54 protein-coding genes (1 of these 54 running past the window's edge) are annotated in these 56,834 nt (G+C 60.1%); 33 read left to right on the forward strand and 21 right to left on the reverse strand.

The window, feature by feature from the left end; genetic code table 11:
* Window positions 1–100: 100 nt before the first annotated feature.
* The 8 genes from ACMX25_RS25780 to ACMX25_RS25815 all read left to right on the forward strand — a co-directional run bounded on the left by ACMX25_RS25780 (window position 101) and on the right by ACMX25_RS25815 (window position 7,243).
* On the forward strand, window positions 101–1,459 hold the full coding sequence (locus ACMX25_RS25780; RefSeq protein ID WP_436231370.1) for an IS4 family transposase: 1,359 nt from the start codon (window positions 101–103) through the stop codon (window positions 1,457–1,459).
* Window positions 1,460–2,003: 544 nt separating this feature from the next.
* Window positions 2,004–2,381 carry a hypothetical protein gene (locus ACMX25_RS25785; protein ID WP_414952842.1) on the forward strand — a complete coding sequence of 126 codons (378 nt, stop codon included), beginning with the start codon at window positions 2,004–2,006 and terminating at the stop codon, window positions 2,379–2,381.
* A gap of 85 nt (window positions 2,382–2,466) precedes the next feature.
* Entirely contained in the window at window positions 2,467–2,751 is a 285-nt protein-coding gene (locus ACMX25_RS25790) for a hypothetical protein (RefSeq protein ID WP_414952843.1), read from the forward strand.
* A complete protein-coding gene (locus ACMX25_RS25795; protein WP_414952844.1) occupies window positions 2,748–3,032 on the forward strand; it encodes a DUF6723 family protein in 285 nt (94 codons plus the stop codon). Before ACMX25_RS25790 ends, ACMX25_RS25795 begins: the two co-directional genes overlap by 4 nt.
* Before the next feature lie 301 nt (window positions 3,033–3,333).
* Window positions 3,334–3,537, forward strand: coding sequence for a cold-shock protein (locus ACMX25_RS25800; RefSeq protein ID WP_031362000.1), 204 nt, complete (start codon window positions 3,334–3,336; stop codon window positions 3,535–3,537).
* Window positions 3,538–3,951: 414 nt separating this feature from the next.
* Window positions 3,952–4,176, forward strand: a complete 225-nt coding sequence (locus ACMX25_RS25805) for a hypothetical protein (RefSeq protein ID WP_414952845.1) — start codon at window positions 3,952–3,954, stop codon at window positions 4,174–4,176.
* Window positions 4,177–4,782: 606 nt separating this feature from the next.
* Complete coding sequence (locus tag ACMX25_RS25810) at window positions 4,783–6,489, forward strand: methyl-accepting chemotaxis protein (RefSeq protein WP_414952929.1); 1,707 nt, start codon at window positions 4,783–4,785, stop codon at window positions 6,487–6,489.
* A gap of 289 nt (window positions 6,490–6,778) precedes the next feature.
* A complete protein-coding gene (locus ACMX25_RS25815; RefSeq protein WP_414952846.1) occupies window positions 6,779–7,243 on the forward strand; it encodes a DUF4126 domain-containing protein in 465 nt (154 codons plus the stop codon).
* An 87-nt stretch (window positions 7,244–7,330) separates the two neighbouring features.
* Here the strand turns inward: ACMX25_RS25815 and ACMX25_RS25820 are convergent, their stop codons facing one another.
* Window positions 7,331–7,792, reverse strand: a complete 462-nt coding sequence (locus ACMX25_RS25820) for a response regulator (protein ID WP_414952847.1) — start codon at window positions 7,790–7,792, stop codon at window positions 7,331–7,333.
* Between the two features lie 277 nt (window positions 7,793–8,069).
* Between ACMX25_RS25820 and ACMX25_RS25825 the strand changes: the two genes are divergently transcribed.
* Both ACMX25_RS25825 and ACMX25_RS25830 read left to right on the forward strand, forming a co-directional pair.
* The gene (locus ACMX25_RS25825) at window positions 8,070–8,774 is read left to right on the forward strand and encodes a response regulator (RefSeq protein WP_414952848.1); all 705 of its coding nucleotides are present in this window, start codon (window positions 8,070–8,072) and stop codon (window positions 8,772–8,774) included.
* Between the two features lie 81 nt (window positions 8,775–8,855).
* Window positions 8,856–9,095, forward strand: a complete 240-nt coding sequence (locus ACMX25_RS25830) for an AbrB/MazE/SpoVT family DNA-binding domain-containing protein (protein ID WP_414952849.1) — start codon at window positions 8,856–8,858, stop codon at window positions 9,093–9,095.
* A gap of 73 nt (window positions 9,096–9,168) precedes the next feature.
* Here ACMX25_RS25830 and ACMX25_RS25835 read toward each other — a convergent pair whose 3' ends face one another.
* Complete coding sequence (locus ACMX25_RS25835; RefSeq protein WP_414952850.1) at window positions 9,169–11,196, reverse strand: ATP-binding response regulator; 2,028 nt, start codon at window positions 11,194–11,196, stop codon at window positions 9,169–9,171.
* Between the two features lie 231 nt (window positions 11,197–11,427).
* Here ACMX25_RS25835 and ACMX25_RS25840 point away from each other — a divergent pair, with 231 nt between their 5' ends.
* Window positions 11,428–12,201 carry an SDR family NAD(P)-dependent oxidoreductase gene (locus tag ACMX25_RS25840; RefSeq protein ID WP_414952851.1) on the forward strand — a complete coding sequence of 258 codons (774 nt, stop codon included), beginning with the start codon at window positions 11,428–11,430 and terminating at the stop codon, window positions 12,199–12,201.
* A 16-nt stretch (window positions 12,202–12,217) separates the two neighbouring features.
* Here the strand turns inward: ACMX25_RS25840 and ACMX25_RS25845 are convergent, their stop codons facing one another.
* Window positions 12,218–12,601 (reverse strand): VOC family protein, encoded by a 384-nt coding sequence (locus tag ACMX25_RS25845; protein WP_414952852.1) that lies wholly within the window; start codon window positions 12,599–12,601, stop codon window positions 12,218–12,220.
* 1 nt (window position 12,602) lies between these two features.
* Complete coding sequence (locus tag ACMX25_RS25850) at window positions 12,603–13,565, reverse strand: hydroxymethylglutaryl-CoA lyase (protein ID WP_414952853.1); 963 nt, start codon at window positions 13,563–13,565, stop codon at window positions 12,603–12,605.
* Window positions 13,566–13,755: 190 nt separating this feature from the next.
* Between ACMX25_RS25850 and ACMX25_RS25855 the strand changes: the two genes are divergently transcribed.
* Complete coding sequence (locus tag ACMX25_RS25855; RefSeq protein ID WP_414952854.1) at window positions 13,756–14,160, forward strand: PaaI family thioesterase; 405 nt, start codon at window positions 13,756–13,758, stop codon at window positions 14,158–14,160.
* Window positions 14,161–14,249: 89 nt separating this feature from the next.
* Here the strand turns inward: ACMX25_RS25855 and ACMX25_RS25860 are convergent, their stop codons facing one another.
* Complete coding sequence (locus tag ACMX25_RS25860; RefSeq protein ID WP_414952855.1) at window positions 14,250–15,386, reverse strand: glutathione-independent formaldehyde dehydrogenase; 1,137 nt, start codon at window positions 15,384–15,386, stop codon at window positions 14,250–14,252.
* Window positions 15,387–15,728: 342 nt separating this feature from the next.
* On the opposite strand from ACMX25_RS25860, the gene ACMX25_RS25865 reads away from it, so the two are divergent.
* Complete coding sequence (locus ACMX25_RS25865; RefSeq protein ID WP_414952856.1) at window positions 15,729–17,099, forward strand: MFS transporter; 1,371 nt, start codon at window positions 15,729–15,731, stop codon at window positions 17,097–17,099.
* On the opposite strand, the gene ACMX25_RS25870 is transcribed toward ACMX25_RS25865, so the two are convergent.
* The 8 genes from ACMX25_RS25870 to ACMX25_RS25905 all read right to left on the reverse strand — a co-directional run bounded on the left by ACMX25_RS25870 (window position 17,088) and on the right by ACMX25_RS25905 (window position 27,029).
* Window positions 17,088–18,221: a zinc-binding metallopeptidase family protein gene (locus tag ACMX25_RS25870; RefSeq protein WP_414952857.1), complete on the reverse strand. Its 1,134-nt coding sequence runs from the start codon at window positions 18,219–18,221 to the stop codon at window positions 17,088–17,090. The genes ACMX25_RS25865 and ACMX25_RS25870 overlap by 12 nt on opposite strands.
* A 285-nt stretch (window positions 18,222–18,506) precedes the next feature.
* Complete coding sequence (locus tag ACMX25_RS25875; RefSeq protein WP_414952858.1) at window positions 18,507–20,006, reverse strand: efflux transporter outer membrane subunit; 1,500 nt, start codon at window positions 20,004–20,006, stop codon at window positions 18,507–18,509.
* On the reverse strand, window positions 20,003–21,019 hold the full coding sequence (locus ACMX25_RS25880; protein WP_414952859.1) for an efflux RND transporter periplasmic adaptor subunit: 1,017 nt from the start codon (window positions 21,017–21,019) through the stop codon (window positions 20,003–20,005). The genes ACMX25_RS25875 and ACMX25_RS25880 overlap by 4 nt, the downstream gene beginning before the upstream one ends.
* A 7-nt stretch (window positions 21,020–21,026) precedes the next feature.
* Complete coding sequence (locus ACMX25_RS25885; protein ID WP_414952860.1) at window positions 21,027–21,236, reverse strand: DUF1656 domain-containing protein; 210 nt, start codon at window positions 21,234–21,236, stop codon at window positions 21,027–21,029.
* A 40-nt stretch (window positions 21,237–21,276) separates the two neighbouring features.
* Window positions 21,277–23,418: an FUSC family protein gene (locus ACMX25_RS25890; protein ID WP_414952861.1), complete on the reverse strand. Its 2,142-nt coding sequence runs from the start codon at window positions 23,416–23,418 to the stop codon at window positions 21,277–21,279.
* A 6-nt stretch (window positions 23,419–23,424) separates the two neighbouring features.
* On the reverse strand, window positions 23,425–23,973 hold the full coding sequence (locus ACMX25_RS25895) for a MarR family winged helix-turn-helix transcriptional regulator (protein WP_414952930.1): 549 nt from the start codon (window positions 23,971–23,973) through the stop codon (window positions 23,425–23,427).
* A gap of 101 nt (window positions 23,974–24,074) precedes the next feature.
* Window positions 24,075–25,796, reverse strand: a complete 1,722-nt coding sequence (locus ACMX25_RS25900) for a cobaltochelatase CobT-related protein (RefSeq protein WP_414952862.1) — start codon at window positions 25,794–25,796, stop codon at window positions 24,075–24,077.
* 27 nt (window positions 25,797–25,823) lie between these two features.
* Window positions 25,824–27,029, reverse strand: coding sequence for an AAA family ATPase (locus ACMX25_RS25905; RefSeq protein WP_414952863.1), 1,206 nt, complete (start codon window positions 27,027–27,029; stop codon window positions 25,824–25,826).
* A 584-nt stretch (window positions 27,030–27,613) separates the two neighbouring features.
* Between ACMX25_RS25905 and ltaE the strand changes: the two genes are divergently transcribed.
* Window positions 27,614–28,645 carry a low-specificity L-threonine aldolase gene (gene ltaE / locus ACMX25_RS25910; RefSeq protein WP_414952864.1) on the forward strand — a complete coding sequence of 344 codons (1,032 nt, stop codon included), beginning with the start codon at window positions 27,614–27,616 and terminating at the stop codon, window positions 28,643–28,645.
* A 15-nt stretch (window positions 28,646–28,660) separates the two neighbouring features.
* On the opposite strand, the gene ACMX25_RS25915 is transcribed toward ltaE, so the two are convergent.
* Window positions 28,661–29,551, reverse strand: coding sequence for a LysR substrate-binding domain-containing protein (locus ACMX25_RS25915; protein WP_414952865.1), 891 nt, complete (start codon window positions 29,549–29,551; stop codon window positions 28,661–28,663).
* Between the two features lie 116 nt (window positions 29,552–29,667).
* Between ACMX25_RS25915 and ACMX25_RS25920 the strand changes: the two genes are divergently transcribed.
* The 7 genes from ACMX25_RS25920 (at window position 29,668) to ACMX25_RS25950 (ending at window position 38,017) form a co-directional block, all read left to right on the forward strand.
* The gene (locus tag ACMX25_RS25920) at window positions 29,668–30,678 is read left to right on the forward strand and encodes an aldo/keto reductase (protein WP_414952866.1); all 1,011 of its coding nucleotides are present in this window, start codon (window positions 29,668–29,670) and stop codon (window positions 30,676–30,678) included.
* Between the two features lie 152 nt (window positions 30,679–30,830).
* Window positions 30,831–31,739 carry a pyridoxal-phosphate dependent enzyme gene (locus ACMX25_RS25925; RefSeq protein ID WP_414952867.1) on the forward strand — a complete coding sequence of 303 codons (909 nt, stop codon included), beginning with the start codon at window positions 30,831–30,833 and terminating at the stop codon, window positions 31,737–31,739.
* 28 nt (window positions 31,740–31,767) lie between these two features.
* Complete coding sequence (locus tag ACMX25_RS25930) at window positions 31,768–32,382, forward strand: nucleoside/nucleotide kinase family protein (protein ID WP_414952868.1); 615 nt, start codon at window positions 31,768–31,770, stop codon at window positions 32,380–32,382.
* Between the two features lie 427 nt (window positions 32,383–32,809).
* Window positions 32,810–34,564 (forward strand): oxalyl-CoA decarboxylase, encoded by a 1,755-nt coding sequence (gene oxc / locus ACMX25_RS25935; protein ID WP_414952869.1) that lies wholly within the window; start codon window positions 32,810–32,812, stop codon window positions 34,562–34,564.
* Window positions 34,565–34,675: 111 nt separating this feature from the next.
* Complete coding sequence (frc, locus tag ACMX25_RS25940; protein ID WP_414952870.1) at window positions 34,676–35,926, forward strand: formyl-CoA transferase; 1,251 nt, start codon at window positions 34,676–34,678, stop codon at window positions 35,924–35,926.
* A gap of 119 nt (window positions 35,927–36,045) precedes the next feature.
* A complete protein-coding gene (locus tag ACMX25_RS25945; protein ID WP_414952931.1) occupies window positions 36,046–36,501 on the forward strand; it encodes a PAS domain S-box protein in 456 nt (151 codons plus the stop codon).
* A gap of 64 nt (window positions 36,502–36,565) precedes the next feature.
* Window positions 36,566–38,017 (forward strand): aldehyde dehydrogenase family protein, encoded by a 1,452-nt coding sequence (locus tag ACMX25_RS25950; protein WP_414952871.1) that lies wholly within the window; start codon window positions 36,566–36,568, stop codon window positions 38,015–38,017.
* A 124-nt stretch (window positions 38,018–38,141) separates the two neighbouring features.
* Here ACMX25_RS25950 and ACMX25_RS25955 read toward each other — a convergent pair whose 3' ends face one another.
* Window positions 38,142–38,492, reverse strand: coding sequence for a hypothetical protein (locus tag ACMX25_RS25955; RefSeq protein WP_414952872.1), 351 nt, complete (start codon window positions 38,490–38,492; stop codon window positions 38,142–38,144).
* Window positions 38,493–38,624: 132 nt separating this feature from the next.
* Window positions 38,625–39,545, reverse strand: a complete 921-nt coding sequence (locus tag ACMX25_RS25960; protein WP_414952932.1) for a LysR family transcriptional regulator — start codon at window positions 39,543–39,545, stop codon at window positions 38,625–38,627.
* Window positions 39,546–39,956: 411 nt separating this feature from the next.
* On the opposite strand from ACMX25_RS25960, the gene oxlT reads away from it, so the two are divergent.
* The 5 genes from oxlT (at window position 39,957) to ACMX25_RS25985 (ending at window position 44,538) form a co-directional block, all read left to right on the forward strand.
* The gene (gene oxlT / locus ACMX25_RS25965) at window positions 39,957–41,309 is read left to right on the forward strand and encodes an oxalate/formate MFS antiporter (protein WP_414952873.1); all 1,353 of its coding nucleotides are present in this window, start codon (window positions 39,957–39,959) and stop codon (window positions 41,307–41,309) included.
* Window positions 41,306–42,292, forward strand: a complete 987-nt coding sequence (locus tag ACMX25_RS25970) for a LysR family transcriptional regulator (protein WP_414952874.1) — start codon at window positions 41,306–41,308, stop codon at window positions 42,290–42,292. Before oxlT ends, ACMX25_RS25970 begins: the two co-directional genes overlap by 4 nt.
* 136 nt (window positions 42,293–42,428) lie before the next feature.
* The gene (locus ACMX25_RS25975) at window positions 42,429–43,457 is read left to right on the forward strand and encodes a 2-dehydropantoate 2-reductase (RefSeq protein WP_414952875.1); all 1,029 of its coding nucleotides are present in this window, start codon (window positions 42,429–42,431) and stop codon (window positions 43,455–43,457) included.
* Window positions 43,458–43,571: 114 nt separating this feature from the next.
* Complete coding sequence (locus ACMX25_RS25980; RefSeq protein ID WP_414952876.1) at window positions 43,572–43,793, forward strand: hypothetical protein; 222 nt, start codon at window positions 43,572–43,574, stop codon at window positions 43,791–43,793.
* On the forward strand, window positions 43,783–44,538 hold the full coding sequence (locus ACMX25_RS25985) for a GntR family transcriptional regulator (RefSeq protein ID WP_414952877.1): 756 nt from the start codon (window positions 43,783–43,785) through the stop codon (window positions 44,536–44,538). The genes ACMX25_RS25980 and ACMX25_RS25985 overlap by 11 nt, the downstream gene beginning before the upstream one ends.
* A 205-nt stretch (window positions 44,539–44,743) precedes the next feature.
* On the opposite strand, the gene ACMX25_RS25990 is transcribed toward ACMX25_RS25985, so the two are convergent.
* The gene (locus ACMX25_RS25990; protein WP_414952878.1) at window positions 44,744–44,878 is read right to left on the reverse strand and encodes a hypothetical protein; all 135 of its coding nucleotides are present in this window, start codon (window positions 44,876–44,878) and stop codon (window positions 44,744–44,746) included.
* Window positions 44,879–45,801: 923 nt separating this feature from the next.
* Here ACMX25_RS25990 and frc (ACMX25_RS25995) point away from each other — a divergent pair.
* From frc (ACMX25_RS25995) to ACMX25_RS26010, 4 genes are all read left to right on the forward strand, one after another.
* Window positions 45,802–47,049: a formyl-CoA transferase gene (gene frc / locus ACMX25_RS25995; protein ID WP_299713472.1), complete on the forward strand. Its 1,248-nt coding sequence runs from the start codon at window positions 45,802–45,804 to the stop codon at window positions 47,047–47,049.
* Window positions 47,050–47,150: 101 nt separating this feature from the next.
* Entirely contained in the window at window positions 47,151–47,933 is a 783-nt protein-coding gene (locus ACMX25_RS26000; protein WP_414952879.1) for a fumarylacetoacetate hydrolase family protein, read from the forward strand.
* Window positions 47,934–47,946: 13 nt separating this feature from the next.
* Window positions 47,947–48,666: a hypothetical protein gene (locus ACMX25_RS26005; protein WP_414952880.1), complete on the forward strand. Its 720-nt coding sequence runs from the start codon at window positions 47,947–47,949 to the stop codon at window positions 48,664–48,666.
* A 185-nt stretch (window positions 48,667–48,851) separates the two neighbouring features.
* Window positions 48,852–50,096: a YbfB/YjiJ family MFS transporter gene (locus ACMX25_RS26010; RefSeq protein ID WP_414952881.1), complete on the forward strand. Its 1,245-nt coding sequence runs from the start codon at window positions 48,852–48,854 to the stop codon at window positions 50,094–50,096.
* A gap of 141 nt (window positions 50,097–50,237) precedes the next feature.
* Here ACMX25_RS26010 and ACMX25_RS26015 read toward each other — a convergent pair whose 3' ends face one another.
* The 3 genes from ACMX25_RS26015 to ACMX25_RS26025 all read right to left on the reverse strand — a co-directional run bounded on the left by ACMX25_RS26015 (window position 50,238) and on the right by ACMX25_RS26025 (window position 52,580).
* Entirely contained in the window at window positions 50,238–50,585 is a 348-nt protein-coding gene (locus ACMX25_RS26015) for a DUF4148 domain-containing protein (RefSeq protein ID WP_414952882.1), read from the reverse strand.
* Between the two features lie 286 nt (window positions 50,586–50,871).
* Complete coding sequence (locus ACMX25_RS26020; RefSeq protein ID WP_414952883.1) at window positions 50,872–51,651, reverse strand: carbon-nitrogen hydrolase family protein; 780 nt, start codon at window positions 51,649–51,651, stop codon at window positions 50,872–50,874.
* 29 nt (window positions 51,652–51,680) lie between these two features.
* Window positions 51,681–52,580 (reverse strand): LysR substrate-binding domain-containing protein, encoded by a 900-nt coding sequence (locus ACMX25_RS26025; protein WP_414952884.1) that lies wholly within the window; start codon window positions 52,578–52,580, stop codon window positions 51,681–51,683.
* Window positions 52,581–52,703: 123 nt separating this feature from the next.
* On the opposite strand from ACMX25_RS26025, the gene ACMX25_RS26030 reads away from it, so the two are divergent.
* Window positions 52,704–53,870 carry a mandelate racemase/muconate lactonizing enzyme family protein gene (locus ACMX25_RS26030; protein ID WP_414952885.1) on the forward strand — a complete coding sequence of 389 codons (1,167 nt, stop codon included), beginning with the start codon at window positions 52,704–52,706 and terminating at the stop codon, window positions 53,868–53,870.
* Between the two features lie 121 nt (window positions 53,871–53,991).
* Window positions 53,992–55,623 carry an NAD-dependent malic enzyme gene (locus ACMX25_RS26035; RefSeq protein WP_414952886.1) on the forward strand — a complete coding sequence of 544 codons (1,632 nt, stop codon included), beginning with the start codon at window positions 53,992–53,994 and terminating at the stop codon, window positions 55,621–55,623.
* A 91-nt stretch (window positions 55,624–55,714) separates the two neighbouring features.
* Here ACMX25_RS26035 and ACMX25_RS26040 read toward each other — a convergent pair whose 3' ends face one another.
* Entirely contained in the window at window positions 55,715–56,239 is a 525-nt protein-coding gene (locus tag ACMX25_RS26040; protein ID WP_414952887.1) for a hypothetical protein, read from the reverse strand.
* Window positions 56,240–56,517: 278 nt separating this feature from the next.
* On the opposite strand from ACMX25_RS26040, the gene pyrE reads away from it, so the two are divergent.
* Window positions 56,518–56,834, forward strand: partial view of an orotate phosphoribosyltransferase gene (gene pyrE / locus ACMX25_RS26045; protein ID WP_414952888.1) — the 5' portion only. It continues 199 nt past the right edge of the window; only the first 317 of its 516 coding nucleotides appear in the window; it begins with the start codon at window positions 56,518–56,520; its stop codon lies off the right edge, out of view.

Raw genomic sequence — 56,834 nt, forward strand, 5'->3', positions numbered from 1 at the left:
GTAGCCCAAGGCGTCGTGCGCGGAAGAACGCGTTTACTTTCAATGACGTAGCGCTGCGCTTGTAAACTTTCAGCGGATCGCGTTTACTCTTGCTTTTTGAGTGGACGCATTGGTCACCGAATCGACGCCCTGGACCCAGACGGAATTCAAACAGCTCGAGCTCGGCGATGCGCGCCTGAACAAGCGAGCGAGGCTTTTGATGGAAAGAATGGCGGCCGACCCGATGGCCAGCGTGCCCAAGGCATGCCAGGGCTGGGGCGAGACGATGGCGGCGTACCGCTTCTTCGACAACGACAAGGTCGAATGGCATGCAATTTTGGAGCCGCATTGGCAGCAGACGCAGGAGCGCATGCAGGCCCATCGTGTCGTGCTCTGCGTGCAGGACACATCAGAGCTGGATTTCAATGGACAAGGCGCGATCGGACTCGGGCCGCTGAGCTATGAAGCCCAGCGGGGCATGTATCTGCACCCGACCTACGCGGTTACGCCGCAGCGCGAGCCGTTGGGCATTCTGGATGCGTGGATGTGGGCGCGGGAGAAGAAGGACGAATCCGGCAAGCGTGGCGGACTCAAGGAGAGTGTGCGCTGGATCGAGGGCTATGAGCGCATTGCCGAAATGGCGCCGAGCCTGCCCTCCACGCGTTTGGTGTATGTGGCCGACCGCGAAGCGGATCTGATGTCGCTGATGTTGCGAGCGCAGGAGCTGGGCACGCCGGCCGACTGGCTGGTACGAGCCGCTCATAATCGCTGCCTGCCGGAGGGAGACAAGCTGTGGGAGCGCACGAGCCGTGGGGAAGCTGTCGGGCAAATCGCCTTCACGATGGCTTCGCGCCATGGCGTCAAAGCACGCACGGTGCGCCAGCATCTGTGGGTGCAACGCGTGGAGTTGCCCGCGGGCAAAGGCAAGTGCATCGCTGCGACGTGCCTGGTCGCGCGCGAGTTCGAGGCTCCTGCGGGCGTTAAGCCGATCGAATGGCGTCTGTTGACCAATCGCACGGCCAGCACGGTGGAGGAGGCAGTCGAACTGATCGATTGGTATCGAGCGCGCTGGGAAGTGGAAATCTTGTTCAACATCCTGAAGAACGCGTGCCGTGTCGAGGCGCTTCAGTTGGGCACGATCGAACGGCTCGAGCGCGCGTTAGCGCTGTTTCTGGTGGTGGCTTGGCGTGTGGCTTATTTGATGCGGCTCGGACGAACCTGCCCGGATCTGGACGCGCACCTGTTCTTCGATCCCGATGAAATTCGCTCCGCCTACCTGCTCACGAAAACCCGAGCGCCGGCCCAACCGAAGCTCAACGAAGTATTGCGACTGATCGCGCGCCTGGGAGGTTTCCTTGGCCGCAAGGGCGATGGCGAACCCGGAGCAAAGACCATCTGGCTCGGCCTCCGAGAAGTTCATGTCGCTGCAAAAACATTGCGCCTCTTACGCGACGACGATGGTGACGACACTTCTGTATAAGGGAATGGGTTATATCTCCGGGGCATGTGATGTCCGATAAGACCAAAACCGCTGATCGCAGCCTGGAATAATCCAGTTGCGATCCGATACGTTGTCAAATATGGACAAGGTTTGTTGCAATGGGCCAATATAAGTAAGTCAAGAAGCCCTCGACAAATAATCCCGGCCGCTTTTATTCAGCGGATTAGCGCGCCGGGAAAGTTGCCCTAAGCGTCTGTATCGTCATATGTTTTGACAATGTAAATCCACCTCATCCGTTATTCAGATCTGGATTCGGCTAAAACTACCGTCTAGGCCGGATTTTGCCCAAATGCCGGAAAAAGCGACCGACGCACTTCAACTATTGCTTTAAAAATCGTCGCGACACCTCCGCTGGTCAAGCACCTCCGCCATCCTTTCAATGCCGGGCAAATGCCGATTTGCCTTGCCTCAAACAACGATTCGGGGCATTCTTAATCGTTCCGATGCCGATGACCGTCGGTTTGCATATCGGTCTTTAGCAGATTTTCACGACGGTCAGCGCAGTGTGTCCAGCGAGTGCGTTATGACCATCCATACCATCGAATATCGCGGCTATGCATTGCGCGCTTATTCGCAGCAGATTTTCCCGCCGCATGGCGATCCGTTTGCAAAAGGTCCCAAGCGTTTTTCCGCCATTGTCCAGATAGACGCCGTACCGTCAGACAGCGCAACGTCAAAACGCTATTCACCGGCGCTCAAAGGTACGGAGCCGGCCAGCGCCGACGACGCCATCGAATTGGCCATGCAATACGGTCGGGACATCATCGACGGCAAGGTTCAGGCCGGTGCACTGTATAACGCACGAAGCGGGCGGTTTTCGCGCTCGGTCCGGCGGTTCCAGCCATCCACGGCGGTGCCGGCTGCACCGTTACAGCCAGGCGCGGCGGACAACGCGACATGAGCGGCAACGCTCGCAGTCAAAAGTAGTATGCAGCAGCCATGCGCGACAAGACCTCGGGGCGTCGTGCAATAACCGAAGAAACATCATGAACGACACTGTAAGAAGCTACCGCGGCCTCGAAATAATGCCGCTGATCTACCCGCACAAGCCGCGCGGCGCGGACGGTTCCCGCCATTACGACTCGGGATTCGACGCAGCCGTGAAGATTTCGCGGCGCGGCGTTGACGACAGCACGACCACCAGCCGCGTATATCGGGTGCCGGGCACCGGTCCGTTCAGCGGGTCGGGTGAAGCACGGCTGGCGTCCACACGTTATGCAGAAAGTCTGATTGACGGCAACGTCGCGGGCGAATCGATTGCCGATCTATGAGTTATTCGCTCGATCACCCGCCCATGACCTCCTCGCTCGATATCCGAACGGCCGACAAGCCGGCCGGATGGGCCAATTACAACGTGGCGGCCTCGTCAAGGCGCGCAACGGGCGGAACCATGCCCACGCTACGGGTGACGCGAATCAGCGACAAGCGCGTGATCTATCCGTTTGTCGGCTGCGCGGACATGCCGCTGTTCCCGGACGCACAAGGCGCACGCGATTACGCCGAGCGATATGGCGCAAGCCTGGTGGATGGTGATATCGCGGTGCCTGAGTGATACCGGGCCGTACTGCGGAGCCTGCGCGGCTTGCAGACTGAGCCGGTGCCTAGCGCAAAACCTGACGCAAATTATGGCAATAGAGTTGTGAACGTTTCATTGTGTGACTAAGCGGGGTCCGAAATAGCTTGACACAGTGTCCCGCGCCACGTAATCTGTAAGTCGAAGTATTCAAGAAGCTCGATTGCTGTTCATCATTCTGCCTCGTTATCTCCGCGGTATTTGTTGTCCTCTCACTTCCTTGAAGCTTCTCTCGCCTCAATACGGGGTTGCATCATCTTTATATTTTCAAGGATTTAATATGGATACCGGTATCGTTAAGTGGTTCAACGACAGCAAGGGCTTCGGCTTCATTACGCCTGACGCAGGCGGCGACGACCTCTTCGCCCACTTTTCGGAAATTCGTAGCGACGGCTTCAAGACGCTCGCCGAAAACCAAAAGGTTAGCTTCGAAACCAAGCAAGGCCCGAAGGGTCTGCAAGCTTCGAACATTACCCCGCTGTAATTGGTGGTGTAATTGAAATATCGCGTAAATTGGCTCACGCCATTTTACGCGAGTAGTAAGTGTTTTCGCGGAGCTTCGGTTCCCGGTCGCGGCAGTCGCTCTTGTTATATTCATTGAACGGCTGCGCCACCACCAGCATTGCACCTGTCTGCCTTTGCTTGCATCTGTTTGCACTTCCACTTTAGTCCGCTTTAGTTAGTCTGCTTTAGTCCCTCTGCAATCTCCTGCAACTCGCTGCCACATGTCGCGATCTAAATCGAACGTTATTTGTTCGTTAGCGCGCTTGTGAATTCGGCTGCTGTCTGCTGTTTTTTCTGCTGCTTCCTCTGCGAATTTTTAAGGCCTCGTGCCTGTTATCACAGCGTCCTGACAATCAATGAATGTCGGACACGCGTTTGTTCGTGTGTATCACTAATGCATAATTCTAATATTTATTTGTACAACGGCTACAAAGTCGTTCCCTCTGCGCATCGTTTGCCGGATGGATCATTTGCGTCGAACCTTTTGCTCGAGCGCCATAGTGGCACCGAGAAGGGCAACCGCTATCAATTCCATGTTCTCGACTATTTCAAGAACGAGGCCCAAGCAATCGGTCACTCGCGCAAGTGGGCGCGCGAATGGGTCGATACCCGCGGCTGATAGTTGCGGCGGGTCCGGGTGCATTTGCCGTGGTGCGCGGTTAATCATTCCACGGTCCCGTTGAAACGGCTTGCTGTCAAAAGCACGCTCCAGACATTCGTTGATTCAAGCCTGTTGTTTGAAGCTTGAAATCGCAAGTCCGATCCAGTCGGCTTGCTCTTATCGTTCCTTGGCACACGCAACAACAGCGTCTGTCCCGTCGGCGCACCGCCCAGGTGCGCTGTTTTAGTTTCAAGCCTATCGATCGAGCGATTTGCGCCCTGCAGGTGCTATTGCGCTTGTCCTGCATCAGCCTATAAAACCCGGCTAAAAATACTTGTAGAATCTTTGCATCTTTACCCTCAAGCAACCTCGCTGCGCGGTCGTTAAAGCGGTTGCCTGGGTCGACAAATGTGTGACGGAGCATCAGAAAAGCTAGCGCGTTCGAGGGGTGAGAGCCTCGCCGTCAATAAACGCTTTGCGACAGGCACGGCGCGCGGACACACAGATCGATTTTCCCGCGCCGGATTCATACCGCTGCCGGCGCTTGGGGGTCAAGAACGGCAGCGGCTATTTAGCCGTCAAGAGCCCGTTCGGGGCAGGAGTCACCACGTGAACCTCAAACACATGACCATCAAGAGCAAACTTATTGCTGGATTCGGCGTGCTCTCAACCATTGTGCTCGTTGTATCGGCGATGTCGCTGCAGGCGCTGAGCAGTTCCACCGACGGTTTTTCTAACTACGTCCACGGTCCTGGCGCGCGAGCCGACATGGCAGCGCAGGTTCGCACAGCAGTGGACCGCCGTGCCATTGCGGCTCGCAATCTTGTGCTGGTGACGAAATCGACGGACCTGGAAATCGAGAAGGCCGATGTCACGCGTGCGTCGGAAGACGTGCAAGCGAGGCTGAAACTGCTGAACACCATGGTTGCGAGCGGACCCGGCAGCAGTGATGCCGCACGCAGTCTGGTGGGTGAAATCAATCGGGTGGAGACGCTGTACGGACCGGTCGCCAACGACATCGTGGGGCTCGCGCTGGCCGGCAAGCACGACGAGGCTATCGTCAAGATGGATGACGAATGCCGCCCGCTCCTGGCCGCGCTCGTGAAAGCGACGGACGCCTACGCCGATTTCACGCGCAACCGCCAGGAGCAACTGGTGCGCGACGCTGAAGATCAATATCAAGTGCAGCGCAACCTGCTGATCGCCATGTGCGTGGCCGCGATCGCCATGGCATTGGCAGCGGGCGTGTTCATCACGCGCTCAATCACGGTGCCGATCCGGCGCGCTGTCGATGTCGCCGGCACGGTGGCGCGCGGCGATCTTCGCAGCCGTATTGTGGTCACGCAGAACGACGAGACTGGCCAGTTGCTCGGCGCGCTCGCCGACATGAACGCGCGGCTGATCGAAACGGTGAGCCGCGTGCGGGAGAGCAGCGGCAGCATTGCGAGTGCATCGTCGGAGATCGCGACGGGGAACACCGACCTCAGCCAGCGCACGGAGCAACAGGCCGCGTCGCTGGAGGAAACCGCAGCGAGCATGGAAGAGCTGACATCAACGGTCAAGCAGAACACCGAAAACGCGCAGCAAGCCAGTGCACTGGCGACCAGCGCTTCGGATGTCGCCCAGCGTGGCAGCAAGGTGGTCGGGCAAGTGGTCGATACCATGCATGGCATCAGCGAAAGCTCGGCGAAGATTGCGGAGATTACCGGGATCATTGAAGGGATCGCGTTCCAGACCAATATCCTGGCGTTGAACGCGGCGGTTGAAGCGGCACGGGCCGGAGAACAAGGCCGTGGTTTTGCGGTGGTCGCGAGCGAAGTGCGCAGTCTCGCGCAACGGTCTTCAAGCGCGGCGAAAGAGATCAAGGACCTGATTGCGAACTCGGTGCTGCAGGTCCAGAACGGATCGGCGCTTGCTGGCCAAGCCGGTGAGACGATGTCGGAGGTGACCCAGGCCGTCGCGCGAGTGACTGACATCATGGAGGAGATTGCGGCAGCGTCGATCGAGCAGGGTCGAGGCATAGAACAGGTGAACCAGGCCATCACGCAAATGGACGAAGTCACGCAGCAGAACGCCGCGCTGGTGGAAGAAGCGGCGGCGGCATCCCAGTCGCTGCAGGATCAAGGACGGCAGTTGACGCAGGCCGTGGCGTTCTTCCAGATGGAAGGCACGGCGGTTGCATCACGTCCTGCGATTGCGCCGACAGCTAAGCCTGCGGTCCGCGCTGCGGCTTTGCCGGTTGCCAAGCGAGCCGTCAAACGTTCGCCCACTGCGCTGGGTGCATCGCTTAAAACGTCGGCTGCCGCCGAGGAGGGTTGGAGCACGTTCTGAGTCACCGCGGCAGCGTCCGGCAGGTGAGTAAAGCAGCGCGACTGCAGTCGCGCCGCTTTTTGCGTTTCTAGTGCAGGCGATGTTGTTAATCAAACTATGCTTCGTTATCCAGATAATTATTTTAAGGCTGGTCTCTTCGCGCTGTTGTCGAACTTTCCCACGAACATCTCGCTGCATCGAACGATTTTGATCGCTTTCTAATGCTGCGAATCTGCGGTATTCCTGTCGGGCGGGCGCGTGCACCCCTGCATCGCGCACATCCCAAATCGTTCAAGCACCGGAGCCGTCGATGTCCTTATATCTACTTGCCCTGTTGATAGGCGTTGTCGCCGGACTCCGCGCGATGACAGCGCCCGCCGCTGCAAGCTGGGCTGCGCATCTTGGCTGGTTGCCCGTCCAGCACACGCCGCTCGCGTTCCTCGGCGCGACTATCACGCCTTATATCCTGACCGTGCTCGCCATTGGCGAGCTGATTACCGATCAACTTCCGAAAACCCCCAGCCGCAAGGTGCCCATGCAATTCGGCGCGCGGCTCGTGACCGGTGCGGTGAGCGGAGCCGCGCTGGGTGCGGCGGCGGGCTCGATGATTGGCGGCGCGGTGGCGGGGCTGATCGGAGCAATTATTGGCACCCTGGGCGGCGCGAGCGCCCGCGGTGCGCTGGCTCGGGCAATCAGGCGCGATTTACCGGCGGCGCTGATAGAAGACGTGGTAGCAGTCGGCGGCGCGGTGTTGATCGTCATTTCGCTTGCTTGAATTTCGTCCGGGTGAGACCGGTGTAGTTCGGCATGAATGGCGTCGACGTCGGCATCGGCGCTGTTTCGGCTTGAATTCCGCACGGTCTCAATATCGGCACCGCTTCGGTATCGAGAAATAGGTGGCGAGCATCTCTGCCAGGCGCCAGGTAGCGCAGGGGCGCCGGCAATGGGCGTCGAAGCCTGCGTCTTTCAGGGTTTCGACCGGATCAGCCGGCCAGACATTGCTGATTGCGACCAGCAGGCGGCCGGTGATGTCGGCGTCGGGGCGCAGCGCGCTAATGAAGGCATAACCGGATTCGCTGTCGAGCCGCGTATCGAGTATCAATGCCTGGGGTTTCCAGTTCTGCAGCAGCGAACGTGCCGTTTTGAGGCTCTGGGTATGCATGACCTGCAGCCCGGTCAGCCGCAGCAGCGCGGCTAGTGACTCCCCGATCAATTTGTCCTGATGGGCGATCAGTACCCGCGGCGCGCCGATCGGCATGCGTGCCTGCTTGTCGCTCCACACTGCAAAGTGTCTCTCGTCATCCGTGCCTGAACGATTGCTCATGGTGTCCTCCTCCTGGTTTTATGTGACTTGACGGGGCGCCGGAGCCGTCGCTGGACAAATGACATCCAGAAACGGCAACTGCGGGTCCGGCGTTGGGAGTGCTGCGGAATCGATGAGCTAGTGTCGCGATTTAACGTTTTCCGCAACACCCGGTCGAGGAGGGGACGGGCGCGAACTTTTCGGGGGGGCCGCGAACCCCCCTTCGTATCCCTGCGAAAGGGGGGTGGCGAGACCCCGTCATGCCGTTACCATCAGGGTGTGATTTACGGGAATAGCAATGGAAAACGGTAATTTCAAAACGGTGCTGCTGGTCGAGGATGAGGGGCTTACGAGAAGCGCCATGAAAAGCCTAATCCTGGCCAACGAACCGTTGCTCGATATCGATGAGGCCGACGGCTTCGAACAGGCCACGGAGAAGCTGTCCGCGCGCTCGTACGATCTCGTTTTCCTCGACTATCAATTACGGGGCAATTCCACGGGACTCGATCTGCTGAACTGGATCGGGGAGCAGGAGCGCGAGGTACAGACCATCATGCTGTCCGCACAAGACGACCGCGATACGGTGCTGGAATGCATCAGGAGCGGCGCATGCGGCTTTATTTCGAAGGCGAGTGAGCAAGGGGCGGGCGTTTTCCGCGAGGCCCTCAAGACGATTCTGAGCGGTCGCGTGTATTTGCCCAACAGCGTGCTGGGAAAGGGCGGTCACAGCCCCAAGCCGGTGGCGACGCATTCCGGCGTGACGGTGGAGTCGCTGAATTTGCCGCCGCGCCTGACCGAGACGCTGCGCTATTTGCTGCAGGGTTTGTCGAACAAGGCGATCGCGAGAAAAATGAATATCAGCGAAAACACCGCCAAGGAGTATTCAAGCGATCTGCTCGCCCGGTTTCACGTGACCCGGCGAACGTTCCTGATCGTGGAAATGGCGCGACGCGGGATCGAGATGCCGATGGGCAACCCGGCGACCGCGGGTGCAGCACGGTAGGGAAGCACGGTAGGGAAGCTGGACCTGAGAGGTTTATAAAAATAAGCGCGGAAGGGATTTGCCGGTATTTGTGCCTCCAAAATGCCGCCTCGGTCTTGCCGCAGTGGCAAGACCGAGGCAATACCGGAATCCCACCTGCGTGAAAAGATAAAAAAACTGGCGGCAGCGCAGCTTACGACCGGTGAGGACGCCGGGCTCATCGGCACGATGCCTGCGGGTCTCCCCGCGTACGACCTCAATCACTTGCTGGCTGGCATTCCGCCATTCAACCTGCATGCTGAGGTTTGCTTCGGCCCGGCGGTTGGCGCTGAAGTCTTTTGAAATTGCCTTTTGCCGGTGAGATGTTCCGACGAAGTTAACGACCGCTTGTCCTCCAGCCGGTCGGTTTTTCTCCTCAGCAAGCGCTTGCAGCTTCCTCCACCGAACGCCTCGATATCAGCGACGCAATCTGCCGGCGCAACTCCGCCGGACTGACGGGCTTGCTTAGCACGTCGTGATCGCAGGCGAGCGGCACGATAGTCGCAGACGGCTCTCCGGTCACGACCAGGCACGGGCAACGCCGCCCCAGTTTCGCCGCCCCCAGCATGGCGACTTCGCGCGCCGTCTTCGAATCGCGCAAACGGAAATCCGTGATGATGAGATCCGGATAACGTTCGATGGTATTCAGCGTTTCCTCAAATTCCTCAAAGCTGCTCGACGAGTCGAACAGGATGCCCCATTGCACGAGCAACGCTTCCGTCGATGCCCGCACGAGGCTGTCGTCTTCAACCAGCAGCACATAGAGTCCATCGAGCGGCACGGTTTGCAAATCGGCGGCCTCGCCTCGCGAACGCGGCGCGGTTTCGCCCAGAGGCGAGCCGCAAATGGGCATTTCAAGCGAGAAGCGTGAACCGCGTCCTTCCGTCGATTTCAACTCGATCCGATGCTCCTCCAGGATGGACACCACGGCGTTCACGATCGACAGGCCGAGGCCGAGTCCCCGGTCGTTGTCCTGCTCGGCGTTGCCCACCTGGAAGAACGGCTGGAAAATCGAGTCCCAATGTTCCGATGCAATGCCAATGCCGTTGTCCACCACATCAATGCGCGTTCGCGTGGCCGAACGCACGACGCCCACGATGACCACGGGCTCGGCTTTCTTGCTGGCATCGGCGTAACGAATGCCGTTCGACACCAGGTTCACGATGGCCCGCCCAAGCCAATGCGCGTCACTGCGCACGTACACGGGCGCCTCGGGCATCCGCAGCCGCAACTCGACGCCATGCATGGCCGCGAGCGGGCGCAATTGTTCGGCCGCTTCCAGCACGGCGATCTTGAGGTCGAACACGTGATAGCGCGGCACGACCCGCCCCGACTCGAGCCGCGACAGATCGAGCACGGCGTTCAGGAAGCGCGCGAGGATCACGGACGACCGGCCGGATTCATCGATCAGCCGCGCGGCTTCGGTGACATCGTCGTGATGCAGCGCTTCGGCGGCAGCTTGCAGGAAGAGATTGAGCGCGTGCATGGGCTGCCGCAAATCGTGCGTGGCGGCGGCAAGGAAGTTCGACTTTTCCCGGCTGGCGGTTTCCGCGGCCAGCATCTGCTGCTCCTTGAGCGCGAGCAGTGCATTCGTCTTGGTGTCCTGATCTTTCCTCGATGCCAGCAGGTCCAGGTTCTTTCTTTCCAGTTGAACGTTTGCGGTGAGAAGCTCGTTATTGAGCACACCGAGTGCACGCTCTGCCGCGAAGCGTTCACGCGATACCCGCTCCGCATGCACGCACACGCCGTGGCCGATCACGACCACATTGAAGAGATAGAACAGGCCCATGTAGAAGTCTTCGGGCGAGAGAATCCTGATTGTGAATTGCAGGATGATGATCGCTGAAAACGTGACCACGGCGGCGGTCAGCGCCACGCTGGACTTCAGGTAAAAGAAGCCGAACTGGAAGAAAAATACGAGGTAGAGACCAACGAAATACCACGTGTAATTGAATGGTCCCGGGCTCAGGGCCACCAGCAGGAGCAGGATCAGGTTGCAGCCGTAGACGCCGGTGAGGATCACGCGCTGGGACGTGGCATGCGTCGCGAACGACGCCCTCAAGGTCAGGCTGCCGACGAACACGAGCAACACAATGCCGGCCAGCCGCAGCGCCATGATCTGCATGAAGACGGGGGCCAGCACGGCGCTTTCGCGGCCGAAATTGAAGTCATACCAGAGGAAGCAGACCCATACGCTTAACGCGAGAAGCGCCGATGCACGGCGAAAGGCGCAGAAACGGCGGCAATGGTCTTCGAGGAACTGGGCTTCGAAAGCGGCTTCGGGGAAGGGCTTCGGTATCGAAAGATTGCGGACGAGGCTCAAGCCCGCATCGCGCGCGGACGAGGAGAAGAGCCGCGACGGTTTGGTCGCGCCCATGTCGGCAATATGTTCGGGAACGTCCATGATTCGCTCACTCGAAAAAGGGCGTGACCGATTACTTTAGCTGACCACGCGCCTGAAGCAAACATCGTTTTTTACAAATCCCAAGTGCCTATCCGCCATGACTGCATGTCATTGGCGTCATGACCGCCGTGCGCTCGCTAAGGCCAAGCTCTCACGTTACGCTCGCTTTCATGTTTTCCGGATCAATATTCTTCCAGAGCTTATTTGTCTGATCTTTTAAAAGGTACCGACATGTTACGCATTTTCATCACAGGGTCTGCCGATGGGCTCGGTCAAATGGCCGCCCGTCTGCTCGTGGCGCAATGGCATCAAGTGGTCTTGCATGCCCGGCACGCCGAACGCGCGCATGAAGCAATGCAAGCCGTAAAAGGCGCAGAAGCTGCCATCTCCGGTGATTTATCGAGTATCGAAGAGACTATGCAGGTGGCCCAGGACGTTAACCGGCTAGGCCATTTCGATGCCGTGATTCATAACGCTGCGGTAGGGTATCGCGAGCCGCGGCGCATCGAGACGGTTGACGGTCTGCCGCACGTCTTCGCCATCAACACGCTCGCGCCCTACATCCTGACCGCGTTGATCGATAGGCCTCAGCGCCTGGTTTATCTCAGCTCCGGCCTGCATGAAAGCGGCGATTCCAGTCTCGACGATCTGCTTTGGCAGCAGCGGTCCTGGCAGGGGTCAAGCGCTTATTCCGATTCGAAATTGCACGATATCCTGCTCGCGTTCGGCGTGGCCCGCCGCTGGCCCGGCGCGTTGTCCAATGCCGTGCATCCCGGTTGGGTGCCGACCAAAATGGGCGGCTCGGGTGCACCCGATGACCTTAAAGCCGCGCCGCGAACGCAAGCATGGCTTGCCGTCAGCGATGAACCAGCCGCAAGCGTGACCGGCGAATATTTCTTCCATATGAAACGGCGTGAGCCGAGCGCCGCCGCCCGCGATTCGGATTTGCAGGACCGGCTAATCGAGGCGTGTGAGCGCTTGTCGGGGATTCGGCTGCCGGAGTGAGGTACGCCACCGTCCCTCAAATCAACTCGGAAATCTCGATCAGGTTCAGGTCGGGATCGCGGACGTAGACCGAGCGAATCTTCTGCGTGGCGCCGGTACGCTCGACCGGCCCTTCCAGGATCGGCCACTCGCGCTGCTTAAGGTGCGCAATCACATCATCCAGCGGCACGGCTGCAATGAAGCACAGGTCCAGCGCGCCCGGCACCGGCACATGCGCCTTCGGTTCGAACTCCTTGCCGCGCACATGCACGTTGATCTTCTGGTTGCCGAACTTGAACGCAGTCCTTCCCGCGCCGAACGTTTCGAGCTTCATCTGCAGGACTTCGGTGTAGAAATGGCGCGTAGCCGCTTCGTCGATGCAAGTCAAGACAAGGTGATCCAGGTGATCGATGATGGTCATATCAGGCTCCTTCCTTGGCAAATACGTGTTGTGCGGGGGCGCCGCCTACGTCTGTTGGCGGCGCGTCGTGCAGGTCGAGCCGGCGGCCGGCCTTGAGGATCTGGCTCGGCACGTCGTGACCGATCAGGCGCGGCAGCAACTCGGCGGCGCGGAGCGTTGCGGCGAGGTCGACGCCGGTGTCGTAGCCGTCCAGTTGCAGCATATGGACTAGCTCCTCCGTACACACGTTGCCGCTTGCACCCGGCGCGTAGGGACATCCGCCAATGCCGCCAAGCGATGCATCGAAACGATCGATGCCTGCTTCGAGTGCCGCCAGCGTGTTGGCCAGCGCCATGCCCCGCGTATTGTGGAAGTGCAGCGTGAGTTCGAGTGCGGGGAACGCCGCGCGCACGCGCTCGCAAAGTGCCTTCACCTGGGAGGGGAACGCCATGCCGGTGGTATCGCAGAGCGTCACGCCACGCACGCCGAGTCGAGCGAAACGTTCAGTCCAGCGCAGCACTTCTTCCACCGCGATGTCGCCTTCCATGGGGCATCCCATCGATGTGGATAGCGATACATTGATGGCGACTGGCGTTGCCTTGACCACCCCAATCACATCGCTTAATTGCGCGAATGACTGGTCGCGGCTCGTGCGCAGGTTCGCGCGATTGTGGGTCTCGCTCACCGACATCACGAGATTGACTTCGTCGACACCGCATGACAACGCGCGTTCCGCTCCGCGCACATTGGGTACGAGCACCGTGTAGACCACGCCGTCGCGCCGCGCGATGCCATGCATCACGGCTTCGGCGTCGCGCAACGCGGGAATAGCTTTCGGCGATGTAAACGACGTCACTTCGATCTTCGCGAATCCGCACGCACTTAAGGCGTTGACCAGGGCAATCTTCGCGTCGGTATCGACGAATTGTTTTTCATTCTGAAAGCCGTCTCGGGTCGCGACTTCCTGGATATACAGGCGTTTCATAGAGCTCCTCATGTCGGATGGTGGCGCGTTATACAGACATGATGAACCTGCATCGATAGCCTGAAAATCGCTGGATTTTCCACGACCGTTTCCAAATTGGAAAGGCTCACGCGGGCGGCTTCGCACGCCAATCGTTTCGTCATGGCACAGTCTGGGTTAATCCCACCATTTCCGGCAGGAGCTTTCTTCGATGTCCGACTTCGTTCTCGACAATCCGTTTCTCGAATTCCTCGATGCACGCCTCGTTGCGTGGAGGAGCGGTTACGCCGAGTTCCGCATGCCCATTCAAGCGCGTAATCTGAACCGGCAAGGTGTGTTGCAAGGCGGCGCGGTGGCAACCTTGCTCGATGCCGCATGCGGTTATGCAGGTCTCTATGCCGAGCAGGATCAACCGGCCATTCATGGTTTCACGCTTTCGCTGACGGTCAATTATCTCGATACAGGGTTGGGCGAGAGCGTCACGGCAAAAGGGTTTATCGAACGCCAGGGACGCAGCATTTTTTTCTCGCGCGGGGAAGCATGGGTCGATGACAAGCTCCTGATTGCAAGCGCGCAAGGGACGTTCAAATATGCCGGCACGCATGGGAAGAAGTGATTTTTTGCAGGCCGTAAGCAGTCAAAAAAGCGCCGGTATTCAAGTTCCCGGCGCTTCTGCTTCAACCGGCATGTACGCACTTCACGAACTCAAGCTGCCGGCTTGAGCACCACCTTGGTCCAGCCGTCGTCACGCGCGTCGAAGTGTTCGTAACCTTCGGGCGCTTTCTCAAGCGGCAATTCGTGCGAAATAATCACCGATGGTTTCGCCTTGTCCGCCGCAATCAGGTCACGCAGCTTGCGGTTATAGGCCTTCACATTGGCCTGTCCCGTCGCAATGTGCTGGCCCTTCATCCACATCGTGCCGAAGTCGAATGCAAGCTGACCCTTCTGCATCAGCTTGTCTTCGGACTTCGGATCTTCGGCCACGAACACGCCGACCACGCCGATACCGCCCGTCGCGCGCACTGACTTGACGAGGTTGTTCATCGTCAGGTTCGGCACTTCATGGCCCTTGCAACTGCATTGATAACCGACGCATTCGCAGCCCCGGTCCGCGCCTTCGCCGCCGGTCATTTCCAGGACTTGGTCGACCGCTGAACCATCGCTGTCGTCAATGGGGATCGCGCCGATTTTCTCCGCGAGCCTGAGCCGGTCCGGGTGGGAATCGACGACCATCACCTTGCTCGCGCCTTTGATGCCTGCGGACATCGCGGCCATCAACCCGACTGGCCCGGCGCCGTAGATGACGACGCTATCGCCCGGTTCCACGCCCGCCAGCACGGTCGCGTGATACCCGGTCGGAAAGATGTCGGACAGCATCACGTAGTCGTTTTCCTTCTCCTCGGCATCGGGCGGCAGCAGCAGGCAATTGAAGTCGCCAAACGGTACGCGCAGGTATTCGGCTTGTCCGCCTTCATACGGTCCCATGCCAGCGAAACCGTACGCCGCGCCTGCCATGCCCGGATTGGCCGTCAGGCAGAAACCCGTCAGGCCCTTCTCGCAGTTCTTGCAAAATCCGCAGCCGATGTTGAACGGAAGACAAACGCGATCGCCCTTTTTGATGCGCTCGACCCCTGCGCCGACTTCAACGACCACGCCCAGATTCTCGTGACCGAAGATGCGGTTCGTTTCCATATTGGTCCGGCCTTCGAACATATGCAGGTCCGAGCCGCAGATGTTCGTGGTGGTGATCTTGACGAGTACATCCGTTGGTCGTTGAATTTTCGCGTCCGGCATTTCCTTCACTGTCACCTTCCGCGGTCCTTCGTATACGAGTGCTTTCATCGTTACTCCTTGGGTGGTTATTCCTTAGGGCCGCCGACGGCGGATAACGATGGTTTCAGTAGTGCGCGTTCCTGCGGCGGCCCGTTCGAGGAACCGGTAACGATGACGTGCGCCGGCCCGCTGTACGCAGATTTTGCGAATGACGGAAAGCTTTCCGCTTCGTCAGGAGCGTGTGTTCACGCCGGCTGTGCGTGCAGCCGGCAGAACCGATGTCGCTTCGGTCCTATCACCATGACGTGATCGTTCTAGGAGCAGGGTTTATGGTCGCATCTACTCGGAGGGATTGATCCAACGCGTATCCGGTGTGCCGGTTCGCTAAAAACCTTATCCGGGAGTCATCGAATGTCGAGAACGTTGGAAGCGCCGCCCCCTGAAGTCGACCTTAATACGCTGCGTAAGGTGATCCTCGCGGCATCCATCGGCAATTTCGTCGAATGGTTCGACTTTGCCGCGTATGGTTTTCTCGCGACCATCCTCACGAAGGAGTTTTTTCCGAGCGGGGACCCGGCTATTGGATTGCTCAAGACCTTCGCCGTCTTCGCCGTGGCGTTTGCGTTCCGGCCGCTGGGCGGCATTGTGTTCGGCGTGATTGGTGACCGCATTGGCCGCAAGCGCACGCTTGCCTTGACGATCCTGATGATGGCCGGAGCGACCACCCTGATCGGATTTCTGCCGACGTATGCCGCCATCGGCGCAATCGCGCCGTTCCTGTTGACGGTCATCCGCTGCGTGCAGGGTTTCTCCGCCGGGGGTGAATATGCGGGCGCGTGCGCCTACGTGATGGAACACGTGCCGCAGCATAAGCGGGCGCGTTACGGCAGCTTCGTGCCGGTATCGACGTTCTCGTCCTTCGCGGTGGCTGCGATCGTCGCTTACGCACTCGACGCGTCTCTTTCCGCCGATGCCATGAGCACATGGGGCTGGCGCGTGCCGTTCCTGGCCGCAGCGCCGATTGGCCTGATCGGGCTGTATTTGCGGATGAATCTCAGCGAAACCCCCGCTTTTCGCGCACTTGAAGGCGAGCATGACGTGGCGCATGCGCCGCTGCGTGACACGCTGCGCACGCAAGCGGGCGGCATCCTGAAACTGGGTGCTTTCATCTCGGTGACGGCGTTGTCGTTCTATATGTTCACCACGTATTTCGCGACCTATTTGCAAGTGGCGGGCGGGTTGAATCGCGCGACGTCGCTGCTGATCACGGTGATAGCGCTGTTTTTCGCGGCGGCGCTGTGTCCGCTGGCGGGGCTCTATTCGGACTGGGTCGGGCGCCGGAAGACTGTGTTGACGGCGTGCATTATCCTGATCGCGACGGTTTACCCGTCGTTCTCGCTCGCGGGATCGGGGCACTTTTTGCCGTCGGTGCTTGGCGTTGGCATGCTTGCGATTGGCGCGGCGCTGGCGAACGTGGTGACGGCGCCTTTGTTGTCGGAAGTCTTCCCAACCCGCACACGCTATACGGCTTCAGCCATTACTTACAACCTGGCCTATACGGTGTTTGGCGGCACGGCGCCGCTCGTCGCCACGTGGCTGATCACGACGACGGGCAACAACATGTCGCCTGCGTTGTATCTGATCGTGATCTCGGTGATGGGATTGATTGGTGGATTGATGTTGTCGGAGACATCGAAGGTGTCGCTGCATGGCGCGAGTCCGGCTCTCCCCGATGCAACCACCGCCGCAACATTGAAAAGCGCACCGGGGTCAGTGGCTTAATTTACTCTTTTTGCGGCTTGCCGACGGCTTGATAACCGCTGCGACGGCTACGTCCGGCAATGGCTGGACGTGCCCCGCGGCGGCGATCACGCGATCCACGAAGCGCAGTTTCTCGACGACGGGCGGCGCGAGCGCAAACGGATAGGCGTCCGGCATGCCGAGACTGCGATTCAGGCTGTTTAACGCGTAGGTGAGCGGAAACCACTGTTTCATCAGATGATCGAACGTGGCTTCACCGGGCGGCACCTCGACCGCCAGCGTAGGGTCCAGCGAGTTCCCCGGCATCAGCGCGACGCCGCAGGCCATGGCGGTATCGACGGTATCCACGATATGCAGGTAATGCGCCCAGGTTTCCGCCCAATCCTCCCACGGATGCGTGGTCGCGTAGGCACTCACAAACGATTTGCCCCAGTTTGGCGGCGCTCCCTCCTTGTAATGCCTGGTCAGCGCTTCACGATAACTCGCGCGCTCATCGCCGAATAGCTCACGAAAATCCGTGATCCATGGAGTATTGGCGACGAGACGATCGAAATAGTAGTGACCAATCTCGTGCCGGAAATGCCCGAGCAACGTGCGATACGGTTCGCCCATCGCAAGGCGGACGCGCTCGCGCTGGGCGTCATCGGCTTCCGCGATATTCATGGTGATCAGCCCTCGATCGTGACCTGTCAGCACTCTTTTGCCGCGTTTATCTTCCAGGAATTTGAACTGCAGGCCGGTTTTCGGATTGTCCTGGCGTGATTCCACGCGCAGTCCCAGTGCACCCAGCGTGTAGAGCAGGCGGCGTTTGGCCGCTTCCAGCCTGAACCAGTAATAGCGGCGGTTCGGCACGCCCAGGTTGGGAATGGTGTGGGTCAGGCGGCAGGCGTGACACAGCGGGTCGGTGGATTCGGCCGGGACCATCCAGTTGCAGACTTTCTCGACTTCGTAGTTATGACAGCGTTTGTACAGCGTGTCCCGGTGTTCAGGGTGCCGGCTGCGCCAAAGACCGTCGCCTGCGTCTTCGAAAGCACTGATTTCAGCTATTTCGGGGATAAAACCAAGCAGCGATTCGCAGCGTTCGCAGCGAAAATTCTCGAAGAACACCAGTTGATTGCAATGATTGCAATGGAACGTTTTCATAGGCCCGGGGTATCGAAGTGCATGGAGCATGTTTCTCTGGTATGGGCATGCGCGCCGGTAGTTCATCCGAGCAACCTGCGTGCCGCGGGAAGCGATTCCAAGGGTAGTGGTGGGCCTAGCTTACGCGCTCTGTCAGACAGACGTGTTCGTGCCCGGGAGCGGGCAGGGAAGTGTGAGGGATGTTCTGCTGTCAGAGCCGTGATGGATGCGCCAACGCGGATAGCGTCGCGCGGTTCGCCGGCATCATCATTCAGGATGCCGATCTAACGCCGATTTAACGCTAGCTCACTGATTTGTGGTGCTAGCGCTTGCTGCCACCGGCACGGTGGCGGCCTTGGCCGGGTTCGAGTTCGGGTTCGGGTTCGGGTCCATCTCCCATCCGCCGCCCAGCGCGAGGAACAAGTTGACCTGATCGAGCGCGACCTGTCCTCGTGCGGCAGCCAACTGCGAATTCGTCGTGGTCAGCACGCGCGTCGCATCCAGGTCGGCGATAAACGATTCCCGCCCGGCGAGAAAGAAACGATGAGTCTGGTCCGCGGATTCGGCTGCGGATTTCTGCGCGGCGGTCAATGCGTCGGCGCGGGTGTAATCGGCGGCATAGGTGGCGAGGCTCGACTGCGTTTCCCGCAGCGCTTTCAACACGACGCCATCGAACTGGGCCAGCGCGGCATCGGCGCCGTACTGCGCTTCCTGAATCCGGCCGCGCTGTCCGTTCGCCGGGAAGCTCCAGCTGATCAGCGGTCCGAAGCCCCATCGTGCGGTCGGCTGCGTGCCAAGATCCTCGAGCACGCCCGTTAATCCCGCCGATGCTCCAATGCTCACCGTCGGAAACAACGCGCCCGTGGCTACGCCAATCCGCGCTGTCGATCCAGCGAGCTTTCGCTCCGCCTCGCGCACGTCGGGACGCCGTCGCAGCAACGCAGCGCCGTCGCCGACAGGCAACGGCTGCGCGATCACCGGCGTCTTGTCGCAGGCAAACACGCCCTTGGGCAAGTCGGCGGGCGCACGCGCGAGCAGCGTCGCGAGCTGGTATTGCGCGATCCGCCGGCGTGCCGTGAAGACCGGAATGTTCGCCGAAAGTGTTTCCACTTGCGTCTGGCCGCTCGTGACATCGGGTGCGTTGCCGCGACCTGCCTGCTGCAAGCGCCGCGACACCGACACGCGCTGGCGCTGCAAGTCAAGTGAGCGCTGCGCGATGCGAAGCTCTTCCGCCGCGGAACAATTCTGCACGTAAGCCCGCACCACGTCGGCTACCACCGTGATGCGCGCCAGGTCGGCTGCGGCCTGCGTCGCATCGCTGTCGGCGCGCGCGGCTTCCACGCCGCGTCGAAGCGTGCCGAACAGATCGAGTTCGTAAGAAATGTTGATGCCGACGTCGCCTTCATTCGCGACCGGGATCTTTTCAAAGATCAAATATTGTTCCGCCGATTCCTGTGCGCGTTTGAACGCAGCGGATGCCCCGCCTGAGAAGCCGCCTTGCGCCTGCGCCACGCCGAGAGCCGCGCGCGAGCGGCCGAGATTGGCCGCGGCAACGCGCAAATCCGTGTTCGATGCCATGGCTTGCTGGACCAGATCGTCGAGGACGGGGTCGTCGTAGAGGCGCCACCAGTGCGCCGGCACTGACCCGGTCGACACGGTCGACTGACCATCGGCACCGTCGAGCGGGGCGTTGGCGAAGGGCGCGTTAACAACAGCTTCTTTCGGCACCGAGTAGTCGGGACCGACCGTAAAACACGCGGCAAGCGCGAGCACGAACGGCGTCAGGACGAGAGCGCGCGGCTTCATTGACTTGCACCCAACGTGGATACGGCCGGTGCGGAAGCAGCCGGCGTGGAAGCTGCGGCAGCGGCGCTCGCTGGCGCAGCACCTGAAGCACCCGAGGCAGCAACGACGCCGCTCGCGTCACCCGTCGTATTCGATTTGGCGAGCGGCGTGATATCGCGCACCGATACCGTCGCCGTGCGTCCCGCGATCATGCGAAAGTCTGCCGGCACTTCATCCAGCGCGATGCGCACCGGAATCCGCTGTGCCAGCCGTACCCAGCTGAACGCCGGGTTCACGTTCGGCAGCAGGTTCGATCCCTGCACCCGGTCGCGATCCTCGATCCCCGCCACGATGCTCTGCACATGTCCGTGCAGCATCTTCGTCTCGCCCATGATCTTGATGTCCACCTGCTGCCCGATATCGATCCCGTGGAGCTTGGTCTCCTCGAAATAACCGTCGACACGGAAAGAATGCAGGTCCACCACCGACAGCACCGAGCGTCCCGCCGTCACGTATTCGCCCGTGCGCGGCGCGCGATCGTTGAGATAACCGTCGACGGGACTCACTATCGTCGTGCGCTGCAGGTTGAGTTTTGCGGTATCGATAGCAACATCAGCATCCGCCAGCGCCGCTTCCGCGGTTTGCACGCGCGAGTGGCTTTCCTCGGTCACTTCGCGCGCGACGAGGTCGCCGAGCGTGCGGTTGCGGGCATCTTCCCTTCGCGCCTGATCGAGCGTCGCGCGGCGCTGCAGGGCCGTGGCCTGCGCCTGACGCAGCGTGAGCGCGTAACGCGCCTGATCGATGACAAACAGCACCTGGCCTGCGTTCACCGGCTGGTTATCGACCACGTTCACTTTCACGATCAGGCCGCCCACATCGGGCGCCACTTGCACGACATCGGCGCGCACGTGGCCATCGCGCGTCCAGGGCGCGAACATGTAGTAATCGACCAGCCGCCACAACACGAATGCGGCGATCGCCACGACGACGAGCGTAAAGAGGATCTGTCCAACGGAGAACCAGGCTTTTTTCACGATAATTTCACGGTAATAGCCGATGCGAAACAATGACCACGATGCCAAGCACGATCACGTAGATCGCGAGGTCGAAAATGGAGCGATGCCAGACGAAACGGTACAGGCCGACGCGAGCAAACACCCGCGTGACGACCAGGCAGAACAGGTACGACACCAGCATCAGTACGAGCGCGGCGGGCAGGAACACGCCATAGATATCGACTTCACCGATCATCGCGCGGCGTCTTGCAAAAAGGAGTGGAAGGAGCGGCGTGTCATGCAGCAGGCCCCGGTTGGGCGGGCGATGCGGGCGCGAGCTTGAACATCTCCGGAAACAACGACAAACGCATGCCCACGAGCGCATGCAACGCATCGCGAATCTGGCGTCCGGGGAGGGCGGGCGTCCCGGCAGGCTGCGCTGCTTCGGCCGCCGCTTCTATCTGCACCGCGCCGCCGCGCCGCGTGATGCGCTCAAGCGCTGTATCGATAGCTGTCTCCAGGCTCGCCGGCACCGGCTGACGCGCGCCGCGCTCGACGCACTGCTGGAAATAGGCGCGCACGCCTTCCAGCACGTGATCGATGGAAGCAAGGTCGGCGTCGTGCAGGCGTCGCCGCAAACGCCGCAAATCGAGCGAGTTAAATGCGATTCGCAGATCGCGAAAACTTTCGATGGACGGATGACGCTGATCGTCGCTGGCGGCGAGACGCGGGATGACTTGCATGAGACGGTCGATCATGCGCGCGGTGTGATTTTTCTGGTCGTCGATGGATCGCGCCGATGCGCTCAGCGCCACGTCGCGCCAGCCCGAGCGGATCAGCCGCGCGGCCGCCAGTTCAGCGCCGAACGGCCGCGTCACGCGAGTCCAGACGAACGCGAATAACAAACCCGCCGGTCCTGCCAGATTGCTGTTCATGAAGGTCAGGAAGTTCGCGTCGTAGGTGCCCTGGATGCTGATGAAGGTGGCGGTGTTCACGGCGGTCAGCATGGTCGCCAGGTTGAACTGCGGCCGCGGGATCAGCGTGCCGATCAAAATGAATGGGACTGCGAACATGATCACGAGCATGGGGAAGTCATGCACGGTCGGCAGGATCACGAAGAGATACAGTCCCGCGAGCACCACGGCAAGGCATGTGTAGGTAAAGAACGCGAATACCTGAGGCGCGGGTTCATCGAGGGCAGCGAAGAAACAGCACGCCACCGCGGCCAGCGTGACCGCGCCCGCGCCGTCGTTCCACCCGGACGAGATCCAGAGGCTCGACGCGATAAAAATGGCCAGCGAGGCCGATCCCGCCGAAAACAGCAGCATGCCGCGGTCGAAGTACTGCTGCGTACCGCCGAGCCGCCAGTGCCGATAACGGGGTCGCCAACTGCCCTGTTCGTTCGCGATGATGACCCGCAGCGCGCGGCAATCCTGCCAGACATCGACGAGTTGTTTCAGGCGCCACAAGGTGTTCGACAGCAGCGCGCCTTCCCAGGTCTGCAGAGCGTCCGCGTTGGGTTGCAGGCTCGCGATCCGGCTGCGCAACGCGTCGGCCTTGGGGTCGTTATTGGCGTTGATGGCCGATGCTGCACCGGTGCGTGAGGGCAGCGGTTCATCGAACCATGTGACGATATCGGCGAGAAGTGACGCAAGACCCTCTGGCGGCGGGTTCTGGCCGTTGAACAACGCGGCCAGCGGGTCGCTGATTGCCGACATGATCGGCATCAGCAACTGCATCCGGCCACGCAGCGCCTGCGTGCGTGCCAGTACATCGGGCCGGGTATGGTCGTAGGCAAGCTGGCTCAGCAGGAATTCAAGCGCGTTGACGGTGACCGCGAGGCGTTGCCGGCATGCCGAGATCGCCGTGCCGCTGGTTCGCCCGGAAAGCGTTTCTTTCGCATAGAAAGCGGCGTCGCGGAACCACGCGTCGGTCCGTTCTATGAGCGTAGGCGCGAGGCGGCTCGGCAAGATCACGCCGCCGACCACGCTGGCGCACACAATGCCGAGCACGATCTCCTCGGTCCGCGACACCGCGAGATCGAAGATGCCCGACGGGGCCATGACGGAGGGCAGCGCGATCAACGGCATGGTGTACGCAGCCAGCATGAACACATAGCTGCGCGCGGTGCGGTCGGAGATGGCGAGCAGCAGCAGCGTGCCGGTCCATAACGCGACGACCGCGCTGAACAAGTAGGGCGACTCGACGAAGGGCGGCACGAACAGCACGGCGGCCGATGCGCCGATCATGGTGCCGAGCGCGCGATACAGCGCCTTGGACCGCGTCGCCCCCACGAACGGATTCGACACGATATACACCGTCGCCATCGCCCAGTAAGGCCGCGGCAACTCCAGCTTCAGGCCGATATACAGCGCCAGCATGGAAGCGGCGAAGGTCTTGACCGAGAATATCCATTCGCGTGAACTGGGGTACGTCATGGTGCGCTAGACGCCTTCTTCCGTATCGGTTCGGTCGGGGCCGATGGTAGGGCCTTGGTGTGACGCGTTTATTGGTGACGCGTTTAGCGGTGACGCGTGTGCTGGAGCCTGCTGCGTTTGACTGGATGCGCCAAGTTTAAACGCAGCGAATACCCGCAGGGTCGCCTCCAGGTCTTCCCGGCTGACATCGTTCAGGACGTCCGCACGCAATCCGATCAGTTCTTTCTCGATCTTGGCGGTGACCGACCGGCCTTCATCGGTCAGCGATATGATTTTCGCGCGCCGGTCGTCGGGGTCTTCGTCGCGACGCACGAGGTTGGCCGCGCACAGTTGGTCGAGCAGGCGCACCAGCGACGGCCCTTCGATTCCCGTCAGCTCGGCGAGCGCCACTTGGCGCACGGGTTCGTCAAGCCGCGCGGCGATCAGCAGCGGCGTCGCGCACGCTTCGGAGACGTTATAGGCTGCAATCACGCTTTGGCTCGTGCGCCGCCACTGACGCGCCGCGATGACGAGCGCGCTGCTGACGGATTGGCGAAGGACATCGATAGGCGGCATGGCGCGCATTGTATTTCGACAACAATTCGTTAGCAAGCTATTGAATTAATTTTTTGGGGCGGGATGCTTTTTTGATACAGGTGGGGCGGACAAATGGCGGATTAGTGCCTGCTGCCGCGCCGGAGCAAGAGTTGGCTCAGGACATTGAACGCCATCGTGGGGAGTTCATCAAGTTTGCGCACAACAATGTTATGCGCATAAAACTTTTCTACGGCGTCGTCGAGCAGTCCGATACCGATCAGTTCGATTCCCAAGCTTGTAATCTCGTCGATGCGCGCCCGCAGATCGGTCCGCAAGATGACCGGATGGCCATCGCTCGTAGCGGGATAACCGTCGGACAGGACCATCAGGATGCGCCGGCCGGCGCGTTGCGCGGCCAAACGCCCGGCGGCCCACGCGAGCGCTTCGCCGTCCGGATTCTCGTGACCGCAATCAATCGCACTCAGGCCGGCCGGATTGTTCGAGCCGAAGCGCTTGTAGATCTGCAGATCGAGCCGTTCTACGCGCCGGTTGAATCGGTTCACGTCCACGCCTTCGGCCAGCTTCTGCTCATAAAGCGCCCGCATTTCCGGCGATTCAACCGAGCTGTAACCTAGCACTTCGCACTTGAACGATAGCTGCATCAACGCGTCGCACAGCGCGGCGGCGCAGAGCCGGGCGAGCGCGATTTTTCCACCGGCCATGGAGCCGCTGCGGTCGATCAGCAGCGTGACGGCGGCGTCGCGTCCTTCGGTCGTGCGCTTGACGCGAAACGGTGTCCGATATCCCGGCGACACCACCAGCTTCGCCAACGCCGGCCGGTCGATTTCCCCGCGCTCCTGTTCGCGTTTCCAATGCGTCTGTTCATCGGCTTTCAGCGCGCGTTCAAGCCGCGCGGTCAGCGGCGCCGTTTCCGCACGGGCGAGTGCGCGCAAGTTGCGCCATTCGGTTGCGTTTCCGTGCCCCGTGAGATCGGTGATGAGGTCGAATTCGGTCGTGAGCGGAATGGACAGGCGAGGGCGGCCATCGATCATGTCGATATCGAAGGTCATTGGCGGTGCCGGCGAGCTTGCTTCCGAGGCCTCCGCGTTGGCGTCCGATGGCGCCTGGGCTAGGCTCGCGGCATCGGAGGACGATGCCGCGTCAGAGCTTTCCTGCGATGCCGCGTCCTGTGCATCCGAGCCCGCTTCCTGCTCGGCGTCCAGCGCCTCATCGGCATCGGCGGAAAACATCATGGTGTTCACATCGCCGGCTGCCAGCGACCTGATCCGTGCCACGAGCGCCCGCGCGCCGGCCACGCTTTCCGCAGTCGAACGGCTCGCACGGGTGGCCTGGAGCAGCTCGCTCACGGCGCCCAGCGTGGCGATGAGCGCCGGCGTTTGTTCGGTCACGTCGGGCGCTTCGTCCCAGAGCGTGCGGTCGATAAACCAGATCAGCTTGTCGCGCCACGGCAAGGTCGGCCAGCGTGCGTGCGTATTTCGCGCAGTTTGTTCGCGCAGTCTCCCGACAAACCTGCGTGCGCCCGGATAGTCGATGAACAGCCGCTCGCAGACGCGCCGGTCTTCAATCGCTTGCGCAATCTGCCGGGTCACGCCGGAATTGAGCGCGTTGATTTCGCTGAGCGTGGAGTACTTCGAACGTGCCACCAGCAAGTCGAGCTGGCCGGTGAGTGCGTCCAGATCGACCGCGCCGGCAGCCTCCGGCAGCACGATCCGGTCGCGTTCCACCCGCGGACCGGTTGTGTCGAACGATACCGTCACGCCGTATCGGCCCGTAAGCACGCGCGCCATCTTGCCGAGCATGGCGTGCATCGAGTCCGGGCGGGTCAGGTTAGAGGTAGGCACGTTCAGGGTTGCGCATATGCACGTATTTCATTCGTCGAACGCGATGTGATGCCGGATGATGCTGCGGATCAGCGCGGCGTCCTCGGCGCTGACTTTGGCGTAGATCGCCGGGCCGGCGGCGCGTTCCGGGTCGCCGGAACGCAGCATCAGGTCGGCCCAGTCGAGCAGGCGCCGGGTTGAAAACGCGCTCGCCAGGTCTTCGCGGGCGAACGCCGCGCGGCAATCGGCGGCAATGGCGGCGAGCGTTTGCGCCATCGGCCGCGTGCAACGCGCTCCCAGCGTGCGCATCAACACTTCCGCCTCCTCCGCAGGCGACAGGTAATTCATCAGGTACACGCGCCAGCGATCGAGAAACGCCTCGTTCATCAGGTTGGCGCCCTGATACAGATGCCGATACACGCTCATGGCGCCCACCGCGTTTGCGGTGGCGAACAGGCGGAAAGACGGGTGCGGCGCCACCAGTTCGTTGCCTTTTTCCTTCAGCAGCAAACGCCCGTGGGGTTCGAGCACGGCGGTGAGAACGGCGAGGATCGAAGGTTCGGCGAAATCGATTTCATCGACTACAAGCCACAGGCCTTCACGCAAGGCGGTTGGCAGCACACCGTCCACCCAGAGCGTTTCTCCGCCTTTCACGGTCCAGAACCCGACGAAATCGCCGATAGTCGTCTGGCCGTTCATATTCGCCCGCAGCACGCCGTGTTGCGTACGGGCCGCGACCTGCTCGATCAGGCTCGTTTTCCCCGCGCCGGTATGGCCGATCAGCAGCACGCGCCGGTTCTCCACGATGTCCTGGAGGATGTCGCCGAATCGCTCGGGAAAGAGATACGCGGGGTTCAGGCGCGGCACGAGCGGACCGGGCTGGCCCATTGGCATATCTACCGTGCCGATAGCCGTTGTCGCTTCGTTTAAATCCTTGGCTTGAGGCATTTGCCCCATGGCGTGCCGAAGTTCTTTCAGAAAGCTGGTTCGTCCTTCCGTGGGCTGCGGCGCGAGCGCGGGATCGTTGGGTCGAGAAAACCCCTCCCGATGCCACTTTTGCAGCTTCGACTTGAGGTTTTCCAGGTCAACGACGGTATCGATATTGGCCGGCCCGTCGCCGTATCCATGCGCGATCCGATACATCTGCGGCCGGTCGGAGAGTGTCACTTCCCACCACTCGGCGGCCTGGCCGGTCGAGCGCGCGTAGCGGCCGGTGTGAGGATCGTCTTGCAACTTCGGTTCGGGCGCGTTCATTGGCTTACGGGCTGGAGCGTGGATGGGTGCGGATGGATGTTCGAAACTTTACACGGTCGAGGGATCAGACTTGGCGTGATGAGGTGGTTTCAGGTCCGCTTGCACGAGGTATTTAGGGTGAGATCAGCACCGGATTCTGCACTCACACGTTAGATGATGTATCGGTTCAAGAAAACATCATAACATATTGAAAAATAACAAAATTATGAGAATAATCCGCCACTCTAGAAATTTTCTCAAAAAGATCATTCAAGCCCTTGATCCGTCTAGAGAAATTCGAACATACCAGCAACACTTCTTAAAGTGTTTTCATGAAATTTTATTCATGCTCTTCCTTAGCTGCATAAAAACTCACTAAACGATTGATTCCAAATAGAAAACTCCAAAATTAAATATTTTAGATTAGAAATCAATCGTATCTATATGATTTAATACAGTTAAGCAGAAAATAACACGAAATTTCACCATTCCAAAATCTAGAATCCGCATGAACTAACGCCCGTAAAACCTTCACCCTCCAACACGCCACGCCACGCCTCCTCCCTGCGATGGCAAAATACCCGCTCCACCCACCAGGAGCCGCAATGAGCACCCCGATCCAGCACGATTTCCGTTCCGATACCGTCACGCGACCCAGCCCGGCCATGCGCGCCGCGATGGCATCGGCGGAGGTCGGTGACGACGTTTTCCGCGACGATCCCACCGTCACGCAACTGGAAGCCGTGATGGCCGAGCGCTTCGGCAAGGAAGCGGCAGTGTTCCTGACCTCGGGTACGCAATCGAACCTGGTCGCGCTGATGGCGCATTGCGAACGTGGCGACGAGTACATCGTCGGCCAACAGGCGCATGCCTACCGCTGGGAGGCAGGCGGCGCGGCGGTGTTGGGGAGCATCCAGCCGCAACCGCTGAACAATCAGCCGGATGGTTCGCTGCTGCTAGCGGAGATTGAAGACTCGATCAAGCCCGACGATTCGCACTACGCCCGCACGCGGTTGCTGGCGCTGGAGAACACGATCGGCGGCAAGGTTTTGTCGCAGGAGTACATGGAATCGGCGACGGCGCTGGCGCGTCGGCACGGTCTTGCCACGCATCTGGACGGCGCCCGGATCTTCAATGCCGCAACGGCGCTGAACACGCCTGTTGCCGCGCTGACGCGTTCCTTCGATACGGTATCTGTGTGTTTATCGAAGGGATTGGGTGCGCCGGTTGGCTCGGTGCTGGTCGGCAGCGCGCCGTTGATCGCGAAGGCGCGGCGCACGCGCAAGATGGTCGGCGGCGGTTTGCGGCAGGTGGGCATTCTCGCGGCGGCCGGGCTGTACGCGCTGGAGCACAACGTGGCGCGTCTCGCCGATGACCATGCCAACGCGGCCACGCTGGCGAAAGGCCTGGCGTCGTACGGACAATTGAAGGTGACGATGCCGGACACGAACATCGTGTTCGTGGAAGTCGACAGCGCCATTGCCGCTGACTTCAAGGAACATCTGGCGTCGCGTGGAATTGGCATTACGTCGGCATACAGCGCGACGAAACAGCGTTGGGTCACGCATCTGGACGTGGACAGCGCGGCGGTGGAAAACGCACTGGCAGCGGTCCGGGCGTTTTTCTCCGAACGGTAATCGCCGCGCACGCGTTCATTCTTCCTTGATGAAGTCGATGAACGCGCGCAACGGCGCGGGCATGTGCGTGCGGCTCTGGTAATAGAGGAACGGTCCGGAAAAGCTCTCCCACCATTCGTGCAGCACGGGCACGAGTGCGCCGCTTTGTATTGCCGGCCGCAAGAACTCCTCGAACGTATAGATCATGCCCAGGCCCGCGGTCGCGGCGCCCACTTCAAGTTCCATGACGGACGCCACCAGCGGCCCGTCCGGTGTGAATCGAACCTGTTCGCTGCCGTGCTCGAAGCGCCACGCCGCCAGTACGCCACTCGCGAATCGATGCCCGATGCACGCGTGTTCCAGCAAATCGCGCGGGTGTTTCGGCCATCCGTGCGCCGCGAAATAGGCCGGCGCGCCCGCCGCCACGAAATGCTGCGTGCGCGGGCCGATGGGCACCGCGATCATGTCGCGCTCGATCCGTTCGTCGTAGCGAATCCCGGCATCGAAACCTGCTGCCAGCACGTCGATAAACGTATCGTTCGACACCACTTCCAGCGTGATTCCCGGATGCGCGGCGAGAAACCGCGCGACGATGGGCGGCAGCACATGCATGGCCACGATAGTCGGCACGTTCAGGCGCAAGGTGCCGGTCGGGCTGTCGCGGAAACTGTTGATGGCGTCGAGCGCGCCGGCAATCTCGCCGAGCGCCGGCCCCAGCCGTTCCAGCAAGCGCTGTCCGGCTTCCGTGACCGTCACGCTGCGGGTGGTGCGATTGAGCAAACGCACGCCAAGCCGCGCTTCAAGGCGGCGAATCGCCTCGCTCAGCGCGGACGCCGAGACGCCGCGCAAACGCGCCGCTTCCCTGAAACTGCGCACCTTGGTGATGGCTACAAAAGCGCTGAGATCGGAGAGATCGGGATCGTTCATTGTGCGTTTTTTCGTACAGCCCGTGCTGTGAGGATCGGATTGTCGCACGACAAAACGCCTCGCATACTCTCTTCAACGCTCGCAATCACGCGACGCCTGACCTCAGGAGACTTGATATGAAGCATCTGCAACTTGGCGCGACGGGACCGCGCGTATCGGCGCTTGGACTCGGTTGCATGGGCATGTCCGGCATGTACGGACCGTCCGACCGGAGCGAAAGCGTCGCCACGATTCACGCCGCGCTCGACGCCGGCATCACGCTGCTGGACACCGGCGACTTCTATGGCAGCGGCCACAACGAGGCGTTGATCGGCGAAGCGCTCAAGGGTGCGAAAACCAAACGCGACGCGACCATCATCAGCGTGAAATTCGGTGCGTTGCGCGATCCGGCTGGCGGCTGGGTGGGTTATGACGCGCGGCCGGCCGCAGTGAAGAACTTCCTGACGTATTCGATGCAGCGCCTCGGCGTGGATTACATCGATATCTATCGTCCCGCGCGACTCGATCCCAACGTGCCCATTGAAGACACCGTGGGCGCGATTGCCGAGATGGTGAAAGCAGGTTATGTGCGTCACGTCGGCCTGTCCGAGGTCGGCGCCGAAACAATCCGGCGCGCGGCTGCCGTGCACCCGATCGCCGATCTGCAGATCGAATACTCGTTGATTTCTCGGGGTATCGAAGGCGATATTCTCTCGACGTGCCGCGAACTCGGCATCGGCGTGACGGCTTACGGCGTGTTGTCGCGGGGGCTGATCAGCGGTCATTGGCAAGCGGCGCAAAATCTGGCTGGCAACGATTTCCGCGCGCATAGCCCACGTTTTCAGGGCGAAAACGCCGAACGGAACTTGCAACTGGTCGAAGCGTTGCGGCGGATTGCCGAAGCGAAAGGCGTCTCGGTGGCGCAGATCGCGATTGCGTGGGTCGCGGCGCAAGGTGACGACATCGTGCCGGTGGTCGGCGCGCGGCGGCGCGACCGGTTGACGGAAGCGCTCGGCGCACTCGACGTTGTGCTGACGCCGGATGAACTCAGTGCAATCGAATACGCCGTGCCGAAGGGCGCTGCTGCCGGCGACCGTTACGCGGCCGCGCAAATGGCCCATCTCGACAGCGAGACACGCCACGGCTAACGGGTCGTTATCCCCGGCTCGCGATCACCTCCGCGTTCGATCATTGCGCGAACAATGTCGCGATAACTGCAATAAACTAGCAAACTCGAATCCAGCCGCGGCCCTCATGGCAACCGCCTGGTCCCCGGCATTCCCGTTTGTAAGGACTGATCTTGCTGCACATCGAAACCCCGTTGATCCTGCATCCCGGACTGTCTACATCCACGCGCCGCATCTGGCTGAAGCTCGAAAACCTGCAGCCTGGCGGCTCGTTCAAAATGCGCGGGATGGGCTTGCTGTGTTCGCGGGCGAAAGCGGCCGGCAAACTCCGTGTGGTGTGCCCGTCGGGCGGCAACGCTGGTTTTGCAACCGCGTTTGTCGCGCGCCTGCTCGACATGCAGGCCGAGATCGTAGTGCCTTCCACGACCCCCGAAAGCACCCGGAAGCGTATCGTCGCGCTCGGTGCAACAGTCATCATTCATGGCGATGTCTGGGACGAAGCGAACGAGCATGCGCTGGCACTGTCGGCATCGGATGAAGTGGAGTACGTTCCGGCCTTCGATCACCCCGTGTTATGGGAAGGACATAGCACGATGGTCGACGAGATCATCGCCGTCCTGCCGCAAGTGGACGCGGTCGTGGCCAGCGTGGGCGGGGGCGGTCTGCTTGCAGGTATCCTGACGGGTTTGTTGCGCCATGGCCGCACGGATTGTCGCGTGATCGCGTGCGAGACGACGGGCGCGGCTTCCTTTCGCGCGGCGCTCGATGCAGGGCATCCGGTGAAACTGGATCGCATCGACAGCATCGCAAAGTCGCTTGCTGCGCTTCAGGTGGCGAGCTGGCCAGTCGATGCGATCAAGCACTTTCCGCACGAGTCGGTTGTGTTGTCCGACGCAGACGCGATCATGGGCGTGACGCGTTTCGCCGATGACCATCGGCAGCTTGTGGAGCCGGCATGCGGGGTGTCGCTTGCTGTCGGATACCTTGATCATCCGGCGATTGCCAACGCGCACGACGTCGTGATCGTTGTATGCGGCGGGGTCAGTATTGATGCGCGGATGGTGGCGGACTGGGCGCTGTAAAAACATAAACCACGACAGGATTGTGCCGATGATCGAAGACCGTTTTCTTGTACGACTGCAGCAGCTTGTAGCGGATGGCAAGCGTCGCATCCTCGGGTTGGTGGGTGCGCCGGGCGCCGGCAAATCGACGCTGGCGGAGGCCATCCTGGAAGCCTTGCCGGGCCGCGCGGTCGTCGTGCCGATGGACGGCTTTCATCTTGCAAATATCGAACTCGAACGTCTTGGCCGCGCGTCCCGCAAGGGCGCCGAGGATACATTCGACAGTGCCGGTTATGTCGCGCTGCTCGCGCGCCTGCGGGCGCAGCGTCACGACGAGATGATCTATGCCCCCATGTTTCGCCGGGAGATCGAGGAGCCCATTGCCGGGGCCATTCCGGTCATGCCGGACGTGCCGCTGGTGATCACCGAAGGTAACTATCTGCTGTTGCAGCAAGGCGAATGGAAGGCCGTTCGCCCTTTGCTCGACGAAGCCTGGTTTGTCGATGTCGATCAAGAATTGCGTGTGCAACGGCTCATCGCGCGCCACGTGCAGTTTGGCCGCGATGAAGACGCCGCTCGCGAATGGGTCCAGCGAAGCGATGAAGTGAACGCGGCGCTCATTAATATGACGCGCGGACAGGCCGATATGGTTTTTCAGTTTTAGTATCAGTCAGCACGGGGAAGTGACAATTCCAGCGCTTCCTTCTTAGTAGGCAGTCGCGCTTCATCGCGCCCTGTCCAAGCAAAAAACCGCGCCGCCGATCTAACCTGGATTGGCGATCCATACCGCACTTTCCACGTTCAAGGTGCGGGTAAACCCATCCCTTGCGCGCGACATTTTTAATCGCGCCGCACGTCCCCAGCACCACTCGCATTCACCGCATTTTCCAGCCGCGAAACCGCCGGTACCGCTTAAACCTCCCTCATCGCATCGCAGCAAAAAAAACGGCAAATCTACCGTAGCGCTAGCGTTTTCGAGCGAATCGCACCGCACCACTCTCGACGCCTCAAACAAATCCGCTTGACTAATACTGTGTGTGGAATATTGTATATCACAAACCAAACAACGCCAGCCAAGGAGGAGAGACGTTATGGCAGAAGTACTGAACCACCCGCAGACCGCCACTGCAGCCGAAACAGCGAAGCAGGAGACACTGGCGACGACCGACGGTTTCCATCTGGTCATCGATGCACTGAAACTGAATGACCTCGACACGATCTTCGGGCTGGTCGGCATCCCCATTACCGACCTGGCGCGCCTCGCGCAAGCTGAAGGAATGCGGTTTATCGGCTTTCGTCACGAGCAGCACGCGGGCAATGCGGCGGCCATCGCCGGCTACATGACGCAAAAGCCGGGCATCTGCATGACGGTTTCTGCGCCGGGTTTCCTGAACGGCCTGACGGCGCTGGCCAACGCGACCACCAACTGCTTCCCCATGATCCTGATCAGCGGATCCAGCGAGCGCGAGATCGTCGACTTGCAGCAGGGCGACTACGAAGAAATGGATCAGCTCAACGCTGCGAAGCCGTACGCGAAGGCCGCTTACCGTGTGCTGCACGCGGAGGACATCGGCATCGGCATTGCGCGTGCGATCCGTGCCGCCGTGTCGGGTCGTCCCGGCGGTGTCTACCTCGATTTGCCGGCGAAACTCTTGTCGCAGACTATCGACGCCGTGAAGGGCAAGCAGTCGCTCGTACGTGTAATCGACGCAGCGCCGCGCCAGCTGCCGGCGCCTGACTCGGTCAGGCGCGCGCTCGATGTGCTGAAGGGCGCGAAGCGTCCGCTGATCCTGCTCGGCAAGGGCGCGGCTTATGCGCAGGCCGACGCGCAGATTCGCGAGCTCGTGGAAAAGAGCGGCATTCCTTATCTGCCGATGTCGATGGCCAAGGGATTGTTGCCCGATACGCACGAACAATCGGCGTCCGCCGCGCGTTCCTTTGTGCTGCAGGAAGCTGACGTCGTGCTGCTGATCGGCGCGCGCCTGAACTGGCTGCTGTCGCACGGCAAGGGCAAGACGTGGGGCGCAGCGCCCAAGCAATTCATCCAGGTCGACATCTCGCCGACGGAAATCGACAGCAACGTGGCCATCGCCGCGCCGGTGATCGGCGATATCGGTTCCTGCGTGTCGGCGTTGCTCGATGGCATCGATGCAAGCTTCCCGAAGCCGAGCACCGAATGGACTGGCGCAATCTCCGAACGCAAGAACAAGAACCTGGAGAAGATGGCCGCGACGCTGGCCAAGAACCCTTCGCCGATGAATTTCCACAGCGCACTGCGCGCGATCCGCGACGTGTTGAAAACGCGCCCGGATATCAACGTGGTCAACGAAGGGGCGAACACGCTGGACTACGCCCGCAGCATCATCGACATGTATGAGCCGCGTAAGCGTTTCGACTCGGGTACGTGGGGAATCATGGGTATTGGCATGGGCTTCGCGATTGGTGCGGCGGTCACGAGCGGCAAGCCGGTGGTCGCCATTGAAGGCGACAGCGCGTTCGGCTTCAGCGGCATGGAACTCGAAACGATCTGCCGATACGACCTGCCGGTTTGCACGATTGTGTTCAACAACAACGGCGTGTATCGCGGCACCGACGTGAACCCGACCGGCGGCAAGGACGTTGCCCCGACGGTGTTCGTCAAGGGCGCGCGCTACGACAAGATGATCGAGGCATTCGGCGGTATCGGCCGGCATGCGACGACGCCGGAAGAACTGACCGCGGCACTGCAGGAAGCCATTGCGTCAGGCAAGCCGACGCTCATCAACGCGGTTATCGATGAAGCCGCCGGTACTGAAAGCGGCCGCCTGACGAATCTGAACCCGCAAAGCACGGCGATGAAAAAGTAATCCGCTTGGACGTTACCGCGGGCATCGGTGGTCTTGTCAAACCGCGCCGCCGATGCCGCAGCCAGAACATGAGTCACCCACCTTTAGCCAGTGAGTCAGGAGACAGGAACCATGAGCAAGCCACTTGAGGGAATCAAGATTATCGACTTCACGCACGTGCAGGCAGGTCCCGCCTGCACGCAATTGCTTGCGTGGTTTGGCGCCGATGTAATTAAGGTGGAACGCCCGGGTTCGGGCGACGTTACCCGCACGCAATTGCGCGATATCCCGGACGTCGATGCACTGTATTTCACGATGCTCAACAGCAACAAGAAGTCGCTCACGCTCGACACGAAGAAGCCGGAAGGCAAGGAAGTCCTGGAAAAACTTATTAAGGAATCCGATGTAATGGTGGAAAACTTCGGTCCGGGCGCGCTCGACCGGATGGGTTTCCCATGGCAGTACATCAAGGAACTGAATCCGAAGATGATCCTGGCTTCCGTGAAAGGCTTCAGCGACGGCCACCATTACGACGACCTGAAAGTCTACGAAAACGTCGCGCAGTGCGCAGGCGGCGCGGCCTCGACCACCGGCTTCTGGGACGGTCCGCCGACCATCAGCGCGGCCGCACTGGGCGACAGCAACACGGGTATGCACCTGGCCATCGGCATCCTGACGGCGCTGATTGGACGCGACAAGACGGGCAAGGGGCAGAAGGTCGCTGTATCGATGCAGGACAGCGTACTGAACCTGTGCCGCGTGAAGTTGCGCGACCAGCAGCGTCTGGACCGGCTGGGCTACCTGGAGGAATATCCGCAATACCCGCACGGCGAATTCAGCGATGTGGTTCCGCGAGGCGGCAATGCCGGCGGCGGTGGTCAGCCGGGCTGGGTGCTGAAATGCAAGGGCTGGGAAACCGATCCGAACTCGTACATCTACTTCACGATCCAGGGTCACGCGTGGACGCCGATTTGCCGCGCGATCGGCAAACCTGAGTGGATTGAAGACGCGAACTACAACACGGCGACGGCGCGTCAGCCGCATATCTTCGACATCTTCAAGACGATCGAAGAATGGCTCGCCGATAAAACCAAGTTCGAAGCGGTGGACATCCTGCGCAAGTTCGATATTCCGTGCGCGCCGGTGCTGACGATGAAAGAACTGGCCAACGATCCGTCGCTGCGTGAAAGCGGTACGATTACTGAAGTTCCCCACAAGGAGCGTGGCTCGTATCTGACGGTCGGCAGCCCGATCAAGTTCTCGGATATGAAGCCGGAAATTACGGCATCGCCGTTACTGGGCGAGCATACGGACGAAGTGCTCGAGCGCCTCGGTTACAGCAGCGCGCAAATCGCCAACTTGCATAAGCAACAAGCCGTTTGAAACGTGAAGTAAGCGCGGAATAAGCGCGAAACAAGCACGAAAGTGCGGCGCCGTGGATGGCCTTGATGGACCCACGGCGCGGCAAGAATCGCTACCTGAATAGAAAGGCCATTTCAATCATGAATAGCGCCGCGCAGACAACCCCCCCCATCGATTTCGAGCAGCTGATCAACGTGATCGGCGACGCGGTCGTCATCTCCGACGCCAGTGGCGCAATCACCTTATGGAACCCCGCTGCCGAGCGCATGTTCGGCTTTACCCCTGAAGAAGCGCTGGGCAATTCGCTGGACCTCATCATTCCCGAACGCTTGCGCGGGCGTCACTGGAGCGGCTATGAAAAAACCATGGCGACCGGTGAGACCCGTTACGGACACGACGTGCTGCGCGTGCCGGCCGTGCACAAGGACGGCCGGTCTTTATCGATCGCATTCACGGTCGCGCTGCTGCATTCAGCGGGCCCGGAGAAGAGTGTGACCGGCATTGTCGCCGTCATACGCGATGAAACGAGCCGCTTCACTGAAGAACGAAACCTGCGCAAGCGCCTCGCTGAACTCGAAGCAAAATCCGGCGCGTGATCCGAACTCAGGGACTAAACCCGGGACGGCGCGCGGGACTGCATTACGGTAAAAGGAGAGAACAATGACCGCCCAAGCGGACGTGAAACGTTACGAGCTGCTGATTGGTGGCGAAGCAGTGGCGCCCGGTGGCGGCGCGTATTCGAGCATCATCGATCCATCGACTGAGACGCAGATAGCGAGCGTCGCCCAGGGCACGGCGGCTGATGTCGACCGTGCGGTGCAAGCGGCGCGCGCCGCGTTGAAGCCGTGGAATGCAATCAGGGCATCCGAGCGCGGCCGGATCCTGATGCGCTTTGCCGAACTGATGCGCACGCATCAGGATGAAATTGCCGCGGTAGAAAGTCTGGACGCCGGCAAGCCAATCTCCGGCGTGCGGCGCCAGGATGTACCGGCCGCTATCGACACCCTCGCGTATTACGCGGGCTGGTGCGACAAGATCAATGGACAAGTGGTGCCCACACGCCCCGACGCGTTGACTTATACCGTCCGCGAACCGGTCGGCGTGGTCGCGGCGATCGTGCCGTGGAATTTCCCGTTGATGATCGGCATGTGGAAGATCGCGCCCGCGCTTGCGTGCGGCTGCACGCTGGTCGTCAAGCCTGCGGAGCTGACGCCGTTATCGGCGCTGATGCTGGGACGCCTGGCGCTGGAAGCAGGCGTACCGCCAGGTGTACTGAATATTGTTACCGGCAAGGGCTCCGTGGTGGGCGACGCGCTAGTCGCGCATCCCGGCGTGGACAAGGTCACGTTCACGGGCTCGCCATCGGTTGGACGAGGAATCCTGCAGGGTGCGGCGGTCAACTTCAAGCGCGTCACGCTCGAACTCGGCGGCAAGTCCGCCAACGTCATTTTCGCCGATGCCAACCTCGATCAGGCCGCACGCGCGGCTGCGTCGGGGATCTTTTTCAACGCGGGGCAGGTGTGCTCGGCGGGCTCTCGGGTGCTGGTCCAGCGACCGGTGTATGACGAGATCGTCGAACGTCTGGCGCAGCGTGCGAAGTCGATCACGCTGGGTGATCCATCGCAGAAAGAAACGTCGATGGGACCGCTTATTTCCGCGAAACAGATGCAGTCGGTGCTCGACTACGTGGACATTGGAAAGAGCGAAGGGGCGTCAGTGGTATCCGGTGGCAGGCGATGGGGCGAGCGAGGCTATTTTGTCGAGCCCACAGTGTTTGCCAATGTCGAGCACGAAATGCGCATCTCGCAGGAAGAGATCTTCGGGCCGGTGGTCAGCGTGATTCCTTTCGACGATGAGGCAGACGCCGTGCGCATTGCCAACGGGACGCTGTACAGCCTCGCAGCGGGCGTGTGGAGCAGGGACATAGGACGAATACATCGGATGGCGTCGGCGCTCAAGGCGGGCACTGTCTGGGTGAATATGTACGGTTATACCGATGTGAGATTGCCGTGGGGCGGCTCAGGCGATTCGGGCTTTGGCCGCGAGCATGGGGACGTGGCTATCGAGAACTTCACGGAGCCGAAGAGCGTGTGGGTGTCTTTGGCGCAATGAGCAGGATGCAAGAAAGGGGCGGGTTGATTAACCCGCCCCTTTCGAGAGCTTAGTAGTTGCTCATAAGCTGATGCTGGGTACCTGAGGCATGACCTCAGGCGCGATTAACTCTATGCATTCAGTATCAAGCGGCTTTAGCGTGGGGGCTGTCGCACTCCGGGCGCCACATGCGTGCGCCGCGGGTGTCGTCGGCCCGGGCGATGGTCGTTGCACGGCACGCTTCGTAATACGCGTTTTTCCTGTCCACGATGGCCTGGCAGAGGAATTCCGCGCTGTACGCCTTGAGCAAGTGGGGGCAATGCGCTTCGATGTACTGCTCAATGCGCGCCTGATCGCTTGCAGCGTGCGTCAGCGACTGAAGCGTTTCGACGTCCCAGCGGAACATCAGGTCAAGTTCTTCGAAGGCGCTGTTGTAGGCGCAAAGCTGAGTCTGGAGTTCGCGCGCATCGGCGATCGTGGCTTGTGAACGGTTCATGGTCGTCTCCTAATTAAGCATGACGGGCAGCGTGATGTGGGCTGCTTGGCTTAACTGCAGGATAGAAAGAACCATCCATATACGATAGTCACTTGTTTTTAGCCTGACTATTAAAGATACCTAATAGATGGTTTACCCGATATGTGTAATGGCCGAGATTTGCGCCGCCCCTTCGTCGATGAGGAATTGCTTGAACGCCATCGCCACTGCCGGAAGCCGCTTGTTATGACGATGCACGAGATACCAGTTGAGCATCACGGGAAAACCCGCAATGTCGAGGACCGCCAGCCGCCCGATCTGCAACTCCATGCTGACCGTATGTGCCGACAGGAAGCTGATCCCCATGCCTGCGATAACCGCCTGCTTGATCGTTTCGGTACTCGTGATTTCCATCGCGATGTTCAGCGGCTTGAGCCGTCCCGCGAAGCCTTCCTCCATCGAATTCCAGGTGTCGGAGCCGCGCTCCCTGACGATGAACGGCTCGTCGACAAGCGACTCCAGCGCAATGTTCTTCTTGCCCACCAGCGGATGATCAGGCGGCGCCACGATCACGTAGGGGTGCGGGGCAAACGACACGTTCTCGGTGTCCATGTCCTTCGGCGGGCGAACCATGATCGCGAGGTCGGTGAGGTTGTCGGTGAGCTGGTGCAGCAATTCCTCGCGGTTATGAACGGCGAGGTTCAGCTTGACGTCGGGATTGCGTTTGGTGAATTCGGCCAGCAGGCGAGGGAAGAAATAGTCCCCGGCGCTGATCACGGCCACGTTCAGCGTGCCCCCGGAAATACCCTTGAGCCGGGCCATGGCGTCGTCAGCTTCCCGAAATTGTTCGAGGATCGCGCGGCTGTGGTGAAGCATTTCCTGACCGGCAGATGTCAGGTAGATCTTCTTGCCGAGCTGCTCGAACAGCGGCAGTCCCGCGTGCTCCTCAAGTTGCTTGACCTGCGTGGAGACGGCCGGCTGGGTGAGGTAGAGCTCTTCGGCGGCGCGGGAAAAGCTGAGCCGCCGTGCCACCGTTTCGAATATTTTCAGTTGCCTGAGCGTCGCATTACGCATCATGGCGGATCTCCACCTATAAACGATCCTGTATTTATACAATAAATTTTTCTAACTTTCCCTAATCGTTTTTCTGTCGCAGGATGCTTTCAACGTGCGGTAGTTTCGTAAGGTGCACGCGGGGAGAAGGCAGAAGTCAGGGTCATCCCTATAAGAACATCGCACATTGGGAATCGCTTCAAAAATGATTCTTCTTTCACCGCTTTTAATCGCTTTTACTTTTTACGGCCTGGGGGATGGGCATGGCCGTATCCGCCCAACGGCGCCACGAACACGTTTCCTGACCGACCAAGTCCCTTCACACCGGTGAGCAACCCACGGTGTGCCGCAGTCGATTGAATCATTGGCGAAGCAGTCGATGAAGAAGCTGATTACGCGCCGCACGAGCGCTGAAACATAACGGAGACAGACATGGCAAACGCAGCGACGGCACCGGCCGCTGGTCAGCCCAAAATGGGATTGCATAACAATCGGTGGGCTCAGCTAGCCATCGGCATTATCTGCATGGGCTTGGTCGCCAACTTGCAGTACGCGTGGACTTTGTTCGTAGTCCCCATGGATGCGAAACATCACTGGGGCCAGGCAGCGATTCAAACGGCGTTTACCATTTTCATCGTCACGGAAACCTGGCTGGTGCCGCTCGAAGGCTGGCTCGTCGATAAATTCGGTCCGCGGCCGGTCGTCATCGGCGGTTCGATCTGCGCGGCGCTGGGCTGGATTATCGATGCAAACGCAACCAGCCTGATCCATCTCTACATTGCAGCCGTGATTGCCGGCGTGGGCGCGGGGTGCGTGTACGGCACCTGCGTAGGCACCGCGCTCAAGTGGTTCCCGGATAAGCGCGGCCTCGCTGCCGGTTTGACAGCAGCAGGTTTCGGCGCAGGCGCGGCGGTCACGGTCATCCCCATCTCGAACATGATCCAGCGCTCGGGCTACGAACACACCTTCGTGTTCTTCGGCATCTTCCAGGGCGTCTGCATCCTGTTGCTGGGCATGCTGCTGGTGCGTCCGAGGCCGCCGGCTTATGCCGTTCCGGCCAAGCGCGTAGTGGCATCGAAGATCGACTACACGACCGGCCAGATGGTGCGCTCGCCGCTCTTCTGGGTGCTGTACATGATGTTCGTGTTCGTGGCGGCGGGTGGTGTGATTGCCACTGCGCAACTCGGTCCGATCGCTAAGGAATACGGCTTCGCCAAGATGCCGGTCAACCTGCTCGGCGTGACCTTGCCGCTCCTGACCATGGCGCTGTCGATCGATAACCTGTGCAACGGCTTCACGCGTCCGCTGTGCGGCTGGATCTCCGACAAGATCGGCCGCGAGAACACCATGTTCTTCATCTTTATCGGCGAAGGCGTGGCGTTGCTCGGCCTCATGGAGTTCGGCCACAACCCTTACCTGTTCATGTTCTTCGCAGCCGTGACGTTTCTGTGCTGGGGTGAAATCTTCTCGATCTTCCCGGCCACGTGCGCCGATACCTTCGGCAGCAAATACGCCGCCGCCAACGCCGGTACGCTCTACACGGCGAAGGGTACGGCCTCCATGCTGGTACCGCTCGCCTCGGTGCTGTCGGCCATCGGCTCGTGGGACGCGGTGTTCATCGTGACAGCGACTGTTTCGATTGCTGCAGGCTTGTGCGCGAAATTCGTGCTCGCGCCGATGAGAAAGCGCTGGATCGATAACACGGTTGCCGAGTCGAGCCGGCTCGACGCCGCCAGGTTTCAGACAGCCTGGACAGAAACCCCGCGCAACTCGTCGGCACAATGACTCGAAGCCAGACTGATTCCGCGCAGGGACAGGGAGGATTGAAGTCGTCGGGCGTGTCGCTGCAGCAGTTACGCTTGTTCGTGATCCTTGCGCAGCATCGGAGTTTCACGCAGGCCGGCAATGCGCTCGGCGTCACGCAGTCGGCGGCGAGCCGCAGCATCAGGGAACTGGAAGACCTGCTCGAACTGAGGTTGTTCGACCGCACGACGCGGCAGGTCGCTCTCACCGATACGGGCCGCGCATTGCTTCCCCGCATTGCGTTACTGGTCGATGAACTCGAAGTGGCGCTACGTTTTGGCCAGCAGGTTTCTACGGTCGAAAACGGCGTGGTGTCCATTGCGAGCAGTTCCAGCCTGGTCGCTTCGGTGCTTCCGGCGCTGCTTTCATCATGCCGGGCGAGCTACCCCAATATCGCGTTGACGTTGCATGATGCGCCGCAGGGCAGGGTGCTCGAACTCGTGCGCGCCGGCGATGCCGACATGGGTGTGCTGACCGGTCCGCTTGATATTAGTGATCCTACCTATCTCCGCGATTTATCGACGGAAACGCTGTTCTCCGATCCTGTGTGTGCGATCGTGCCGGCGCGTCATACGCTGGCGTCCCATGCCACGGTGCGATGGCGCGACCTGAGCGGCGCGAGTCTGTTTGTTCTCGACGACGGCGCCGGCAGTTTCGATGTCATCGCGCGTTCGCTCGATGAACACGGCGCGTCGAACGTCAGGCTTCAGCGATTGACGCAGGCCGCAAGCGTCGAGCACATGGTCGCGGCGGGACTGGGAATCGGCATCCAGCCGATGCACGCAGGCGCAGCGTCGGCGCAGGCGTTGGTTCAGTCAGTGCCGCTGTGGCCGTCGGTGACGCGAACCGTTGCGCTCGCGAAGCGGAAAAACCGTACGTTGCCGGTGCGGGCAGCGCGTATCTGGACGCACGTCGTTTCGTCCTATGATGAGGAACATAAGCCGCTGCAAACCGCACACGCCTGACCCGAAATCCGCTGAGTATTCGAAGCGCGGCTCCTTGAAAAAGAGTCGCGCTTTTTTCTTGCGCTTTCGCGGCAGTTATCCAATACTGAATCTAATATGTTGTATATCAGAAGATGGAATGGTCCAGGAGACGACAATGAAAATTTGCATTTACGGCGCCGGTGCGATCGGCGGTTACATGGGGGCGCAGCTTGCCCGGGCGGGAGCGGATGTCAGTTTCGTCGCACGGGGGCCGCATCTGGCCGCCATGCAGGCAAACGGCGTGCGCTTGCAGATTGATGGCGAGGAGCACACCGTCAAGGTGCGCTGCACGAACAATCCCGCGGAGCTCGGGCCACAGGATTACGTGGTGATTGCGCTCAAGGCGCATTCGGTGCCGGGCGTAGTCGACTTGATGCAGCCGCTGCTGGGGCCGGATACCGCGGTGGTCACGGCAGTGAACGGCCTGCCGTACTGGTATTTCCATGAGCACGGCGGCGCATTGGCCGGCACCACGCTGGAAAGCGTCGATCCGGGCGGCCGGCAATGGCAAGTGCTCGGACCGGAGCGGGCGATAGGCTGCGTGCTGATTCCCGCCGCCGAAATTGCGGAACCCGGCGTGATCCGTCATGTGTATGGCAAGAAATTTCCCATCGGCGAGCCGAGCGGGCTGGTGACGCCGCGCCTGCAGGCGTTCCACGACATCATGAGCGCCGCCGACATGGAAGCGCCGATGCGCGACAACATCCGCGACGAGATCTGGCTGAAGCTGTGGGGCAACCTGTGTTTCAACCCTATCAGCGCGCTGACGGGCGCCACGCTCGATGTCCTCACCAGTGATCCGGCCGTACGCAAGCTGTCACGCCAGATGATGGAAGAGGCGCAGGGCATTGCGGAACAACTCGGCGTTCATTTCCGTGTCGATGTGGAGAAGCGCATCAACGGCGCGGCTGCGGTCGGGGCGCACAAGACCTCGATGCTGATGGATTGCGAAGCACACCGTCCTATGGAAATTGATCCAATTGTGACCGTCGTGCAGGAAATCGGCCGGAAGCTTGCCGTCGACACGCCGATGATCGATGCCGTCCTGGCGCTCATCAAGCTGCGGGAAGGCGTCAACCAAGGCACCGCCAAGCCAAGTATCAAAACGATTGAATCCTTCACGCGTTCGCAAAAAGCCGCTTAAACTGCGAACACAGAAGGGTTGTTGTTTCTGATATATCACATACGAAATATGTTGCGTCGCATTGCGACGCAACATATACTGAAGGCTCTTGGAGTAAACCACTAGGAGCCGGAAATGAGCATCGTTTTATTAGTCGTGATCGGGATTGCCTTGGTAGCGGGTGGTGTGGGTGTGACGTTTGCACTGGCATCGGCGTTGCCGCAAGACGTGTTGCAGCGCGCGCAGGAGAACGGTCGGTACGCTGGTTTGACGGCGGATGACCAGAGCGGCGGCACGGGTACACGGGCGACGACGGGCGCGCGGAACCTGGGACATCAAACTATCAATGCCATCTGATACTGAAGTTGCTGCAACACCGGCCGGTCTTCTTGAGCCGCGTGGGGAAGGTAAGCCTGCTGGCGTGACGCTTTCGCTGGCGCCGATCAACGCGACGGTATCGTTGCGGGATCAGGCGTATGCGCGGCTGCGCCAGGCCATTTCCGAGGCGGATATTTATCGTTCGCGGGAAGAGATCAGGCTGGATGAAAAAGATTTGACCGAGGCGTTGGGCGTGAGTCGCACACCGATTCGCGAAGCCATGACGTTGCTTGAGCAGGAAGGGTTTCTGCGCACGGTGCCGCGGCGTGGGATTTATATCGTGCGGAAGACGAAGCACGAGATTGTCGAGATGATCAACATGTGGGCCGCGCTGGAAAGCATGGCGGCGAGGCTTGCGACGCAGCGCGCGACGGATGCGGAGATTGTTTCGTTGCGGCATATGTTTGACCATTTTCAGAATCAGGCGCCGGCCGAGCATATTGAGGAGTATTCGGAGGCGAATATTGCCTTTCACCAGGCGATTGTGCAGTTGAGCAAGTCGCAGATCATCTTCGATACGATCAAGAATATTTTCGTGCACGTGCGCGCGATCCGGAAGATGACGATTTCGCAGAGTGATCGGGCGGCGCGCTCGATTGAGGACCATATGAGGATTATCGAGGCGCTTGAAGCGCGGGATACCGAATTGGTCGAGAGGCTGGTGCGCCAGCATTCGCTTGATCTGGCCGCGTTTGTTGAGGCGAATTGCGATTTTCTGGATTAAGTGGGAAGGGCGGGGCGCTGGCGCTTGGGGGTTAGCGGGTTGGCCTTTTTTGGGTTCTGGCGTTAGCGGTCTGGGTCTATGCCGGGTTGCACGGGTTCCTGCGTTAGCGGTCTGGTTCATTGCCGGGTTGCACGGGTTCTGGCGTTAGCGGTCGGAGTCAATGCCGGGTTGCTGCTTTCTAGGTACTCGCGGGTTTAGTGTTGGCTCATTTCTTTTGCTCTATTAGCCACTGCGCGTGGCGGCGCGTCATTTCTTTGTCCAAAGCGACAAAGAAACGAAGCAAAGAAAGCGCTTTTAACAGCTCTACCCTAAGTGTCCACAGCGTGCAGTTTTGATTCATGGGTGCCCCAAAAGCACGGTGCTCGCCAGAGCCACGGATGTGTGAACCCCTCTTTCTCCGAACACGGATACCCCACGCTTCGCCACCAGTGACTGAACCTGCCCAAGGTGCGCCCCGCGCTATCCGCGGAAAACCGGTCTCCAAATTAATATGCATTTCTAACAACTGCGTACCCGCCAAAGACTTGCAATCTAAAATATACGTGATGCAGTACGGATTCCTGAGCAATAGTGCTTGCCCGAGAGCGTACGGGGCGAAGCGTTTTACTGTCAGGATTCGCGAGAAGGAGGGGTTCAAACATCCTAAGCTCTGGCGAGCACCGTGCTTTTGGGGCACCCATGAATCAAAACTGCACGCTGTGGACACTTAGGGTAGAGCGGTGAAAGCGTTTTCTTTGCTTCGTTTCTTTGTCGCTTTGGACAAAGAAATGACGTGCCGCCACGCACAGTGGCTAATAGTGATAAAGAAATCAACTAACACTAAACGCGCGAAGACCTGGAAAGCAGCAACCCGGCATTGAACCAGACCGCTAACGCTAGAACTTGGCGCCACTCGGCCCAAACCGAGAACTCCACCGCGAACAGCCATAAATTCATCCCCTCTCGCATCGCAGCAAAACCCGCCTACCATCCGCCACCGCGCAAGCATCTTCGCCGTACCGCACCGCACAACCCCTCGCGTGCCGCGCAAAATCCCTTGACTAATACTGTGTATAGAATATTGTATATCAGAAGAGCAGCGCGGATTCACCCCACCATGAGGGGCCACCCCAACTACAGAACCGCAGAAAAACGGCCCATCATGGTCAGAAGAAATGCAAACAGCAAAAAATCCGCAACACTAAAGCCCGGCACGGCCACATGGCATGACCGAAGCGCATCGCAAGTACCACGATAAAACCTGCTAAAGGTTAGGAGACAGGCATGAGCAAAGCCCTCGACGGGGTGCGTATCCTCGATTTCACGCACGTTCAATCCGGCCCCACCTGCACGCAATTGCTTGCATGGTTCGGCGCCGATGTCATCAAGGTCGAGCGTGCCGGCGCAGGCGACATCACGCGCGAACAACTGCGTGATATCCCCGACGCCGACAGTCTTTACTTCACCATGCTGAACCACAACAAACGTTCGATCACCATCGACACGAAAAATCCGGACGGCAAGAAGGTCCTCGAGTCGCTCGTCAAAACATGCGACGTGCTGGTCGAAAACTTCGCCCCCGGTGCACTCGACCGAATGGGCTTCACGTGGGAACGCATCCAGGAACTGAACCCGAGGATGATCGTGGCGTCGGTGAAAGGCTTCGGTCCCGGCCCCTACGAAGACTGCAAGGTCTACGAGAACGTCGCGCAATGCGCAGGCGGCGCGGCATCGACAACAGGCTTCGACGACGGCCCCCCAGTCGTCAGTGGCGCGCAAATCGGCGACTCAGGCACGGGCCTGCATCTCGCGCTTGGCATTGTCACCGCGCTCTATCAACGCAACGCGACCGGCCGCGGCCAGAAGGTGCTCGCCGCGATGCAAGACGGCGTGCTCAACCTCTGCCGCGTGAAGCTGCGCGATCAGCAACGGCTCGAACGCACCGGCACGATGAAGGAATATCCGCAGTACCCGAACGGCACGTTCGGCGAGGCCGTGCCGCGCGCCGGCAACGCATCGGGCGGTGGTCAGCCGGGCTGGATCCTGAAGTGCAAGGGCTGGGAAACCGATCCGAACGCGTACATCTACTTCATCACGCAAGCGCCGGTCTGGGGCGAGATCTGCAAGGTGATCGGCAAGGAAGAATGGATCGATCATCCCGACTTCCGCACGCCCGCCGCACGGCTTCCGCACCTCAAGGGCATCTTCGCCGAGATCGAACAGTGGACCATGACCAAGACCAAGTTCGAAGCCATGGAGATCCTGAATCAGCACGATATTCCGTGCGGACCGATTCTCTCGATGAAGGAAATTGCCGAAGACCCATCGTTGCGCAAGACCGGCACGATCGTCGAAGTGGACCATCCTGTGCGCGGCAAGTACCTGACCGTCGGCAACCCGATCAAGCTCTCCGATAGCCCCACGGACGTCGTGCGCTCACCTCTTCTGGGCGAGCATACGGATGAAGTGATGGCGGAGCTTGGCTATTCGCCCGATCAGGTCGCGACACTGCGAAGCCTCGGGGCGATCTAGGTTCGTGTCGCGTTTGCGTGCCTGCATGCGGGCGCGCATCGCTGCCGGTTCCGGCTGCCGCTCTTCAACGACGGCAGCACCACTTCTTCAGGGCTTTCAACGTGGCTAACTGGATTCGTTTTTCCCGCGCCGATGGCATGGTGGGCTTTGGCACGCTGTCGGAAGATGGTACGCGTGTGATGCAGTACGAGGGTTCTCCCTTCGACATTGGCAGCATAGAGCCAAGCGGCAAGGAGTTGAGCATCGACGAGATCGCGTTGCTGGCACCGTGTCAGCCAAGCAAGATCGTCGCGCTCTGGAACAACTTCTACGCGTTATCGAAGAAACTCGATAAAGCGCCGCCCAAACATCCTCTGTTCCTGATCAAACCTGCACGGACCGTTATCGGCACGAATGAAGCGATACGCCGGCCCGTCAGCTACGACGGCAAGATCGCCTACGAAGGCGAGCTCGGCATTGTGATTGGCCGGCGCTGCTCGTCGGTATCGGTGGAAGAAGCCGAGGCCGCGATCTTCGGCTACACGTGCGTCAACGACGTCACGGCCGGCGAACTCTTGCAGGAAGATCCGAACTTTCCGCAATGGTGCCGCGCGAAGGGATTCGATACATTCGGGTGCCTCGGACCTACTATCGCTACCGGATTCGACTGGCGTGCGGCGCGCGTGATCACCACGCTCGATGGCGTCGAGCGGCAGAATTATCCGATCGACGACATGATCTTCACGCCCGCCGAACAGGTCAGCCTGATCTCGCATGACATGACGCTCGAACCGGGCGATGTCATCGCTTGCGGCACGTCGCTCGGGATCGGCTCGATCAAGGATGGCGCCGAGGTGCGTGTCTCGATCGAAGGGATCGGGACCCTGGTCAATCGCTTGCTCTGATGCGGAGACATCAATGCTCGACGGTGCGTTGTGTGCGTTTGCAGTGATGGCGTCGATGCAAAGTTTGAAGGCCCCGGGCCGTGTCTCGCCCACGCGGCGGCAGGCATTACGCGATGCAACGGGCGTGGGCGCGGCGGTGATCGTGGCTTACGGCATGGCAACGGGCTTCGACTCGACGCTCGTGGCGCTGGCCATCGCTGCGTTCGCCGTGCTGATGCCGCGCTTGGGCAGGACCACGCCGGCGTCGCTGCAAAGTGCGCTGGCGCTGGCCGCGCTGGCGTCGGCATCGGCGGATCGTGCGCTCGGCTTCGATCCAGGCGCTTCAATCGAGTGGACGGCGTTCGGCGGCATCGTGGCGATTGCGTTGGCGTTCGTATTGAGCCGCGTGCGCTTCAGGGTTTCGAATACAAAACTGAGTAGCACGATGCACTTTGCCTGCGCTGCGTTGTGTACGGTGATTGCCTACACAGCAGGGTTCGAAGGCGGCGCGGTGGCGGTGGTGATCATCGGCGCGATGGTCGCGTTGATCGGCGCTTACCTCGCAATGGCAATGGCCGATCGCGCGTATCCGGCTTTTATCGCGGCGTTGAATGGATATGCCGCGTGTTCGGTTGCCGTTGCCGGCGTCGGGCTGGCAAACGGCGCGCTGGTGGTGACCGGCGTGGCGCTCGTGTTGGGATGCGTGGTCACGTGTACGAGTGTCAGGCCATCGGGTGCGCCTAGCGAGAAGTAGGGCGGCTTAAGAGTGTGGTTTCCGCCAAAGCATAAGGGCGGACCAGGCATCAGGGCTTTGAGCAGGGCGAGGTCGCATTGAGTCTAAGGCGTTGCCACAGCAACATGCTGCCAGATATCGTGGCTGCATCGAATAACGCTAACGTCCGATTCTCTTAGCCCGTCAGCCACAGGCCGACTTAGCCGATGATCGACGACACACGCAGTACCGCGGCACACTTAGCACCCGTTCACGCATCACGCTCTCGCCAGCACACGCTCGTTCTCGCCGCGGGTTTGTCGTTCGGCAGCGCAATCGCGCTGGGCCTCACGCGCTTCTCCTACGCACTCCTGCTGCCCGCCATGAAGGCCGATCTCGGCTGGAGCTTCGCGCAAGCCGGCGCGATGAACACCGCTAACGCGCTAGGTTATCTGCTAGGCGCGCTTGCATTTCCGTTTGTATCGCGTCGATGGTCAATGGGCGTTTGCTTTATCGCCGGATGCGTCCTGACGGCGGCGTTGATGACCCTTGGCGGACTGGTTTCCGATACGCATGCGTTGCTCGCTCAACGGGTCGTCACCGGTATCAGCAGTGCGTTGATCTTCGCCGGCGGCGGGGTGTTGGCAGCGCGTCTTGCAACGGCTCATCCACGCGATGCAGGCCTCGTGCTCGGACTTTATTACGGTGGTGCGGGCAGCGGGATAGTCGTCGCGGCATTGCTGGTGCCCGTGACCACGTTCAACGGTCCGCATGGCTGGCAATGGGCGTGGTTCGCTTTGGCCGCGGCCTGCGCGCTGGCGTCCATAGCGGCCATTGCCGCCGCGCGCAAGATCGAACAAAGCGAACCTGCGCTGGATATTTCCCCCGCACATGTGGCATCGACACAGCGTCCGGGTGCTTTGCCCTGGCGACGTGTCGGTTTCATACTGGCCGGTTACGCGATGTTCGGTGTAGGTTATATCGGCTACATGACCTTTCTGATCGCGCTGCTTCGAGCGGCCAACATGAGCGCGGCGGTCGTGACCGGGTTCTATGTGCTGCTCGGTCTGGCCACTATTGTCTCAGCGAGGCTCTGGTCAGGCCTGCTCAATCGCATGAGCGGCGACCAGGCATTGGCGGTCTTTAACGCGATCCTCGCGTCCGCGACCTTGATACCAGCGGTGTTCACTCAACCAGCAGTGGCATTCGTATCGGGTGCGTTATTTGGGGCGACGTTTTTATCGGCCGTGGCGTCAACTACCGCGTTCGTCCGGCACAATCTTCCGGCTACGCAATGGACGCGCGGAATCGGCACATTTACGATCGTGTTTGCTGTGGGGCAAATCGTCGGGCCGATGTTCATCGGCTGGACTTCGGATGGTGCGGGCTTAGCTCGCGGGCTCATCTATTCATCGATCATGCTTGCCGCCGGCGCTGTTCTCGCGATATTGCAGAAACCAGTGCGTGGTTAAACCTGGCTGTTGCTGAGCATGACTTAGTTGTTTGCCACATAAAAAAATCGCTCAGCGCCTTTAAGCAATGAGCGATTTTTTTGTTCGTGCGCTTAGCGGACTACTTAGCGACTTCTTAGTACTTAGCGGCACGATCAAATGCTAGTGACCAAAGTAGATCGAGTGCTGGGCGTCGCCGGAAGCGGGTTCAACAGGAACGTGCAAACCTGAAGCTGACGTACCGCTAGTCGATGGGCCATAGGCTTGCGCCGCAGTCCCGTTCGACGCATCAACGCGTTGCTGTGCTTCCTGGAGCGCTTGAGGATAGTAGTTGTCGTTTGTCGCCGGGCTGTAGCCTGCCTTCTCCAGCTGGGTCAGTTGGGCACGGACCTCCGCACGCGTCATTGGTGCGTTGTTGTCCTGCGCAAACGCAATGGCAGGAGCGGCTAACGCAGACGCAACAAGCAGCGCCGGCAGCAATAACGCAGATAACTTGCCTGACTTAGTCATGACGTCACCTCCAGAGTTTGTTTTCGATTTCGGAAGCCGTAGAGACCCAATGTGAATGTCTGCATGCGCTTCTGATGAAAACAAGTCTAGGCCGCCTATTGTCGATATTGAACGATAGTTTCGGCGAAAAATATTTTCCGATACCGCAACAATGGGTCCGGTTCCCCAGGGTGGTGCATATGAGTGGATCGCTTTCGGCAATAAAATCGCGTAGCTCAATGGTTACCGAACAACTCAGCAATAAATGCTCGCCATCGTGCGTCTGTCGGATGTGGACCCGTCCGAATCAGGGCATCTCTTTCACGTAACACGGGTACTGCGCTTTCTGCGTGCGAGCTTCATCAAGGTCGATTGTGACAATGCGCATCGGCGTTGCTTCACTGGTTTCCTCAAGCAGAACACCCTGAGGCGACACCACGAATCCGACGCCGCCAAACTGTTGGCCAAGCGCCCCCGGACCATGCCGGTTCGAACTAATGAACCATGCACCCGACACGATAGCCGCCATCGTGCCGGCCGTTTTCCATCGCGACAACGACGTTCCAGACGCTCGCGGCGTGACGATCAGATCCGCTCTGTCACGGCCATACGCACGCGCGCGGTCGTTGAAGAACAACTCGGTGCAGAGCAGAACACCCACTTTGACCTGTCCGACCTGCACGCAGTCGAATCCTCCCGCGCCACGGTCGTACCACGCCTCCTCGAAGAAACCCGGTTCCTGCGGGAAGTACTTCTTGTGATGGATCATGCGATACGTATTCGATTCCAGCACGAACGCCTCGTTGGCGAGACGCCCGTCGAAAGCAACCGGACGCGATGAAATCACCGCTGCCGCACCCAGCTTGCTCAATGCATCGAGGGCTTGTTCGTGCAGTTCGATGCTACGTTGCGCGGCTTGCGCATCGAAGTTTTCATGCTCCGCGAGCCACCGGCCGAACGGCATTTCATTCGTGACGAGGATGTCGGGACGGCCCGTTTCCACGGCGCGACGAATGGTGTCCCATGCCGGTCCGGCCGGTTGCAATCCTTCGGGCCACTGTACATACGCAATGCGGGCAGTTGTCATGGCAGAGCAGTCGATACGCCTAAGCAGGGTTACTGGGACGCGCGGAAGTGCTCGACCAGGAAATCGATGAATGCACGCATGCGCGCGGGTTGATTGCGGCGGCTTGGATAATAGACAAACAAGTCCGCCGGCGGGAGCAGGAACTCGGGCAGCACGACTTTCAGCCGGCCGCTTTCCAGGTATTTTGCGAGATCCCATTCTGAGCGGATCGAGATGCCGTGTCCATCGAGCGCCCATCCGAGCACGATGTCGCCGTCATTGCTCGAAAGCCCGCCATTTACTTTGACCGACACCGTCTCGCCGTCGCGCGTGAAGCGCCAGACGCCGTAGGCGTCGTCATTCTGACGGTGAAGGATAGTCCGGTGACGCGTGAGATCCGCCAGCGCGGCCGGGTTGCCGTACCGTTGCAAATACGCCGGAGATGCGCACAGGAAGCGCCGGTTCGACATGATGCGGCGCGCGTTGAGCCGCGTATCGGGTAGCGCGCCGAAGCGGATCGCGAGATCGAAACCCTGCTCGACAATATCGACGGGGCGATCCGTGACATCCAGCTGGACCTCGACTTGCGGATAACGCTGCACGAACGCGGAGACGAGCGGCGCAATGGTCGTGCGGCCGAAACCGAGCGAGGCATTCACGCGCAATATGCCGCGCGGCGCCTCGCGGCTGCGCGAGACCGCATCTTCCATTTCACTGACGGCCGCAAGAATACGCGTAGCGTGCCGCAGATATGTGTCGCCTTCATCGGTCAGGCTCGCGCTGCGCGTGGTGCGATTGACCAGCCTTACGCCCAGCCGCTGCTCCATTAGTGCGAGCCGCCGCGTAGCGGCAGGCGGCGTCAGATCGAGCGCACGTGCGGCAGCCGACAAGCTGCCGAGGCGCGCCAACTGGACAAAAAACTCGAGATCGGAGGTGAGGTCGTTCTTCACTTAAACTGAATAATCATATGTGTAGCGTTGAAGTGTAATACGACTGCACGCGCGTAAGCTTCGTTATGCGCTCAGGCGTTCCCAATCGCACCCGGCCTTGCGCGGCATTCAGGAGACAGTCACATGAAAATCGTGGAAATCCGCGAGCAGACCATTCCGATCAGTTCATCCATTCGGAATGCGTATATCGACTTCAGCAAGATGACGCTGAGTCTCGTCGCTGTCATCACCGACGTCATTCGCGACGGCAAGCCCGTCGTAGGCTACGGTTTCAATTCGAACGGACGCTATGGCCAAGGCAAGCTGATGCGCGAACGGTTTATTCCGCGCGTGCTTGAGGCCGAGCCGGATTCGCTGCTCGACACGTCGGGTAACAATCTCGATCCGCACAAGATCTGGGCTGCGATGTTCACGAACGAAAAACCCGGCGGACATGGCGAGCGTTCGGTGGCCATCGGCACGATCGACATGGCGGTATGGGATGCGGTGGCGAAGATTGAAGGCAAGCCGCTGTTCCAGTTGCTCGCGGACCGCTATGGCAACGGCTCGCCGAATCGCGAGATCTTTGTTTATGCTGCCGGCGGTTATTACTATCCCGGGCAGGATTACAGCAAGCTGAAAGACGAGATGCGCAGCTACATTGACCGCGGTTATACGGTGGTCAAGAAGAAGATTGGCGGCGGTTCGCTTGACGAAGACTTGCGCCGGATCGACGCCGTGTTATCCGTGCTGCAAGAGGGTCAAAAGCTTGCCGTCGATGCAAACGGCCGCTTCGACCTGGACACTGCAATCCAGTACGCAAAAGCCCTCTCGCAATACGATTTGTTCTGGTACGAAGAGGCGGGCGATCCGCTGGACTTCGAGCTGCAAGCCACGCTAAGAAATTACTACGACAAGCCAATGGCGACCGGCGAAAATTTGTTCTCGATGCAGGATGCGCGTAACCTGATCCGCTATGGCGGCATGCGCGCCGACCGCGATTATCTGCAATTCGATTGCGCGCTGAGCTATGGGCTGGTTGAATATCTGCGTACGCTGGACATGTTGCATCAGCACGGCTGGTCGCGTTCACGCTGCATTCCGCACGGCGGCCACCAGATGTCATTGAACATTGCAGCGGGTCTCGGCCTGGGCGGCAACGAATCGTACCCGGATCTGTTCCAGCCATTCGGCGGCTTCCCGGACGGCGTGAAAGTGCACAACGGTTATGTGACCTTGCCGGAACTTCCCGGCATCGGCTTTGAAGGCAAGAGCGATTTGTATGTCCACATGCAGGCGTTGTCGTCGTAAGGCTTGCGTCTTTTCGTCGTCGCGTGGCTTGGCTAATTGCCAGTGTTTGGAGGGGCGGCACGCGACGTATTCATACGCTATCCGGCGCCGTCCATATGCGCCGGCTTAAAGGAATATTGCAATGCAAAAACCTTGCGAGCTTACCGGCCGCGATATCCTTCGCGATCCCCGTCTGAACAAAGGCTCTGCCTTTACCGAAGCCGAGCGCCGCCAATACCATCTTGAAGGGCTGCTTCCGCCGGGCAGCAGTTCGCTGGAATTGCAGGTTGCGCGTACTCATACGGAGCTAGCCGCTCTCGACAACGACCTGCAAAAATATCTCCTGCTGTCCGATCTCCAGGCTCGTAACGAGACCTTGTTCTACGCCACGATCATGTCCGACCCGGCGACATTTATGCCGCTCGTGTACACACCGACGGTCGGAGAGGCGTGCCAGAAATTCAACCATATCTTCCGTGCGACGCGGGGCATGTATGTGCCCATTTCGGCGCGGGGAAGGGTGAAGGAGCTGCTGCAAAACTGGGCTGAGACGGACGTCCGGTTTATCGTGGTGACGGATGGCGAACGCATCCTCGGACTGGGCGACCTGGGTGTCGGCGGGATGGGCATTCCTATTGGCAAGCTTTCGCTCTACACGGCTTGCGCAGGCGTGCCGCCGCAATACTGCTTGCCGGTGACGCTGGACGTGGGCACCAATAACCGCGACTTGCTTGACGACCCCCTGTATCTGGGCTTGCGTCAGGAACGGGTACGCGGCGACGAATACCATGCATTCGTGAACGAGTTTGTTGAAGCCGCGCTGGAGCTGCATCCGAAATGCTGCATCCAGTGGGAAGACTTTGCGAACTTCAACGCCGTGCCGCTTCTCGCGCGATACAAGGACAAGATCTGCACCTATAACGACGACATCCAGGGCACGGCCGCGGTCGCGCTGGCGGGGATTTTTGCCGCGCTTCACATCTCGAAGCAGAAGCTTGTCGACCAGCGGTTCCTGTTCCTGGGCGGTGGCTCGGCCGGGACCGGCATCGCCGAACTGATTAGCCAGGCGATGGTGCTGGAGGGTCTGACAATCGACGAAGCGCGGGCGCGCAACGCGCTATTCGATGTGAACGGACTGATGGTGAAGTCGCGCCAGGACATGGCCGATTTCCAGAAGCCTTTCGCGGTGGATCATGCACCCGTGGACACCTTTGCCGATGCAGTGAAGGCGCTGAAGCCGACCGGCATCATTGGTGTCAGCACCGTGCCCAAGCTGTTCAACCAGCACGTAATCGAGGCCATGGCGGAGATCAACGAGCGTCCGATCATCTTCCCGTATTCCAACCCGACCTCACGCTCCGAGTGCACGGCTGAGGAAGCGTACCGATGGTCCTCCGGCCGCGCTATTTTCGCGAGCGGCAGTCCATTCCCGCCAGTGGAAATAGAAGGGCGCACGTTCGTGCCCGGTCAAGGCAACAACGTCTATATTTTCCCCGCGCTCGGCATGGCCGTGTTCGCGACGCAGGCGACTCGGGTCACGGACGAAATGTTCATCGTCGCCGCGAAAGCAGTGGCCGAGCAGGTCTCTGAAACCAGTCTTGCAACCGGCCTGATCTATCCGCCGCAAAGCAAGATTTTCGAGGCTTCGCTCCATGTCGCGGTGCGCGTGGCGGAGTGCATTTTCGATAACAACCTGGCACGCGTTCCAAGGCCGGACGACATCACCGCGATGATCCGCGAATGTGCTTACAAGCCGGCGTACGCGCCGCTCTGAGTCGAGCTGGCGTTCGATTTACCGCGCTAGGGAGGCTTGGGCCGGAGACTTCGGCCCAAGCGTTTCCGCCTGCTTTTATGAGGCCGATGCGTTAAGCGAGCGCGGCGCGGATCCGGTCGATCGCCGTGATATCTGGCGCGCCGTCGGCAAGCGGTCCACGAGGGCACCACGGGTACGGAAGGGCGTCCGCCCACCGCAGGATCGGCTCGACCGTGTCCTGCGGCAGCGTGGTCATCTCTTCTATCGTGATTCGAAATTGCCGGACCTGTCCCGAATTTTTCGCCGCCAGCCAGTCGTATCGGCCGAAACCGGCACGCGCCAGACCGGTGCGTTTCTCCGACATACACACAAGCCATTCGCAACTGAACGCCGGTCCAGCGGCGGGCGGATCGCCGATGCAAAACGTGTACACGTTCTCGTAACGCTCGGCAAACTCGCTCACCAACACCTTCGAAATAGCTTTCGCCCCGGTGACGGTGGCCGGGAACGAGATTTCCGACGTATTCACTTGCATCGTGAGTTCGGCATCGGTGGTAAACGCGTCCGCGATCAAAAACGGGCGATTGCCATCCTTCGCCCGAATATAGGTTTCGATGGATTTTTGCAGGGTGATCATGGGCGTGTTCAGCGACTGTGCAGACTGGATGGGAAAGGGTGCGGGCCCTGAGTCTATCGCCGCCCGACGCAGGCAGGGCCGTATCCCTTCTCGCTTTGCAGCCATGTTGGATGCGTTTGATCTAGCGTTTCGACGGCTGGATAATTCAGGCGGGGCCTTGCCATCAGGTCATTCTGGATCATCGGGCTTGGCATTATTGCTTCCGCGAAAGCAAGTTTTCGCGTAGATTTGCGACCGCGAAACAATTGTTACCCGGTAAAAGTAAGAGGAAACCATTCATGACCATTGCCCGGCGAATCCGCGAAGTATCCAAATTGAGCGGCGATTTTCTATTGCGTTCAGGCAAGCGCAGCAACACCTACTTCGATAAATACCGCTTCGAGTCCGATCCCGTCCTGCTGAAGGCGATTGCGGAAGCGATGGTGCCCCTGATCCCGCCCGGCACGGAAATATTGGGTGGTCTCGAGATGGGCGGCATTCCAATCGTGACCATGCTGAGCCAGGTGACGGGCTTGCCGGCCGCTTATATCCGCAAGGAAGCGAAAGAGTACGGTACGTGCAAATATGCGGAAGGTGCGGATCTGGCCGGCCGCAA

Source organism: Caballeronia eucalypticola (assembly GCF_047608185.1).
Classification (GTDB): Bacteria; Pseudomonadota; Gammaproteobacteria; order Burkholderiales; family Burkholderiaceae; genus Caballeronia.

Bases quoted from the DNA above. Each gene is read 5' to 3' on its own strand.
- ACMX25_RS25905 (WP_414952863.1), bottom strand. From the start codon at position 27,029: ATGAACGCGCCCGAACCGAAGTTGCAAGACGATCCTCACACCGGCCGC.
- ACMX25_RS25895 (WP_414952930.1), bottom strand. From the start codon at position 23,973: ATGCCGCCTATCGATGTCCTTCGCCAATCCGTCAGCAGCGCGCTCGTC.
- ACMX25_RS25885 (WP_414952860.1), bottom strand. From the start codon at position 21,236: ATGATCGGTGAAGTCGATATCTATGGCGTGTTCCTGCCCGCCGCGCTC.
- ACMX25_RS25825 (WP_414952848.1), top strand. From the start codon at position 8,070: ATGGAAAACGGTAATTTCAAAACGGTGCTGCTGGTCGAGGATGAGGGG.
- ACMX25_RS25870 (WP_414952857.1), bottom strand. From the start codon at position 18,221: ATGAAAACGTTCCATTGCAATCATTGCAATCAACTGGTGTTCTTCGAG.
- ACMX25_RS25800 (WP_031362000.1), top strand. From the start codon at position 3,334: ATGGATACCGGTATCGTTAAGTGGTTCAACGACAGCAAGGGCTTCGGC.
- ACMX25_RS25930 (WP_414952868.1), top strand. From the start codon at position 31,768: ATGATCGAAGACCGTTTTCTTGTACGACTGCAGCAGCTTGTAGCGGAT.
- ACMX25_RS26005 (WP_414952880.1), top strand. From the start codon at position 47,947: ATGCTCGACGGTGCGTTGTGTGCGTTTGCAGTGATGGCGTCGATGCAA.
- frc (WP_414952870.1), top strand. From the start codon at position 34,676: ATGAGCAAGCCACTTGAGGGAATCAAGATTATCGACTTCACGCACGTG.
- ACMX25_RS25795 (WP_414952844.1), top strand. From the start codon at position 2,748: ATGAGTTATTCGCTCGATCACCCGCCCATGACCTCCTCGCTCGATATC.
- ACMX25_RS25835 (WP_414952850.1), bottom strand. From the start codon at position 11,196: ATGGACGTTCCCGAACATATTGCCGACATGGGCGCGACCAAACCGTCG.
- ACMX25_RS25815 (WP_414952846.1), top strand. From the start codon at position 6,779: ATGTCCTTATATCTACTTGCCCTGTTGATAGGCGTTGTCGCCGGACTC.
- ACMX25_RS25980 (WP_414952876.1), top strand. From the start codon at position 43,572: ATGAGCATCGTTTTATTAGTCGTGATCGGGATTGCCTTGGTAGCGGGT.
- ACMX25_RS25805 (WP_414952845.1), top strand. From the start codon at position 3,952: ATGCATAATTCTAATATTTATTTGTACAACGGCTACAAAGTCGTTCCC.
- ACMX25_RS25810 (WP_414952929.1), top strand. From the start codon at position 4,783: ATGACCATCAAGAGCAAACTTATTGCTGGATTCGGCGTGCTCTCAACC.
- ACMX25_RS25960 (WP_414952932.1), bottom strand. From the start codon at position 39,545: ATGCGTAATGCGACGCTCAGGCAACTGAAAATATTCGAAACGGTGGCA.
- ACMX25_RS26030 (WP_414952885.1), top strand. From the start codon at position 52,704: ATGAAAATCGTGGAAATCCGCGAGCAGACCATTCCGATCAGTTCATCC.
- oxc (WP_414952869.1), top strand. From the start codon at position 32,810: ATGGCAGAAGTACTGAACCACCCGCAGACCGCCACTGCAGCCGAAACA.
- ACMX25_RS26010 (WP_414952881.1), top strand. From the start codon at position 48,852: ATGATCGACGACACACGCAGTACCGCGGCACACTTAGCACCCGTTCAC.
- ACMX25_RS25875 (WP_414952858.1), bottom strand. From the start codon at position 20,006: ATGAAGCCGCGCGCTCTCGTCCTGACGCCGTTCGTGCTCGCGCTTGCC.
- ACMX25_RS25915 (WP_414952865.1), bottom strand. From the start codon at position 29,551: ATGAACGATCCCGATCTCTCCGATCTCAGCGCTTTTGTAGCCATCACC.
- ACMX25_RS26015 (WP_414952882.1), bottom strand. From the start codon at position 50,585: ATGACTAAGTCAGGCAAGTTATCTGCGTTATTGCTGCCGGCGCTGCTT.
- ACMX25_RS25845 (WP_414952852.1), bottom strand. From the start codon at position 12,601: ATGACCATCATCGATCACCTGGATCACCTTGTCTTGACTTGCATCGAC.
- ACMX25_RS25945 (WP_414952931.1), top strand. From the start codon at position 36,046: ATGAATAGCGCCGCGCAGACAACCCCCCCCATCGATTTCGAGCAGCTG.
- ACMX25_RS25830 (WP_414952849.1), top strand. From the start codon at position 8,856: ATGCCGCCTCGGTCTTGCCGCAGTGGCAAGACCGAGGCAATACCGGAA.
- ACMX25_RS26020 (WP_414952883.1), bottom strand. From the start codon at position 51,651: ATGACAACTGCCCGCATTGCGTATGTACAGTGGCCCGAAGGATTGCAA.
- ACMX25_RS25840 (WP_414952851.1), top strand. From the start codon at position 11,428: ATGTTACGCATTTTCATCACAGGGTCTGCCGATGGGCTCGGTCAAATG.
- ACMX25_RS26035 (WP_414952886.1), top strand. From the start codon at position 53,992: ATGCAAAAACCTTGCGAGCTTACCGGCCGCGATATCCTTCGCGATCCC.
- ACMX25_RS25785 (WP_414952842.1), top strand. From the start codon at position 2,004: ATGACCATCCATACCATCGAATATCGCGGCTATGCATTGCGCGCTTAT.
- ACMX25_RS25975 (WP_414952875.1), top strand. From the start codon at position 42,429: ATGAAAATTTGCATTTACGGCGCCGGTGCGATCGGCGGTTACATGGGG.
- ACMX25_RS25985 (WP_414952877.1), top strand. From the start codon at position 43,783: ATGCCATCTGATACTGAAGTTGCTGCAACACCGGCCGGTCTTCTTGAG.
- oxlT (WP_414952873.1), top strand. From the start codon at position 39,957: ATGGCAAACGCAGCGACGGCACCGGCCGCTGGTCAGCCCAAAATGGGA.
- ACMX25_RS25920 (WP_414952866.1), top strand. From the start codon at position 29,668: ATGAAGCATCTGCAACTTGGCGCGACGGGACCGCGCGTATCGGCGCTT.
- ACMX25_RS25890 (WP_414952861.1), bottom strand. From the start codon at position 23,418: ATGACGTACCCCAGTTCACGCGAATGGATATTCTCGGTCAAGACCTTC.
- ACMX25_RS25855 (WP_414952854.1), top strand. From the start codon at position 13,756: ATGTCCGACTTCGTTCTCGACAATCCGTTTCTCGAATTCCTCGATGCA.
- ltaE (WP_414952864.1), top strand. From the start codon at position 27,614: ATGAGCACCCCGATCCAGCACGATTTCCGTTCCGATACCGTCACGCGA.
- frc (WP_299713472.1), top strand. From the start codon at position 45,802: ATGAGCAAAGCCCTCGACGGGGTGCGTATCCTCGATTTCACGCACGTT.
- ACMX25_RS25820 (WP_414952847.1), bottom strand. From the start codon at position 7,792: ATGAGCAATCGTTCAGGCACGGATGACGAGAGACACTTTGCAGTGTGG.
- ACMX25_RS25990 (WP_414952878.1), bottom strand. From the start codon at position 44,878: ATGAATCAAAACTGCACGCTGTGGACACTTAGGGTAGAGCTGTTAAAA.
- ACMX25_RS26040 (WP_414952887.1), bottom strand. From the start codon at position 56,239: ATGATCACCCTGCAAAAATCCATCGAAACCTATATTCGGGCGAAGGAT.
- ACMX25_RS25860 (WP_414952855.1), bottom strand. From the start codon at position 15,386: ATGAAAGCACTCGTATACGAAGGACCGCGGAAGGTGACAGTGAAGGAA.
- ACMX25_RS25970 (WP_414952874.1), top strand. From the start codon at position 41,306: ATGACTCGAAGCCAGACTGATTCCGCGCAGGGACAGGGAGGATTGAAG.
- ACMX25_RS25955 (WP_414952872.1), bottom strand. From the start codon at position 38,492: ATGAACCGTTCACAAGCCACGATCGCCGATGCGCGCGAACTCCAGACT.
- ACMX25_RS25850 (WP_414952853.1), bottom strand. From the start codon at position 13,565: ATGAAACGCCTGTATATCCAGGAAGTCGCGACCCGAGACGGCTTTCAG.
- ACMX25_RS25865 (WP_414952856.1), top strand. From the start codon at position 15,729: ATGTCGAGAACGTTGGAAGCGCCGCCCCCTGAAGTCGACCTTAATACG.
- ACMX25_RS25950 (WP_414952871.1), top strand. From the start codon at position 36,566: ATGACCGCCCAAGCGGACGTGAAACGTTACGAGCTGCTGATTGGTGGC.
- ACMX25_RS25790 (WP_414952843.1), top strand. From the start codon at position 2,467: ATGAACGACACTGTAAGAAGCTACCGCGGCCTCGAAATAATGCCGCTG.